The sequence below is a fragment of the Caballeronia sp. SBC1 genome (genome assembly GCF_011493005.1).
In the GTDB taxonomy this organism is placed as follows: Bacteria; Pseudomonadota; Gammaproteobacteria; order Burkholderiales; family Burkholderiaceae; genus Caballeronia.
The window spans coordinates 2,581,997-2,639,667 of sequence record NZ_CP049156.1; the positions used below are offsets into that span (position 1 = coordinate 2,581,997).

Sequence of the window (57,671 nt, forward strand, 5' to 3'; positions counted from 1 at the left end):
GCGCTGAAAAGAGCCCGACGACGCGCGATAACGCGCCCGGTTCGTTTTCCAGCAGCACGGAAATAATGTGTCTCATGATATTCGCGTTCCTGATTTATCCAGTTGAATAGCGTGTTCCCGCAAAACCCGCGCGCCACGATCGTCTTTTGTGAAGACGGGCGCGCGCGAGCCGCGCTTGGGAAAACAGCCGTTATAGATCTTCCGATCCGAGCAGCATTTCCGTGATGCCCTTGCCTGCCTGGACCATCGGAAATACGTTTTCGGTGGGATCTGTCTGGAAGTCGAGGAACACCGTGCGATCCTTCAGGCGCAGTGCTTCTTTCAGCGCCGGTTCAACATCGCGCGTGTGCTCGATACGCATGCCCACGTGACCATAAGCCTCAGCCAGCTTCACGAAGTCAGGCAGCGCGTCCATGTACGAACTGGAGTAGCGCTTCTTGTATTCGATCTGCTGCCACTGGCGAACCATGCCGAGATAGCGGTTGTTGAGCGAGATGATCTTGATCGGCGTGTTGTACTGCTTGCACGTCGACAATTCCTGGATGCACATCTGGATCGAGCCTTCGCCCGTGATGCACAAGACCTCGTCGTCCGGGTGCGCCATTTTCACGCCCATGGCCGCCGGCAGGCCGAAGCCCATCGTGCCGAGACCACCCGAATTGATCCATCTACGCGGCTTGTTGAAGCGGTAGAACTGCGCTGCCCACATTTGATGCTGGCCAACGTCCGAACAGACGAAGGCTTCGCCGTCGGTCAGTTCCCACGCCTTTTCAACCACGTACTGCGGCTTGATGATCTCGCTTTCGCGGTCGAACTTGAGGCAGTCCTTCGAACGCCATGCCTCGATGTCCTTCCACCAGTCGGCGAGCGCCGCCGTGTCCGGACCATGCTCGGCCGTCTGCAACTGCTCGATCAATTCCTTCAGCACTTCCTTCACGTCGCCAACAATGGGGATGTCGACTTTCACGCGCTTGGAAATGGATGACGGATCGATGTCGATGTGAATGATCTTCTTCGCATGCGACGCGAAATGTTCAGGATCGCCGATCACTCGGTCATCGAAACGCGCGCCGATCGCGATCAGCACGTCGCAGTGCTGCATGGCCATGTTGGCTTCGTACGTGCCGTGCATGCCGAGCATGCCGAGGAATTTCTTGTTGTCCGCACGATAACCGCCAAGACCCATCAGCGTATTCGTCACCGGATAACCGAGCAGGTCGGCGAACTGGTTCAGTTCGCGCGCCGCATTCGCCAGGATGATGCCGCCGCCCGTATAAATGTACGGACGCTTCGCCGAGAGCAACAGCTGCACGGCCTTGCGGATCTGGCCCGAATGGCCTTTGGTAACCGGATTGTACGAACGCAGCGAGACCGACTTGATCGGTTCGTACTTGCACGGCGTCTTCGACACGTCTTTCGGAATGTCGATCAGCACCGGGCCGGGACGTCCCGTACGGGCGATATAAAACGCTTTCTTGACGGTCGCGGCGAGGTCGCGCACGTCTTTAACGAGGAAGTTGTGTTTGACGCAGGGACGCGTGATGCCGACCGTGTCGCACTCCTGGAACGCATCCTGGCCGATTGCCGCGGTAGGAACCTGGCCGCTGATGATGACAAGCGGAATGGAATCCATGTAGGCAGTGGCAATACCGGTCACCGCATTGGTGACGCCGGGGCCTGAGGTCACGAGGCACACGCCAACATTACCTGTAGAGCGCGCGTAGGCGTCGGCGGCATGAACCGCGGCCTGTTCGTGGCGCACGAGGATGTGCTGGATCTCGTCCTGCTTGTACAACTCGTCGTAGATATAGAGTACCGAGCCGCCGGGATAGCCCCAAATAAACTCGACTTTCTCGTCAGCGAGCGCGCGCATGAGCACGGTGCCGCCGATGGATTCAGCTTCGAGGGGGGGAGTCGTATCCGACGTGGAGAATTCCGCGCTGGGCATATTCATACATTCACCTTTCGAATTTTCGGCAAAAAATTGATTGGGTGCTCTCTGCCGGGCTTATGGCTCGGGTTCAAGCGGCGCGTCTAAATGGGAAGCGGGCTTCTTGGGCTCGCCTCAAAGAGACAGTTCACTTTATGATGCGAGTCGGAAACAATAGCCCGAGGCAATAAAGCTCGTCAAGGAAAAACTGCACAATACCCCCTGAAGTGCACCAGAATCGAGCCCTAAAGGCTCGGATTTATCTGAAATACTGAAGAAAACTCTTTGTTTCAGGCTGTAACGGCGGCGCATTTCCTCGCTGTTCACTCAAAAGTTTGCTAGCATCCGCAGGTTTTAAACCTCTCACCAACCCTTATCGACGCACGCTCGTTGCGCCGGGCCTCACGGATGGCATCAGACAAGGAACTCGCCGATTTTCTGGCGGGCGTCGAAAGACGCGCGTTTAAGCAGACGGTGTACACCGTACGCGACGACGATGCGGCGCTCGACATCGTTCAGGATGCGATGATCAAGCTCGCCGAAAAATACGGCGACCGGCCTCCGCCCGAATTGCCCCTTTTGTTTCAGCGTATCCTGCAGAATGCAACGCACGACTATTTCCGGCGCCAAAAGGTCCGCAATACGTGGGTAAGCCTGTTCTCCTCGTTCGGCAACGCCGACGACGACGAATTCGACCCCCTGGAGACCTTCGAATCGCAGGACGGGACGGTCGGTGCGGAAAGCAGCGAGAGTCGGCTCGAGCGCGAACAGGTGCTCAATCTGATCGACGCGGAGATCCAAAAACTACCAGCACGTCAACGGGAAGCGTTTCTCATGCGTTACTGGGAGGATATGGATGTCGCCGAAACCGCCGCTGCAATGGGCTGCTCTGAAGGCAGCGTAAAAACACATTGCTCGCGGGCCACGCACGCGCTGGCACACGCGCTGAAGGCGAAAGGAATCACGCTATGAGCAACGCTCTCGATCAAAAGGAAACCGAGTTCGCGCTGAAGGTACGCCGCGCGCTCGACGAAAACATCAATTCGCTGCCTGCCGCCTCGCTCGACAAGCTGGCGGCGGCTCGCCGGACGGCGATCGCGCGCAAGAAACCGGAAAAAGTCGCCGTAGCGGCGCCGGTTTTTGCGCCTTCGCTAGCCGGGGCGGGCGCGGCCGGCTCAGGCTCTCTGGGTGGCGCCGGGTCCGGCCACGCGGGTAAACGCGGCCGCTTCTCGCGCCTCGCACTGGCATGGCCGCTGCTCGCACTCGTGATCGGATTGGCTGGCATCGCTTATTGGGAGGACCAGCAGCGCACCGCGGAACTCGCCGATATCGACGCCGCCATGCTCAGCGACAATCTCCCGCTCGACGCTTATCTCGACCACGGTTTCAACGCGTACCTGACGCGCAATCATTAAGACCGCAGGAGTCATCGGGTGAGTTACAAGCGCGGCCTCGCGATTGTCTTTGGATGCGCAATTGCGGGACTTGTCGCGTTTGCCGCCACGTATCCGCGTTTCTACTCGTCCGCTTCGGCGGTGTCCGTGGCTGCCGCCCCGGTCGGGGCGAGCGCGGGAGAAGTCTTGTCACCGCTTTCTGCGCTCTCCTCCCCGCCAAGTCCCATGGCCTGGGCCAAGCTCACCGACGCTCAAAGGGTCGCGCTCGCGCCGTTTGCTTCGGAGTGGGATCAGTTCAGTGAAGAACGTAAGCGGAATTGGATCAAGATAGCGTCGCGATATAAGAAGATGTCGCCAGATGCGCAAAAACGCCTGCATGAACGAATGACCGAATGGGTCCACATGACGCCGGACCAGCGAAAGGTCGCCCGCGAAAATTATCAGGTTTCGAAGTCCGTCCCTGTCGAGAAACGGGAACGCGCCTGGGATGCTTATCAAAAGCTCCCGGAAGATCAGAAGAAAAAGCTCGCCGCAACCGAGCGCCCTCGTCGACCGACCGTTGTCAGCGCGCCACCCTCCGGCAAAACCGAAGTCAAGGATATCGACCGGTTGATGACCGCGCGGGAACATGCGCGTGCTTCCGAGGCTGTGGGTGAAATGGCGGCGTCGGGTTCACACGCCGCGCCAGCCGCCCCCGCTATTCCCAGCGCCGCCAGCTTTGTACCGGCTACCCCGATTCCAGTTTCGCCGCAGCAGGCGCCGTCCGTTTTCAACGGGTCATAGCCGAAAGTGAGCGCCTCCTCTTTGGAATCCGTCGACTCTCCCCGATTCATCGCGCCCCGGCTGCGTCGCCGGCTGGCCACGATGCTCTACGAAGGCGTGATCTTGTTCGGGATCGTTTTTATCGCCGGGTACTTGTTCAGCACGCTCACCCAGCAACGCAACGGGCTCACCCACCACAATATTTTGATGGCATGGATCGGGTTCGTGCTCGCGGTTTATTTCGTCTACTTCTGGACTCATGGCGGGCAGACCCTGCCCATGAAAACCTGGCGGCTGAAAGTGGTCAATGCGCACGGAACGCCGGTTTCGACTGCGCGCGCCATCGCACGGTATGTGTTCGCATGGTTGTGGTTCTTGCCGCCCCTGGCGTTGCATCCGCTGCTCAAGCTTTCGGTTCCGGCCACGCTTGTAGTGACCACCGTGTGGATCGTGCTCTGGGCAGCAGCGGTATGGCTCGATCCGGCACGGCAGTTTTTGCATGACCGACTGGCCGGAACGCGGATCGTGGGCGTAGGCCCGACCCCACCCACGGTTTGATCCAGCCTCCGCCATGCTGAACCGCCGCGGATCACGGTAAAACAAAATATCTCAGGCATCCGAAGCGTCAGTTCAGCGCTGAAATCCAGCCTTCTCTCTGGTCCTGCTTTTGCTGGTCTCAGTTCAGCCAGTCTGGATCTTCCTTCAGCGCCATATGCAGGTTGTCGTTGAAGTGATGGATCCGATAACCCAATCCCGCAAACATCGTCTGCAATGATCGTCGCGTATAGAGCGTGATATGGCCGTTGCGAGGCGCGATGTACCAGTTGTCCATTCCCCGCGGCGACACGTGATCGATCGTCAAAGTAGAAAACAACAATACCCCACGCCCGTTCAGCAGTCCGAGCGCTTCCTGAACCGTCGCCAGCGGTTCGGGCGTGTGCTCCAACACCTCGAACGCGCTGATGAAATCGAATGAGCCGGACGGTGCAACCGCTTCTTCGTCCATCGGGTCCCAACTGTGTCCGTCAACCCCGCCCACGCGCAATAACGACGTCAGCTTGCCGTTGCCGCCGCCATAGTCGAGACACCGCAGCCCGTGGCCTTTCTTGATGAAATCGAGAATGAAAGCGGCATTGCCCGCGGGCCGTGAATCAATGTAGTCAGGGTCGACCAGCACGTAATCGTCGTTATAAATGTGCTGCAGGTAGTCGGCCTTGCTCCAGTGATCAAACGACGTTGTGAATATGAGTCCGCAAGCATCACATCGGTGGTAATAGACCGGCACGCCAGTGAGCGGCAGATAGCGTCCGCGCCGCTCTTCGCAACTCTTGTTGAAGTCGGTGACGCCGTAGAGAGGCGCCGGTTCGTTGCACACTTTGCACATCAGCATTCGAACGACCGGCCCAACTGTTCCACTATGTGTTTGCATAGGATTCCAACGTAAATCCGAAGTATAGGCGATGCCAACACGGCAGACGGCGCGTACGCGTTCAACCAGGCAACGTCCTTTTGCCGCGATGGAGTACATCCGGGTAGCTGCGGTCCATGCAGGATCGGCTCGCTTGCGGCTTCGGTCCGCCTGACCGTGGCTTCGCTGCGTGCACTTCCCTCGGTTTATTCCAACCTCGGCACGCATGGTACGACACGTCCGCTAGCGCACAAGATAGCGGCTGGCAAGCCTCGCGCAATGTGATAGAACGCGAGCGTCGGCGAGGCTCATTGCATCTACTCAGGATGCGTCCCACAAACCTCATCATGGAGCCGCCAATCCCGGAGGTTTTCTCGTTTTTCGCCGCCGACGTACCCGCCACGCAACACTTAGTAATAAGAAGTTTTCGTGACTGTCATGGCTTCGTCACGTCGGCGTGGCGCAATGGCCGCACTGCAACCCGTTGCGCGTGCCCATGGCCACTAAATCGTCTGCGAGTCACCTCCTAGGCATCACCCTCCGCGATGCCGAAGCCATCGCGTTCCGCAACGACGTCGCGCCGCCACCGCCTCCTTCTGACGCCACCGGCGCCAGCCTCACTCCCCAAAGCATTTCCGAGCCCCCCTCCCGCCACGACGACGAACCAGCCGACCATCGCTACCGCACTATCTGGCTGTCCGATATCCATCTCGGCTCCGGCGGCTGCCAGGCGAACTATCTCCTCGATTTTCTCCGCCATAACGATTCCGAGTACTTGTACCTGGTTGGCGACATCATCGACGGATGGCAACTGCGCAAGGGCTGGTTCTGGCCGCAAGCGCACAACGACGTGATCCAGAAAGTGCTGCGCAAAGCCCGCAAAGGCACGCAGGTGGTCTACATTCCGGGCAATCACGACGAAGCCGCGCGTCAGTTCTGCGATCTGGCTTTCGGCGACATCCACGTACGCAGCGAAGCCTTCCACACCACGCTCGCGGGCAAGCGCCTGTGGATCGTGCACGGCGATCTCTTCGACGGTGTCATCCAGCACGCCAAGTGGCTCGCTTATCTCGGCGACACGCTCTACACGCTGATCCTGTTGCTCAACCGCTGGTTCAACCGGGTGCGCAGCCGCTTCGGCCTGAACTACTGGTCGCTGTCGCAATACCTCAAGCATCAGGTCAAGAACGCGGTGAACTTCATCTCGAAGTTCGAACACGTGATGACCGATGAAGCGCGCCGCCGCGGCTGCGACGGCGTTGTCTGCGGCCACATTCATAAAGCTGAAATCCGCGATATCGACGGTGTCCTGTACTGCAACGATGGGGACTGGGTCGAGAGCCTGTCCGCGCTTGTCGAGACATTCGAAGGCGAGTTGAAGATCATCTACTGGACCGTCCTGCGCTCTCCCGAACAACATTCGCAAAAGGCCGGGGCAACTGCCTGAGCATCTGCTTGAGCAACGTCCTGAGCGCTTTCACATATCCGAGGCCATCGAATGAAAATCATGATCGTTACCGACGCATGGGAACCGCAAGTCAACGGCGTCGTGCGCACATTGAAAAGCACCAGCCGCGAACTGATTGCGCTGGGACATCGCGTTGAATTGCTGACGCCGCTCGAATTCAGGACCATCGCCTGCCCGACTTATCCCGAGATTCGCCTGTCGCTGCTGCCGCGCCGCCGTGTCGCGCAACGCATAGAGGAGTTTGCGCCGGATGCGCTGCATATCGCGACGGAAGGTCCGCTCGGCATGGCCGCGCGCTCGTTCGCCTTGCGCAACAAACTCCCCTTTACGACCGCGTATCACACGCGCTTTCCTGAATACGTGCAGGCACGGTTTCACATTCCGCTCGCTGCAACCTACAAGTTTTTGCACTGGTTCCACAAGCCTTCGCAAGCGGTCATGGCGCCCACACCGGTTGTGAAAAACGACCTCGAAAAGTTTGGTTTCACGAACGTGGTGCTGTGGACACGCGGCGTTGATCTGGATATCTTTCAACCGATGGACTCGAAGGTTCTGAACACGACGCGGCCCATTTTTCTGTATGTCGGACGCGTTGCGGTCGAGAAGAATGTCGAGGCTTTCCTGAAGCTCGATCTGCCCGGGTCGAAGTGGGTCGCGGGCGAGGGACCGGCGCTTGCCGAACTGAAATCGCGCTATCCGAAGGCGAATTATCTGGGCGTGCTGTCGCAGGCGGAACTGGCGAAGGTCTACGCGGCTGCTGATGTATTCGTGTTCCCGAGCCGCACCGATACCTTCGGTCTCGTGCTGCTCGAAGCAATGGCATGCGGTACGCCGGTCGCGGCTTACCCGGTGACGGGCCCGATCGATGTGCTCGGCACTGATGGTCCGGGTGCGCTCGACGAAGATCTGCGCGAAGCGTGTTTGCGAGCACTGAAGATTGAACGCGCCGATGCCCGTGCGTGGGCGGAGAAGTTCTCGTGGCGGGCGGCATCGGAGCAATTCGCGTCGAATCTGAAACCGCTTGCGACTCGCGGCGCGACGCAGAAGGAAGCAACGGCGTAATCTGGCTTTCGCGAGGGCAGCGGCATGATTGAATCCGCGTTGCTCTCGGCGTAAGGTGGCGGGTGTCAAAACGCGGTGCGCGGTTCGGGACGGTTTGAGACTGTTCACATGGATCGATACCCACCGGCCAAAGAAGGCAACAATGCGATGTGACCCGCCTCTTCTGTAACAAGCCGTCAGCGGACTCGCGTTTGGTGGCTTCTGCATAGCGGTCGCCCGGGAATTCATCGGCGAGTCATGACTCATGAGTCATGAGTCATCCGCGAGTCACCCCCGCCCCGCGGACTGGCTTCGAGCTTGACTCGAAGAGTGCGTCGGAGCGTACGTCAGTACAACCACAGCAAGTTTCAAAGAAGCGCAATGTGAAAGCCAAACCTGCAGTGCAAGCGAAATCCCTGCTCTTGATCCACCGGGAACCCTTCAGCAACGAAGACGACGACATCGAGGGCTCGCAGCATCCGGCCGAACCCTTGAGCGCCGACGATCCGCTCGCTCCGTTGCCGTTCAATCCCTACAAGGGCAACCGCGGACTGACCCGCGCCTGGCACGCGATGAAAAACTCGCTGAACGGCTTTCGCGTGGCGATCCGCGAAGAAAGTGCGTTCCGCCAGGAGCTGACGCTCGCCGCCATCCTGGTGCCGTGCGGTATCCTCGTGCCGGTCTCGCCGGTTGAACGGGCAGCGCTGCTCGCGTCCGTGCTGCTGGTGCTGATGGTGGAATTGCTTAACTCGAGCGTGGAAGCGGCAATAGACCGGATTTCGCTGGAGCGGCACGAACTGTCCAAACGGGCGAAGGATTTCGGCAGCGCGGCGGTCATGGTCGCCCTGCTGGTGTGCGTGCTTACATGGGGCCTGATAGTCGGACCGCTGCTGTGGCAATGGGCCCTCATGCTGTTTTAAACGCGCTCAATCACACATAAGCACACTTAAGCGCGTTGCGGCGGTTCGCCGACGCCCCCACGCGGACCCCGCCCTCTATCCAGCCGTTTATAATCGTCCGATATTCAAGATACCCACCGATTCCGGGTTCGTGACGCCGTTGCTCAGGCTGTCACGCAGGCCACCTCAGGCCGCCCTCACCCGGAGCCGGTCAACCAGGTCCGGACGACATGGAAGCCAAACCTCCCCGCCGCACCCGTGAACGGATTCTCGAACTATCGCTGAAGCTGTTCAACGATATTGGGGAACCGAACGTTACGACGACCACCATCGCCGAAGAGATGGAAATCAGTCCAGGTAACCTGTACTACCATTTCCGCAACAAAGACGACATCATCAACAGCATCTTCGCGCAATTCGAACAGCTGATCGAAAAACGGCTGCGCTTCCCCGAAGACCATCGTCCGACGATTGACGAGATGTGGTCGTACCTGCAGTACATGGCGGATTTCCTGTGGCAGTACCGGTTTTTATATCGCGACCTGAACGACTTGCTCGCACGAAACCGCACGCTGGAAACGCATTTCAAACAGATCATCACCCACAAGGTCAACTTCGCGCAGCAACTGTGCGACGCACTGGTCGCCGATCACGAAATGGTCGCGACACCCGCGGAAATCAAGGTGATCGCGACCAACATGGGAGTGATCGCAACGTACTGGCTGTCGTACCAGTTCGTCATGAACCCGCGCAAATACAACGAGCAGGAAACCATCCGCGCGGAATTGCATCAAGCGAGCCTGCATATCATCTCGGTGATGGCGCCGTATCTTCGCGGGCGATCGCGGCAGATTTTCGACGACCTCGTGTCGGGGAAAATGCCGGAACGCGTCTTTGCCGATTACCGCGCGCCGAAGGAAGACGGCGCCCCTAAGGAACCTATTTAATGAAAGCAGTCTGCGTATATTGCGGCTCCGCCAATGGAGCCAGACCGGTCTATGCCGAAGCGGCAAAAGCGTTCGGCCGGGCGTTGGTGGAAGCGGATCTCGCGCTGGTCTACGGCGGCGGGAGCGTCGGGCTGATGGGCATCATCGCCGATGAAGTCTTGGAGCTTGGTGGCCGCGCCATTGGGGTGATTCCCGAATTGCTGATGAACAAGGAAGTCGGCCATAAAGGTCTGACGGATCTGCATGTTGTGCCCGACATGCATCAGCGCAAGAAGAAAATGGCCGATCTCTCCGATGCGTTTGTATCGATGCCCGGTGGCGTCGGCACGTTCGAAGAGCTGTTCGAGACCTACACGTGGGCTCAGCTCAAGTATCACGAGAAGCCGGTCGCATTGCTGAATGTGGACGGGTATTACGATCCGCTGCTCGCCATGCTGCGCCATACCGTGGAAGAAGGATTCATGCGCGCCCCGTATCTCGACATGCTGCAAGTCAACGCCGATCCCGTGAAGCTGATCGAATCGCTCAAGGCGTATAAGCCGCCGCTGGTCGACCGCTGGCCCGAGAAACGCGACGCTGTTTGATATCTGGTTTGATACTGAAGCGGAGAACCTGACGATGTCGAAGGTAGTGTTGATCACGGGCGGCAGCCGCGGAATCGGCCGTGCCGCCGCGTTGCTATGCGCGGCGCGTGGCTGGTCGATCGGGGTGAACTACGCGACCAACCGCAACGCCGCCGATGAAACCGTTGCCCGTGTGGAAGCCGCCGGTGGCCGCGCGATCGCGATCCAGGGCGATGTCTGCGAAGAAGCCGACGTGATTGCCCTATTCGATGCAACGGTGCGCGCATTCGGCCCGATCGATGGTTTCGTGAACAATGCGGGCATTGTCGCACCCGGTTCCGCGCTCGCCGACATGGACGTCGCGCGCATGAAACGCGTGTTCGATACCAACGTGCTCGGCGCGTATCTCGGCGCGCGTGAAGCGGCTCGCCGCATGTCAACAAAACGCGGTGGACGCGGTGGATCGATCGTCAATGTGTCGTCGGCGGCCGCGCGGTTGGGGTCGCCGAACGAGTACGTGGATTACGCAGGTTCGAAAGGCGCTGTCGATACCTTGACGATCGGCCTCGCGAAAGAACTCGGCCCGGAAGGCGTGCGCGTGAATGCCGTGCGGCCCGGTTTGATCGATACCGAGATTCACGCGAGCGGTGGCAAGCCTGATCGCGCGGCGCAGTTGGGCGCGCTCGCGCCGCTGGGGCGGCCCGGCACGGCGGATGAAGTGGCGGAATCGATTGTGTGGCTGTTATCGGATGCGTCGGCGTATGTGACCGGCGCATTGCTCGACGTGGCGGGCGGCCGATAAAACGGTGAAACGCTGGAACGCTAGAAGCCGCCCTTCTTCTTGAGCCACGCGCGTTCTTCGGTCGTTGTCTCGCGACCGAGAATATCGTTACGATGCGGAAAGCGGCCAAACCGCTCGATCACTTCAGCATGACGGAGCGCGTATTTCAGCCCGTCTTCAACGTCCTTGTCGCCGGTTTCATCGAAGAGCGCCTGGTGCAAACGCACGGCTTCGCGCTGGCTCGCCAGCGTCTCGTCGTGCTCGAACGGCATGGTCACGAACACGCGATGATGAATCGTCGGCAACGTGAGCTCGTCGCCCGTATCGACCAGCGTACGAGCCAGCTTTAGCGCTTCGGCGTCACCGGCGAATGCACGCGGCATGTTGCGAAAACAATTGCGAGTGAACTGGTCGAGCAACACGATCAACGCCAGCGCACCGAGCGGTGTAGCAGACCACGATGCAAGCCGACCTTCCAATGCATCATCGAGCAGAGCGCCGAAACGCTTGTGAAGCATGGCGTCGAACGCCGCGTCCTTCTTGAACCAGAGCTTGCGCGCGTGGCCGTACTCCGCCGAATCCGGCGCACCGAACCAAACATCGAGCACCGCTTGAGCGCGTGCGTCGAGCATCACGCAAACTCGATCACGAGACGCCGCGTGCGTGCACTTTTCTTCTCCACCTTCGCTATGCGCAGCTCACCGATCTCACCCGTATTGCGCACATGTGTACCGCCGCACGGTTGCAGATCGATACCCTCAATGCGCAGCAAACGCACACGCCCCATGCCAACGGGCGGCTTCACGCTCATCGTGCGTACAAGTTCGGGACGCTCTTCCATTTCCTGATCGGTGATCCACTCGGTCGCCACCGGATGCGCGCCGCCAATCAGCTCACGCAAGCGCGTTTCCAGTTCCTCGCGTTCGATCGGTTCGACCGTCGCAAAGTCCATGCGCGCGTAGCCGCTTGTGATGCTGCAACCATCGACGGGATATGGCAGCGCCGCGCACAGCAGATGCGTGGCCGTATGCAGGCGCATGTGCCGGTAACGCCGATCCCAATCGATCTCGGCTGTCACCCGATCGCCCACTTTCAGCTTCGCGAGCAGCGCTTCCTGATCCGGTGCGGGCACGTGGACGGCGTCATCGGGCGTCGCGCCTTCGAACTTGGCCTTGCGGGTATCGGCTATTTCGATGCGGCTTCCGTCCGCCAGTGTCAGCGATCCGGCATCGCCAGCCTGACCGCCGCCCAGCGGATAAAACACGGTTTGATCGAGATGAATACCAAGCTCGTCGATAGCCGTCACCAACGCCTCGCAGCGCGTCAAATAGGCGTCTTCGCGGAACAACGCGCGTGTGCTCATGGGGGAGTCTCCTGGTCTGTCGCCGGCTGAAAATGAACCCGTATTATGCCGATGCGCCGCTAAGCCTCATTAGCCCGGGCGGTTGCGCATCCAGTCGGCGGTATCGAAGAAGGACGTGAGAAGGCGTTCGCGCAAGGGTGTGTCCAATCCGATGTCTTCCATTGCCCACGCCATGCAGCGCAACCATTGATCCCGTTCCGGCGATGCAATCGCGAAGTTCATATGGCGAGCCCGCAAGCGCGGATGCCCGAAGCGGCTGATGTAATGGTCCGGCCCGCCCATCCAGCCGCACAGGAACCAGAAGAACTTATCGCGGGAATTCTCGAGCGTGGGAGGATGCAACGCGCGTAAAGCCGCGAAGTCCGGTTCAAGATCCATCAGGTCGTAGAACCGGTCGACGAGTGCACGCACCCGCTCCTCGCCGCCAACAAGTTCAAAGGCCGTGGGTTGCGGCGCTTGTTCAGTATTTGCTTCGGTCATGCGTGTTCTTCAGGGTTATGGGGACATGGCGCAATGAGCGCTATGGGGTTCTTCTCGTGGGTAACCGGCGGCGCCCGTGCATTATCAGGGTATCGGTCAGGCATCCCGCAACGATTGCAGCGCGGGCCGCGACAACACGCGGCGCAGGCTTATCCAGCCACCCACACCCGAACACACGACACCCGCCGCGATGCCCGCGGGCACCAGCCACGGGTTGAAATCGATGTGAAATTCGAACACGTACGTCGCCAGCACCCAGCCGATTCCCTGCGCGCCGAGCGCCGCCATCAGCCCGCTCAACGCGCCCACTGCCACGAACTCCGCAGTTTGCACCGAGCGCACCTGCTTATGCGATGCCCCGAGCGCGCGCAGCAACGCGGACTCGTGCACACGCTCGTCGCGCGTGCCGGCCAGCGCCGCGTACAACACGAGCACGCCCGCCGCGAGCGTGAAGACAAACAGGAACTGCACAGCGCCAATCACCTGCTCCAGCACGCGCTGGATCTGCGCGAGAATCGGCGCGATATCGATAGCGGTCACGCTCGGATATTTGTTGATCAAGCCATCGATCAAACTTTGCTGCCCCGGCGGCAAATGGAAACTCGTGATGAACGTGGCGGGCAGATCGCTGATGGACGGCGGCGGCATCAGCACGAAGAAGTTGACCTTGAACGAATTCCAGTCGACCTTGCGCAGACTCGTGACCGGTCCTTCCACCTGCATGCCGGCGACGTCGAAACGCAGTGTGTCGCCGAGCTTCACGTGGATGATCTTCGCGAGCCCCTCTTCTATCGATACCTGCGCCTTCGCGTCCGTGCCGTACCAGTCGCCGCCGACCACGCGGTTATCGCTGGGTAATTCGGTGGTGTACGAGAGGTTGAACTCTCGGTCCACCAGGCGCTTTGCGTCGGCCTTCTTGTAGTTGTCGGGACTGACCGGCTTGCCGTTCACGGCGATCAGGCGACCGCGCACCATTGGCGACAACACCGCGTCACCCTGGCCATGTTGTGAGAGGTAATCGGTGACGCCGGCACGCTGGTCTGGCTGGACATCGATGAGAAATTCGTTCGGTGCGTCAGGCGGCGTCGATTGCCGCCAGCCCGCGATCAGGTCGCTGCGTGTCATTGCGATGAGGAGCAGGCACATCAGGCCAATGCCAAGCGCCGTGATCTGCAGCGCGCTCGCGCCGCTGCGCCGTTCCAGCGACGCCAGAGCGTACCGCCAGCCCACTCCCGCCCCCACGCGTTCGCTGCGCACAAACCGAGCGGCTGCCCAGAGCGCCACGCGCGCAATGCCGCCAAACACGACCAGACCGCCCGCGAATCCGCCCGCCACGATCCCGCCCAGTTTCCATTCGCCCGCCGCGAGCACGAGCAGGCCGGCGAACAGCAGCACGCCCACGCCGTAAGCGATCCACGCTACCCGGCCGGCATCGCCTAGCTCCCGGCGAATCACGTGAACCGGCGGCACGCGCGTAAGCGGCAACAACGGCGGCACGGCGAAACCGAGCAGCAGCACCAGTCCGGTCGCGATGCCCTGCAGCGCGGGCCAGACGCTGGGCGCTGGCAATTCGACATCCACGAGCGTTCCGAGCCAGTCCAGCAGTACCAGATGCCCTCCGAAGCCGAGCACGACACCCACCGCGCTGCCAAGCAGCCCAACAGCCAAGAATTCGCCGATAAACAAAGCTCGCAGCGTCCCTTGGCTCACGCCGAGGCAGCGCATCGCGGCACAGCCGTCCAGATGCCGGCGCGCAAAGCGGTGCGAGGCCATCGCAATGGCAACCGCCGCGAGCAGCGCGGTGAGCAGCGAGACGAGCGTGAGGAAATGACTGGCGCGGTCGATGGTCTGACGCACTTGCGGCTGGCCGTCCTGCAACGATTCGAGCGCGACGCCGCGCAGCTTGCCATCGTCCACTTTTGCGTGGGCGAACGCGGCGAACTGCTCGACCTGCGCGTCCGGTCCCGCCACCAGCAGCCGATAGGTCACGCGGCTGCCAAAGGTGACGAGGCCGGTGGACGCGAGTTCATCGGCACGCATCATCAGGCGCGGCGAAAAGCTGACGAACGAGAAACCGCGATCGAGTTCGCGTGTGATGACCGCCGCCACCTTGAACGCGCGGGTACCGACGCGAACGGTACCGCCGACGGGCACTTTCAGCGCATCGAGCAACGCGGGGTCGATCCAGACGGTACCAGGCGCGGGGATGGAGGTGGCGGGTCTGCCGGGTTGATCCACGGCGGTCGCAATGCGCACCGCTCCGCGCAGCGGATACCCGGGCGAAACAGCCTTCAACGCCGCCAGGCGAGCAACAGGCGGGGCGGATGCATTTCCCGAAACACCCGCGCTGATCATGCTGGGGAAGATCGCGGTGGTCGCGGTCTCGAGCTTGAGTTGAGCCGCTTGCGCGGCGAATGCGGGATCGACCGGATGATCGGCGCGTACGACGAAATCCGCAGCAATCATCTGCCGCGCATCCCGCTCCAGCCCCTGGCGCATCCGGTCACCGAGAAATCCGACGCTCGCGAGCGCGGCAACCGCCAGCACGAGCGCGAGGATGAGCATGGTCAACTCGCCCGCGCGCCAGTCGCGCGCAGTCATTCGCAGCGACTGGCGCGCGATCTGCGTGAAGCTCAGTCCTTGCCGCTTTGAATCCTGCTTGGAATCTTGCTCCGAATCCCGCTTCAACTTGCCGCCCAGGCTACTCGTACTCAATCGTGCTTGCTCCTGAACCGGCCGACGCCCGGATTCACACGTGCACTGACGCTCGGCACCATATGCTTGGCCATCCGCCCAAAGCCGCCGCGCACGCCTCTTACGAGCCGTGGCAATGCCCAGCCGGCACACAACAGAAACGCGATGATCAGGACGAGGCATAGCAGCGGCACGAACAACGCGAGCGTAATGCCCAGCAACGCGCCGAAATCCTCGGTCGCCGATGCCACCCAGTTCGACACCGGTTCCGGCGATAAATTGATCAGCGCACGCGTGCCAGCTTTCGCCAGATGCGCGGCACCCGCGAGCGTGCCGCCCGCGAGTGCGGCCACGGTCAGCAGCGCCGGATCGGCATGGCCGAACGCGCCGACGGCCAGCACCGCGCCGGCAGGAATGCGAATGAAGGTATGGATGGCGTCCCAGAGGGAATCGAAGGCGGGGATTTTATCGGCGAAAAACTCGACCACCGCGAGCGCTGCAGCGACGCCGATCACCCACGGAGAACCCAGCACCGCGAGGGTGTCAGGTAGATGAACCAGTCCCATGCGCTCGAACAGCCCCGCGACGAAGACCGTCAGGTACAGTCGCAGCCCGCTGGCCCACGAAAGACCCGCTGCCAGCGAAAGTGCTTCAAGCATGACCGTCTCCTTGCGCGCTGCTCGCCCCGCTCCCGAGCGCCGGGCAGACTCCGGCGCCCCTGGCTGCGAATGCCTGACCCGTCGCTCAAAACGCCCAACGGGCTGGGGATAAATGGATGCGGCCCGGTTTTGACCCGGCCCACCTTATTCTGGCGCTGTTCCGGATTCATGTGACCAAACTCAGGCCGCCGAACCCGGTGAATTTTTCAAGACAACTGAAAGTCATTATAGCCACGCGTTGCCCGTTGATGCATCGCGCCATATATGGACGTGTTCAGCATCCAACGGTCCTGATTCCGCCCTTAATCGCGAAACCACAACGCACACGCCCTCTGCACTCTTTAACGGTCATTTTTACGATCCCTTTAATGGGCCGAGTTATGAGCTGAGAACGGGGCCGCGACAAAAGGCCGCTCCAGTGCGCTAAGCCGGCATTTTTAATGCCCCGACGATAGTTTCAATCCGATCAACCCAACCACAATCAATCCAGCACTAGCGACTCGCGCGACCGTCAGCGCTTCGCCCAGCATGACGATTCCGAACACGAACGCTCCCACCGCGCCGATACCCGTCCACACGGCGTATGCCGTACCCAGCGGCAACTGGCGCATCGCCATTGCGAGCAGCACGAAGCTGCCGACTGCTGTAACCAGCGTGAACACCGACGGCCAGAGCCGTGTGAAACCTTCGGAGGTTTTGAGACCCGCGGCCCACGCCACTTCAAGCAGGCCGGCGATCAACAATAAAAACCAAGACATGGAAACTCCCGTCGAAAAAACGGGGCCGTCCCCGATGTGACTGAGGCGCGCAAGGTCGTCCATGCGGCACGTAATAGAAGTGTAATTATATCGATAGTACGAATGGGGCACTTGTCTGCCGAAGAATTCACCGGCATTCGAGCCGATATCAGCCCCTGTTACATCGCTTTTCGCGCCAGAGCATAAGAAATAAGAAGAAATATGAAAAGCTGAAATAACCCGCAGCGGCCTTGCTGCGAACGCCTTTATGCGCCGCGCTAATCCGTTCGAGCAGTGAATGCATCCTCGAATGACAACACGAAATAAAAACGTCCTTTCACAAAAACCTGCTTTAATCTAAACCAGTACGCAGCGATCGATGCATGAACCACCGCCGCAACAGTCACGACACAACGCATATTCGGGCGTTCGGACATGATTGGCGCGCCGTTGAATCAACCCATTTGAAACTTCTCGCGCGGAGTGTTCATGGAGTTCGATGCCGTTTTGCTATCGCGTTTCCAGTTTGCCTGGGTAATTGCGTTTCACATCCTGTTGCCGGCTTTCACGGTCGGGTTATCGTGTTTCATTGCAACGCTCGAATTGCTCTGGTGGATAAGCAAGCGGGACGTGTACAGGCGGCTTTCTGCGTTCTGGCTGAAGATATTCGCGGTTTCATTCGGCATGGGCGTGGTGTCGGGAATCGTGATGCCGTTCCAGTTCGGCACCAACTGGAGCCGGTTCACCGATGCCACCTCCAGCGTGATTGGCCCGCTAATGGGTTACGAGGTACTGACCGCGTTCTTTCTCGAAGCCGCGTTCCTCGGCGTCCTGCTGTTTGGGCGCAAGCTCGTGCCGCAATGGGCGCACGTGCTGGCAGCTGTTTTTGTCGCATCGGGGACGGTGATTTCGTCGTTCTGGATTCTCGCGGTGAATAGCTGGATGCAGACGCCGGCCGGCTACAAGATCCTTCCCGACGGCCGCTTCGAAGTGACGAGTTTCTTCGACGCCATCTTTACGCCCTCCTTCCCTTACCGCCTCGGCCATACGGTCAGCGCCTTCCTGGTGACGGCCGCGTTCGTGATTCTCGGCGTTGGCGCACTTTATTTGCGGCAGCGTCGCGCGCTCGAGGAAAGCCGCGTGATGACCAAGATGGCGCTGATCTTTCTTGTGATCATGGTGCCGGTGCAGATGGTTATCGGCGATGCGCACGGTCTGAACACGCTCAAACATCAGCCGGCCAAAATCGCCGCAATGGAAGGTCTGTGGAACACCGGTTCGCGTGTACCCGCCGCCATCTTCGCAATCCCCGACCAGGCCAACGAGCGCAACGATTTCGAAATATCGATACCGGTGCTCGGCAGCATTTACCTCACGCACGATCCGAACGGCACGGTGCAGGGCCTGAAGGACTTCCCGCGTGAGGACAGGCCGAACGTGGCGGTGGTGTTCTTCGCGTTCCGGATCATGGTCGGTATTGCGTTGCTGATGTTCGCGCTGGTGCTCTCGGGCATTGTTCTGTTCGCACGCGGCAAGCTCGAGGCAAGTCCGCGATGGCTTCGTTGCGCCACGTATGGCATGCCGCTCGGGTTTATCGCCGTGCTGGCGGGATGGACGACGACCGAAGCCGGCCGCCAGCCTTGGACCGTGTATGGACTGATGCGCACCCGCGACTCGGTCACGCCGTCGCTGACAGCTGGCGATGTCGGGCTCTCGTGGCTGCTCTACGTGCTCGCGTATATCGTGATCTTCGGCTCGGGATTTATCCTGCTGCGACGGCTCGTGCGAATCGGCCCCGCCGACGAACACGCCGAGACCGACAGCGACCTCCTGCAACCGGAAACACGCGCGGCGCGGCCGTTATCGGCGGCGTCGGCGAGTGCAGCGAGCGGTGCAAGTGCGGTCAAACCCGTCGGCCGGGACGACGTCGTTCCCCCTTCCAGGAGATCATGATGCTCGACCTCGTACCAATGTGGGCCGCCATCCTGGCGCTCGCGGTATTCATGTACGTGCTGCTCGATGGCTTCGATCTCGGCGTGGGCATGGTGTTCCTGATGCGCCGCGATCCCGTTGAACGCCAATTGATGATCAACTCGGTCGCCCCCGTCTGGGACTTCAACGAAACCTGGCTGATCCTTGGCGGCGGCGGTTTGCTCGCGGTCTTTCCGCTTGCGTTCGCGATCATCGTGCCGGCGGTTTATTTTCCGATCCTGCTGATGCTGCTCGGCTTGATCTTTCGCGGCGTGGCGTTTGAATTCCGCGAGGTTGTCGGCGCGCGCAAATGGATATGGGATGGCGCGTTCGGTTATGGCTCGCTGATCGCAACGTTCTCGCAGGGCGTGGTGCTCGGCATGTTCATGCAGGGCTTTCCGATTCACGGACGCGTGTTTTCCGGCACGAGCTGGGACTGGTTTGCACCGTTCCCGCTGCTGACAGGTGTCGGGCTGATTTTCGGCTACGCGCTGCAGGGCACGACGTGGCTCGTGCTGAAGACCGAAGGCGAGCTGCAGGAATGGGCACGTGGCATGGCGAAGAAAGTGCTGTTCGGCGTGGTCGCGTTTATCTTGCTGATCAGTATCTGGACGCCGCTGAAGGACGCGCGCATCTCGGAACGCTGGTTCAGCTTCCCGAACAGCTTCGTGTTCGCGCCGGTGCCGGTGCTGACGGTGCTGCTAGTTTGGACGTTGTGGTCGGCGCTCGAGAAACGCAAGGAAGTGGTGCCGTTCATGTGCTCGATCGGATTGTTCTTCCTGGCCTTCACAGGTCTTGTGATCAGCCTTTGGCCTTTCATCGCGCCTCCGTCGGTGACGTTGTGGGATGCGTCCACAACACCTCTTTCGCAGCAGTTCTTGTTGATCGGCACAATGTTCCTGTTACCCGTTATCGTGCTTTATGTGGTGTGGTCGTATTGGGTATTTCGAGGCAAGGTGCGCGGCGACATGGGCTATCACATGTAGCGGACCCGCGCCCTGGAATGCCCCCGGATACTGCCGACTCAGCTATGGGCCATCCGGACACCCTGGGGTCCCTGAAGCGTTGGAGCGAACAACAAATCCGTCACAACGTCTGGGCGGCAGCCCTGTCCAAAATCCGGCACCACTTGTGCGCCTCGCGCCGGTTTTGCATCGGCAGATTCCAGCGCGGCTGCGTCGTGTCCTTCACATTCAGCGCCACCTGCCAGGCACCCGATGTGCCCGCGCCCGCGGCCTCCATCCGTGCGCCATGCAGGTCCGCAAAAATATACATGCCGACCTGACCGCCTACCCGCACCTCGCACAACCGCTTGGCCGCGGCGAGCCGCACGCCGCCCCAATCCCGCTTGAGTTCATGCGTCCAGTCGCCATCGTGAACATTCGGTGCGACTTCCTTCCACCGCAGCCAGAAATACACAGCAATGCTCACCACCGCCAGCGCCGCGATCACCGCCGCGCCAATCGCAACACTCACGCCGAACGCCGCCGATAACGCGTGAAACGACCAGAACGCACCGTAGATCACGGCAACCAGGACAACAAGCGCAACAATAATCGGCATCGGTCAAAACCTTACAAGGCTGGTTACGTTATTGGGTCTTGTGCTTTTCGTTCCAGTCTTTCAACGCCTGCAGCGTGTTCGCCACATGCTTGTCCGGCGACAGGCTCGTATATTCATAGATCACGGTACCGTCCGGCGCAATCACGTACGACACGCGGTTGGCCATGGTATTGACCAGCGGCATGGTCGCATCGTATTGCTTGATGATCTTCGCATCGGCGTCGGCGGCGACCGGGAATTTGCTCCGGCATTCGCTCACCGAAAACTTCTTCAACGTGTCAATGTTGTCGTGCGACACACCAATCACCGTGGCACCCAGGGCTTTGTATTGATCGACGGCGTCGGCGAATTCGTGCGCCTCGATCGTGCAACCCTTCGTGAACGCAGCCGGATAGAAGTACAGGACCACGGGCCCCTTCTTCAACTCGCTCGCGAGCGAGTACTCGTACACGTTGCCGCCAAGCGATGCCTGCGCTGTGAACACCGGCGCATGATCGCCGGGCTTGAGGGTTGCATAAGCCACCAGCGCGTACACCGCAAGCGCGGCGCCCAGCGACACTCCCAGCATTCTTCCAGCAAATTTTCGTTTCATGAGACTCCTCTATTTTCGTGACGCGCGCACGACAGGACGAACAACGCCCCCCGAACACCCCGGGGACAACCGATTAACGCAGCAAACGCAATACCTACCAATACATGCCGCAGTACATTTCGATACCTACTCCACCCGATGCGCACCGAACCATGTGGCCGCCTCGAACTGGAGATCGGCAAGCACCTCCGGCGTCAACACCTTGAAATCCACGCTTGAGCCAATGCTCGAATCGAGCTCCGGCGCATCGCCTCTTTCCGCGGCCTGCGAGAGGCGCAGGAGCGCACCGAGCGGACCTTGGCCATCGACGATCGCAGCGCACATTTCTTTCGACAACTTCAGCAAATCCATGATCTCGGCCGGAGGCAAATCGACCACCACATGCACGAGCGAAAAGATGCCGGTCATGAAGGCGGCATCGGCGAACTCCTCGCTCGATGGCGACATGGCACGCGCCGACAGTTCCATGAAGCGTGCCCGTGTCCCGACCAGTTGCACCAGCGGGTCCGAACGCCACGGCAAGTGGCGGCCATCGGCGTAGAGCAGCAACTGGGTCCAGCGCGAAATCTGCCGTGTACCCGTCGCGACAATCGCCTCGCGCAACGACGACACCGGCCGGCTCAGTTTGAACGCGCTCGAATTGGCGAGCCGTAACAACTGCACGACCACGTTCGGATTGAGCTTCAGCTCGGCCTCGAGTTCGCTGATATCGGGCTCGCCCGACAGCACGCCCAAAAGACGCAGCAGTGCTGCGCGCGATGGATTCGAGCGGCGGGTGACCAGCACTTGCGGACGGGCGAAAAAGTAACCCTGGAAGAGGTCGAAGCCGAGCTTGCGGGCTTCTTCGAAGTCCTGGTGCGTTTCGATCTTTTCTGCGATCAACGTCTTGCCATGTTGCTTGAGCGTTGCCGCCAGTTCCGGCAGATCGGCGCGCCGCGTGGCGAGGAAGTCAACCTTCACGTAATCCACGTAAGGCAACGCCTGGTGCAGGGGTTCGGTGAGCGACACGACGTCGTCGAGGGCGAACTGGAAGCCCGCTGCACGCAACTGGGCGCAGCGCGTGAAAAGCTTGTCGTCGAAGGTGACTGTTTCCAGAATCTCGAGCACGAAACGCTCGGGCGGCATGATGTGGACGATGTCGTCGAACAGCAGGTCGCGGTTCATGTTCACGAAGCCGCGGTGATCGCCAAGCACCGCCGACAAACCGATCTCGCCAACCGTTCGCGCGACAACGTGGGCAGTGGCCTGCACGTCGTCGAAAATGCGCGCGCGGTTGTCCGGGCTATCGCGAAACAACAGTTCGTAAGCATGCAGCGCGCCGTTGCGATCGATGATCGGCTGACGGCCGAGATAGACGCTTTCCGGTTCGCGAAGAACGGGGCCGGTCATCTTCTCGCCGGTCTTCGCCGCGAGATTGTCCGCGGCGTTGTGCGCCGCGCGGCGGGTCGAGTTCCGATCAACCGGCGGCATGAATGGACCTGCTGCGGGACCTGTTGCGGGACTTGCTCCGTGCACGCGGCACCAGCAATACCAGCGATACCGCGCGCTCAATGCAATGAACGGCCGTCGCCGAAACCTCGCGCGACACGATGCGTGCGCTCAGCGCGTTCGATACGCCTAGCTTGGTGGCCGGCTCCGGCAATCGGCTTGGGGACGCAATCATGGCGTGCAGCAATGGAACGGTATTGACTGAATGGCAACCAGACAGCGGTGAGCTCGAATGGTTAGCTTGACGGGTAGGCTTAAGCGCTAGCTTAAGCATTCAACTCTCGGATTTAACTTACAGATTTACCTTACCGATTTACCTTACAAGCACGAAAGAACAATAAATGGCCGGACAGGGGCCGAACGATAGCTCAAAACGACCCTCTACGGCGCAACTCACCGGGTTCAGAACCTGCAACTATCAAGCCGCACTCTACCCCAAATCGCGATGTCGACAAATTGCGTCAAACCCGCTGCGGTCGTGGCTTGCGAGCGCACCGCTACTCCTCTAAAGAATTTCGGGGCATAACCGTTAACTTGCAAAGAACGCGTCCGACTCGCGGTTACCGGATCGTCTGGTGGCTTACGCCCGCATCGCCGGACCATCAACAGCCGATGCCCGATGCAGCGCGCTTGCCGGACAGCATGCGCCGCGCCGCTACCGGCCGGCGTGCAATCAGACAGGCTATAACCGAAACATGCCAGTAAAACGGACCCCCGCCCAGCGCTTGAACGCATGGCTCGCCCTAGCCGGCCAAATCAGCGCCGCCGCGCGCGCAAGCGCCCGCGCGCTGATCGCGACAACGAGCGCGACAATATTACCTAGCTGCATCGCCAAGTTCGCCATCGCGGAAGTAACCCCCGCCACCGTGCTGGCCACGGGTAGCCGCGATCCTCTGCCGTTCACGCTGCCCGGATCGATGCCGCACAGTGCTCGGGGGACCAAAACAGGACGGACCGCCCCAGCTTCGGCTTCGCCCGCGCCGCTTCATTTGTTACATCCGGCGGCGGTCAATGAAGCTGAACCTCGCCCAAGCATCGCCGCGGAAGCCACCCTTGCCGCCGTCGATCTCCTCGCGCAAGTGGATGCGTCGCTGCGGTTTTGCTATGTATCGGCGAGGAGCATCGAGTTCCTGGGTTATCACCGCGATTATCTGAGCTCGCTCACGTTGCACGAACTGGTGCCCTCGGCTGAAATCGATGAACTCGATGCGCTCGTCGCGCGTGCACAACAGAGCGGCAAGCTCGAGACCGCGACGCTGCATCTGCTGAAATCCTTGACCACGCCGATCCTCGTCGAACTGCGGGTCCTCGCGACGCACGCACAAGGTCTGCCCGGCTTCGCACTCGCCGCGTTTGAGGTTTCGCACTGGCGCGACCGCGAAACCGCGCTGCGGCACACGCTGCATCACGATTCGCTGACCGGCCTCGAGAACCTGACAGCGCTGAAGAGCGCACTCGATGCCGCCCAGGCCGAGGCCGTTCACACGGGCACGCATGCGGCGCTGTTGCTGGTGGACATAGACGATTTCCAGCGCATCAACCGTGCACTCGGCTACGACGCCGGCGACGACATGCTGCGCGAGACCGCGCGCCGCATTCAGCATGCAGCACGCGCCGGCGAGCGGGTGGCGCGCGTGGCCAGCGACGAATTCGCCGTGCTGTTCTCGGCCGGCACGTCGGCCGAGGCAGCCGCAGCGGCCGAGGATGTCGCGCGGCGGGTATTGAGCGCGATTGCGCAGCCCTACCGGTATCGCGGACAACATACGCATTTGTCGGCAAGCATTGGCGCGGCCATTTTCCCCGATGAAGTCGAGCACGCCAGCAGCAGCCTGCTGCGCATGGCAGACCACGCTCGGGCGCAGGCGAAGACCTCGGGCGGCAATATTGTCGTGTTCCACGTTCCCGACAACGACCCCCGCAACGCCGAGCGCCTGAACCTGGAAGCCGATCTTTACGAAGGCGTGCGCAACGGCGAGTTTTCGCTGCACTTCCAGCCGATCACCGAAAGCCGAAGCGGCAGCGTAGTCGGCGTCGAGGCGCTGATCCGCTGGCAGCATCCGGTACACGGCCTCGTACCGCCGACGGCCTTCATCCCGCTCGCGGAATCGATCGGCCTGATCAACTATCTTGGCAACTGGGTGCTCAAGGCCGCGTGCATGCAACTGGTGCAGTGGGACAGCGAAGGTTTCGTGCTGGACTATGTCTCGGTGAACGTCTCGCCGCAGCAATTCCGCGACAAGCGTTTTACGCAGAACGTGAAGGAGGCGCTGCAACTGACGGGCCTCGATCCGAGCCGGCTCGTGTTCGAAATCACGGAAAGCCTGCTGATGCATGATCCGGAAGAAGCCACCCGCCTGCTCGAAACACTGGCCGCGCTTGGCATTGCGTTCGCCGTCGATGACTTCGGCACCGGCTATTCCAGCTTGTCCTATCTGCAGCGCTTCCCGCTTTCAAAGCTGAAGATCGACCGCAGCTTTATCGAAAACCTGCTGACTTCGCGTAATAACCGGGCGATCGTGGCTGCGGTCGTGGGCCTGGCAAAATCGTTGGGGCTCGAACTCGTGGCGGAAGGCGTGGAGACAGAAGCGCAGCGCGAACTGTTGATCGAGATGGGCTGTGACCAGATCCAGGGATGGCTGATCAGCAAAGCCCTGCCCGCCGGCGAACTCATGCGTTGCTTTCAGGATAAAACGCTCTTTCTCCAGGCGCCTTTATAAGATACCGTCACGTTTTTGCATCGGCAGGGGCCAAGGACCGGTCCTACTGCAGCGCTTCATTAATGGTCTGCTGTAAAGCTTCCGTGTGAGCGCGCCGTTATAAGGTTCATGCAGAGGGTTTATGCAGAATTCATGCGGGCTTTTTTCTGCGCATTACACTTCGACCCAGGTCGACGATTCAAGCCGTTCCGGGCACCCGGTCCGGAACGCGTAAGGCATTGACACCAATCGCATGGCAAGCAATTCCAAAGCCGAATTACTGGACAAGCTGTGGGGCCGCATGAGCGAGCGTGGAGACTTTCCGATGCTCTCCCAAGCGCTGCGCACCACTGTGTCCGCAATGAGCGACGACGACCTGGACTTTACCGCCCTGGTCCAGGTCGTTCTGTCCGACTTCGGCCTTACGCAGAAGGTGTTGCGCCTCGCCAACTCCGCGATGTACATCTCGTTCGGTGGCAACATCACCACCGTGACGCGCGCGTTGATGGTGCTGGGCATGGACGCGGTCGGACACTTGGTGGTCGGGCTGAAACTGGTCGATCACTTTCATCAGAGCGCGCCACGGCGCATTGACGCCAAGCTCGAACTGAACCGCACGCTGCTGTCCGGCACCGTTGCGCGGCAAGTGACCGAGCGCAGCGAGTTCCGGGCGTCGGAAGAAGCGGTGGTCTGCACTCTGATGCGTCAGATCGGCAAGCTGCTGGTGGCGTTTTATCTGGAGACCGAGTGGGATCAGTTGCGCCGCAAGGCCACGGCCGAGCAGATCAGCGACAGCCTCGCGTGCAGCACATTGCTCGGCGTCACCTTCGAGGAAATCGGCATGGAAGCCGCGGACCGCTGGCGCCTGCCGGAAACTATCCGCACCGGCATGCTGACCCGCGACCCGCTCGCTCCTATCGATGAAAAAACGCCACGCCACGTGCGCTGGCTGCAGGCCGTCACAAACTATTCCACCGAAGTCGCCGATGCGCTCACCGCGCAGCATGTCGACGAGACACATCGCGAGACTTCGCTGGTGGACATCGCGAACCGCTACAGCCGCGCGTTGCTGACCGATGCCGCAACGCTCGCCGCGATGAGTCTCGCGCTCGCGAACGAAGACTCGAACGACGGCGTGATGCGTGAGATTGTGGAACTGCGCGCGAACGCCGATGCCATCGCGCGCGCGGGGTTATCGGCGGAAGCGCGGATTGCCGCGGGCCTTGATGACTTGCGATCGCTGCCGTCGAAGAACGCGCTGGGCGCGGTGCTTGCGCTGGCGTCCGAAGCGGTGCTTGCCGGACTCGGATTTTCGCGCACGGTGGTATTCGTGCGCCAGTCCAACAATGAGTTCCACGCGCGGCTCGGACTTGGGGCGGGCGTGGACACGCTGCTGCCGTCGCTGACATTTCCCGCAGCGTTCGAGCCGGACGTGTTTCATCTGGCGATCTCGAACCCCGTTGGGATTTTTATCGAGAATGCTCGCGATCCGCGGATTGAAGCCCGCTTGCCGCGCTGGTTCAAACCTTCATTCGGCGATGCCCACGCGTTCGTGCTGTTACCCGTGAAGGCAAACGGCTCGACGGTGGCCATGCTTTATGGCGACTGGACACAAGCGCAGCACGTGCGCAAGATCACGCAGCTGGAAATGGCCGCGCTGAACGAACTCATGCGCGAACTAAGCCGTTTTTTTTCTAACGCGGACTGGAAGGAAGTGGAGTTGCTTTAGCGCTTTTTGTGCTTCAACCGACGCGCTGCCGATTCATGATCACGAACCGGCAGCGCGGCGGCGAGGTGCTCGCCTTAAGCTCTTCCTCACTCGCGCCAGAGTATTGCCACCGCCTGATCGCCGTACTTCACGATGTACCCGCCGTGCTCGCGCTGCCATTCACGCGCGGCGCCAGCACCGGCAAACCACACCTTCTCGTAGTCGCCAAAAGCGCCTGCATCGAAGCGGTATCGATCGATGACGGCGGGCTCGCGCGTGTCAAGCACGGGCTTGCACGCGTCCCAGCCGAAATGACCCAGCTCGACCGCCAGCATGTTCAATACGTGTTTGAGCTGAACTTCAGCGCGCGTTTTGTGAAGCTCCGCGAGCGTCTCGGCGCGGGTGACGCCCGCTGCGAGCAGGCGGCGCAAGACGGGCATCGCCATGCTCGTGTCGTCTGCGTGAGCGCGACGAAGCAGCCGGCGCGCGTGGCGTCGAAGAAATTCGGTGTTGGTGAGACCGGAATTGGCAAAACTGGGACAGGATGTTGACCACATGACGTTTCTCCTTGTTGCGCCGTTCTCGCTGCGGCTAAAGGTTCAACGTTGCGGTTTATCCAGATGAAGCGATAACGCATGACAGGTGTTTTCACTTTCGCGAGACTGGGCGCCCTGCCGCGCCCGTCGCGAATTCTAGAACAAAGGCTTGCGGTTCAGCAAGCCTGCGTTCGTCGATTAACGTGCATACCGTGTTGCATCACGCGAGTTGAAACTTCCCGACCAATTGTTTCAACGCGTGCGCCTGATCATCCAGCGACTGAGCCGCGGCCGCGGCCTGCTCAACCAGCGCCGCGTTCTGCTGCGTGCCCGCGTCCATTTGTGTGACGGCGAGATTGATTTCCTCGATACCGCTGCTTTGCTCCGCCGACGCCGCCGAAATCTCGCCCATGATGTCCGTCACGCGTTTGACCGCCTTCACGACCTCGTCCATGGTCGCGCCGGCTTCGTGAGCGAAGGTCGAGCCATCGGAAACACGCGCCACCGACGCGTGGATCAAGCCCTTGATCTCCTTCGCTGCCGCCGACGATCGTTGCGCGAGGTTCCGCACTTCGCCTGCGACTACTGCGAACCCGCGCCCTTCTTCACCAGCCCGCGCCGCTTCAACGGCTGCATTGAGCGCGAGGATATTCGTCTGGAACGCGATGCCCTCGATTACCCCGATGATGTCGCCAATACTCTTCGCGCTTGCGTTGATCTGCTCCATGGTCGCCACCACGCGTCCGACCACCACGCCGCCCTTCTCCGCAATCTCCGAAGCGTTGTAAGCCAGCGAACTCGCCTGCTTCGCGTTCTCGGCATTCTGGCGCACGGTGGACGTCAACTCCTCCATGCTCGACGCCGTCTTTTCCAGCGCGACGGCCTGTTGCTCCGTGCGCTGCGACAAGTCCACGTTGCCCTGCGAGATTTCGCTGGACGCCGAGGCGATCGCTTCCGCGCTGGCCGCGATTTCGCCGACCGTCGCCGATAAATCCTTCTGCATGCCTGAGAGCGCGTGCAGCATGCTGGTGTTGTCGCGCTTCGCGATCGAGATGCGGTTCGACAGGTCGCCCGCCGCGATCCGGCTCGCGATTTCCATCGCATAGACCGGTTCGCCGCCAAGCTGTCTCGCGAGCCGCCGCACGACCCATTCGCCCACCGCGAACGCCAGCACGATCAGCACGAGCGTCAGCACGGCAACCATCACAAACGACTCGTGATAGATGAAAGCCGCCGAATCGATCGTCGCCTTCGCCGCCGCGCCACGCTGTTCGATGAGCGCATTCACGAGCTTTTCCAGCTTGCCCGTCGCCACCAGCAGCGAGACATCCATGATGCCCACCTGCCAGTTCATCTGCGACAGATCGAGCGGTTGCTCCTTCACCAGTTTGACGAAGGCACGCAGGTCGGTGCTCCACGCGCCAACCGACGTCGCCAGGCGCTTCTGGTCACCCGTCGGGTCCGCGTAGTTTTGCAGGTTATGTTGCCCACGGCCAATATCGGCTAGCGCGTGCTCGATGTCCGCGCCCAGTTCGTCGCGCTCCTTCGCGGTGGTCGCGGTAAGCAGCATCTTTTGCGAGCGGCTCGCACGCAGCACGGCGCTGCGCAGTTCTTCAACGTCCCGGCTGGCGACATACCCCTCGCGATAAATGGATTCTGTCGAACCGTTGAGACGGCTGATCTGCGTCAGCGCAATCACGCCGATAACCAGCGTGCCGACCAGCAACAACGCGAACGCGAGGCGGAGCGTTGCCTTGACAGACAACGACCGGCCGCTCGTGCCGGCGATCTTGGCCATCGCCCGGGCGGCGGCCTTGGCGCCCCCGTCGGGAATAAATCCAGCGCCGGAATTGCCCGGTAGCGAAAACGGTTTCATCTAATGAATTCCCCAGTTTGATTGGCATCGCGCGGCCTGCTTCTTGGGCGGGGCGCACGGCTACATCAATGGTCTACGGCGGGAAATGGCGCTTCTTTAGACGTGTTTTCCCGACATGTTGCAAACTTGTGTCCCTCTCACCAAAAGCAGGCGTGCACGCGCCAGGTGTGTGCAAAATGCTGTCCGTTTCGCGACAAAGTTTGGCCGGACAATGCGTACAGGACACATTAAAATTATCAGCAAATAGCGCCTCCGGTGCGCTTTTGACGCGTTTCTGACACATAACGAAATACGCCGAGAGTCAACTTCCAGCCATCATCATGCAGACAAGTATCGATAAAACCGCGCTCGGCGCGGCACCCGCCTTGAGCCCTGCCATACCGCGCACAGCCTTCTCCGTGCTCGGCGCGATCAGTTTTGCGCATTTGCTCAACGACATGATCCAGTCGCTGATCCTCGCTATTTATCCAATGTTCAAAAGCGAGTTTTCGTTGTCGTTCGGGCAAATCGGCTTGATTACGCTGACCTACCAGATCACGGCTTCGCTGTTGCAGCCGCTGGTCGGCTTATACACGGACAAACATCCGAAACCGTATTCACTGCCGGTCGGCATGGGCTTTACGTTGTCCGGATTGTTGCTGATGTCGATGGCCGGAAGCTTTCCGGTATTGCTGGTGGCCGCGGCCCTCGTCGGATGCGGATCGTCGATATTCCATCCCGAGTCTTCGCGAGTGGCGCGCATGGCGTCAGGCGGGCGGCACGGACTTGCGCAGTCGGTGTTCCAGGTCGGCGGCAATGCGGGCAGTTCCCTCGGACCCCTGCTGGCCGCGTTGGTCGTGATGCCGCATGGGCAACGCAGCATTGCGTGGTTCTCGGCTGCGGCACTGCTTGCCATCATCGTGCTGGCCAACATTGGCCGCTGGTACCAACGTCACCCGGCAGTGAAGAAGGCGCGTGCATCGGCTGCGGTGTCGGCATTGCCGCGTAATAAGGTCTTGCTCGCCATGACGGTCCTGATGCTGCTTGTCTTCTCGAAGTACTTTTATCTGGCGAGCATCAGCAGCTACTTCACGTTTTATCTCATCAGCAAGTTTCATTTGCCCGTGGAAACCGCGCAGGTGCATTTGTTCTGGTTCCTCGCGGCGGTGGCGGTAGGCACGATCGTGGGCGGTCCCGTGGGCGACAAGATCGGCCGCAAGGTGGTGATCTGGGTATCCATTCTGGGCGTCGCGCCGTTCACCCTGATGTTGCCGTTTGCAAACCTGTTCTGGACCGGCGTGTTGTCAGTGGTGATCGGGCTGATCCTGGCATCGGCGTTCTCGGCCATTTTGGTTTATGCAACTGAACTGATTCCGGGCAAGGTCGGCATGGTGGCGGGATTGTTTTTTGGGTTTGCGTTCGGCATGGGCGGCATTGGCGCAGCAGTCCTTGGCCATCTGGCTGACGCGACGAGCATCGACTATGTCTATAAGGTTTGTTCGTTCCTGCCGCTGATCGGAGTCCTGACGATCCTGCTGCCAAATACCCGGGATGCAAAGGAAAAAACGGTAACGGCAAAAGCGTAATGATCACGGTCATGTGAGCAGGACACACAGTCGACCGACGAACGCGCAACTCTAAAACGAGTTTTCGTTTCGACGTTCCAGGCGCCCCGCAAGGTTGTCACTTGACAACCTTGCGGGGCGCCTCTACTATGGGGCTAGCGATGACTCGATCACAGCATCAGAAGAAGGAAATTGAAGAAGCATTGCGGCACGCGGAAACGCATGGCTGGCGCGTCGAACAAGGAGGAAGCCATGCCTGGGGACGGATTTATTGCCCATACAACGCGGCCGAGTGCCGCTGCGGCGAATTCTGTATTACCAGTGTGTGGAGTACGCCTAAAAATGCGGTGAATCATGCGCGAGCCATCAAGCGCGTGGTCGACAACTGCACGTTTCAGTCGAACAAGGTTTCCGGACAATCAACGGTCTCAATTAAGGCAACGCCATGGAATACACGTTCACATTGAAGTACCGCTTATCGGACAGCGACTGCGATCACGAAGCGTTGATCGGACGTCTCGGCGCCGCAGGATGCGACGACGCATTGATCGGTGTGGGTCAGCCGGGCCGGATTGCACTGGCATTTACGCGGGAGGCGGACAGCGCGCAAGCGGCATTGATGAGCGCCTTGAAGGACGTCAAGTCGGCCATTCCGTCGGCAGCGCTAGTGGAAGCGTCACCGGATTTTGTCGGCCTGACCGACGTCGCCGACGCAATCGGCGTAACGCGTCAAAACATGCGCAAGTTAATGCTCACGAACTCGGATACCTTTCCATCGCCCGTGCACGAGGGCAGCACCGCCATCTGGCATCTGGCGGAAGTCATGGACTGGCTCAAGGCAAAAGGCTCGTACCAGCTTGAGCAAGCGGTTCACGAAGTTGCGGAGACAACCATGCAAGTCAATCTCACGAAAGAGGCGCAGCGACTCACGCCCCGGGCGGAGCGTGAGTTGCGCGCTTTGGTGAAATAAACGGAAGAGCCGTTACCGCGTCAAGGCCTCCTTCACCTGCACCAAGGCCCCGGCATCCTCGATCATTGGCAGATCGCCGGGGTCCCGCCCTTCAGCCAACGCAGCAATCGCGCGTCGTAGTAACTTGCCCGACCGTGTCTTGGGCAACATCGCCAGGAAATGGACTCTGGCGGGACGAGCGATCGCACCCAAATGTGCATCCACGCTTCGACAAAGTTCACCTTCAAGCGCTTCACGGGCGCCCGCTGCCTCCAACGCCTGGGCATCGCGTAAAACAACGAAGGCCAGTGCGACTTGCCCTTTCACCGAATCAGCCACGCCGACCACCGCCACTTCGGCCACGGCCCGATGACTGCTTATCGCCTCTTCTATCTCACGCGTGCCCAGCCGATGCCCCGCCACGTTGATCACGTCGTCCGTGCGCCCGAGGATCGATACGTAGCCCTCGTCATCGGTCACGCCCCAGTCGAAGGTCGAATACAGTTGCTGCCCCGGCACACTTTGCCAATACGTCTTCACGAAGCGTGAATCGTCGCCCCATACCGTCTGCATGCAACCCGGCGGCAACGGATAGTCAAGCGTGATCACTCCCTTCTCGCCCGGCGCACAGATCTCGCCGGTTGCCTCGTTTCGCACGGTCAATGCAAAGCCCATCGACGGTACGCCCGGCGATCCGAGCTTCGGCGGCAATGCTTCAATTCCTCGTGGAATCGCGAGCATCGGCCAGCCGGTTTCGGTCTGCCAGTAGTTATCGACGACCGGCTTTTTCAATGCACCCTGAATCCACTGCGCCGTGGGTTCATCCAGCGGCTCACCGGCCAGGAATAACGTGCGCAGGCTAGACAAATCCGCCTGCTCCATCAGCTTCGGGTCCTGCTTCTTGAGCACGCGCAACGCGGTTGGCGCGGTGAACATCAGGTTGATCTTGTGCTGCTCGATGATCCGCCACCAGATACCGCCATCGGGGCGAATCGGCGTGCCTTCGTACATGACCGTTGTCAGGCCGGCAATCAGCGGTGCATAGATGATGTAGCTGTGCCCGACCACCCAGCCCACATCCGACGCAGTCCACATGGTGTCGCCAGGCTTGCCCTGGAAGATATGTTCCATCGATGCCGCCAGCGCGACCGCATACCCGCCCACGTCGCGTTGCACGCCCTTTGGCTTGCCGGTCGTCCCCGACGTATAGAGCACGTACGACGGTTCATTCGATTCGAGCCAGACGCACGGGATGTGAGCCTCGAAGAACTGTTCACGCAACGGCTCGTAGGAAACCAGATACGGCGCCTGCAAGCGTTCGGGTGCAAGCTGGCGGTCGATCAACAATACCTTCGGCACCTTATGCGTGGCACGCGCCAGCGCTTCGTCCACGAGCGGCGTGTAATCGATCACCTTGCCCGCACGCGCGCCGGCGTCGGCGGTCACGATCAGCACGGGCGTGGCGTCATCAATACGCGCCGCCAGGCTCGGCGCCGCGAAGCCGCCGAACACGACCGAATGGATCGCACCGAGCCGCGCGCAGGCGAGCATCGCAAACAGGGCTTCGGGAATCATCGGCAGATAGATCAGGACACGCTCGCCCTGGTTCACGCCGAGCGAGCGCATAACGGCGGCCATGCGGTTCACTTCGGCGTGCAACTCGGCATAGGTGTAGCGCCGCTCGATGCCCGTTTCCGTCGATACATACACCAGCGCGTTTTGCTGAGCGCGCGCGGCCAGATGCCGGTCGACGGCGTTGTAGCAAAGATTGGTCTTGCCGCCGACAAACCAGCGCGCGAACGGCGGATTGCTGCGATCAAGCACTTGCTGGAACGGCGTTTCCCAATGGATACGCCGCGCCTGTTCGCCCCAGAACGATTCCGGATCTTCAATCGAACGGCGGTGAGCTTCACGATAAGTCGGCATTCGAACCCCTGTCTGGTAGCGGAACGCCGCGCCTGAATTCACGTTCAAGCGCGGGCAAATTGCTCCTGAGCATAGTTCAGGCCGTGGGGCGCTGCTAGAGAGGGACGGCCCTGAGTCAGCACATAAGCGCCGGCTCCAGACATTGTTTCAACAGAGGCCGCAATGCGCCGCTACGGCATCTGTAAGCGCGGCTTATCGGTTGATCGGGATTTCTCCAGATCGCTTGCCGAATGCTTGAGCAACACGGGAGCGAGCTCGCCGGCCACTCGCATGCTGGACACCACGACCATTCGCACGCCGCTGCCTTGCGTCGCGGCGCGCACGGCTTCCCGCGTCGACGCCCGCGCTTCTATCCTCGGCTCGATCACAATGAATCCGCGGCAAAAAAGTGCGAGCGTGTCCCGGTGCGAGCGCAGCCAGGCGCTGCGCAGGCGCGTGTCATCGGCGGTTTCATTGGCGTCGTGTTCCGACACGATCACAAACGCCGTTTTCAGCGATAACAGCCGCCGCATCTCGGCGCCCCAGCCGAACGCATAGCCCGGCTGTACTGCGCACCGTCGCAAGCGCACAAGCGGAAAGCGGCTGGCGTCGTGCATGCGTTGATCGGGTACATCGGACGCGTCAATAACGAGCGCGGACGGGCTGGTGGACTTAACCAAGGATGATGGGGTGGCAATCACAGCGGTCTCGTACTCCAGAAATTCATGGCTAATGCAAGATTTGCGACTATCGGACGACGTGAAAACCGGGGTGGCCGGGGCCGTCGAGTCCCGGCGATATCACTTATCGGCTGCGCCGCTGCGGCGAGCCATGCGCGGCGCGTGGTCTCGATCACCCGTGCGGCGTTCGCGGACATTGCGCGCTGTGCCCGGCTGGAGTCGGGCGTCGTTTCGGTCATGTGGACCTCCTGTCGTCCGAATCATTGTAATTGCGAATCATTCTCACTTACAAGGGAGAATTTTGGGGAGCGAGTCGGGGGGAGAAGCGAAGGGATGGCCGGACGGGCAGCGGTGCTGGAGGCGGCGGCATGCAGAAGATGGCGCTCACCCACCCCGCTGCGGCGATAAGACGCTTGTGAGGATGCGGTGATTTAGCGTCAATTCCGGCGCCTTAAAGAAGGCGCCGATCCGCCCATGGACGGGAGAGTCTAAACGCTGACGAAAGCGGCGTTCAGGAAGGAAGGCTTGCGTCGCCCGTGGAAGCCCACGCAGCCAGAAACCGCCGCAGGATTCCCGACGAATAGGTGCCGCCCAGCGCATGCAGGAACTCGATGAAGGATTCGGGCGCGTCGGCGTCGGCCGTATCCGACACCGTGCGCACGATCGCGCACCGGACACCGTGCTCGAAACACACTTGCGCGAGCGCGGCGCCTTCCATCTCGACCGCCAGCGCATCGGGCAACGCTGCACGCAGCGCATTCACCTCGTCATGACTCGATACAAACCGGTCGCCGCTCACGATCAATCCACGATGCAATTGCGGCGGATGCACGCCGAAACGCGTTTCCAACGCGGCATGTTCATCGGCGAGAAAGGCGCTGCATGCATCCGCCAGCGCGGTATTCAACGTGGCGTCGCCTGGGAAACTGGCCATGCCCAGCAAGGGCACTTCAAAGCGCGGAAATAACGGCGATGCATCGAGATCGTGCTGCATCAGTGTTTCACCAATCACGATATCGCCTACACGCACGTCGGCACGAACGCCGCCAGCCACACCAGTGAACACAATGGCGTCAACATCGAACACGTGGATCAACGCGCTCGCGGTCGCCGCCGCGGCCACCTTTCCGACACGCGCGAGCGTGACCACGCACGGCACCCCATGCGCGATGCCAACGTGATACTCGCGCCGCCCGATGGTTTCGGTACGCACCTCACCGGCCGCGTGCATCGATTCGATCAGGTCGCCCAGTTCCTGCGGCAATGCGGCCATGATGCCGAGACGGTTCACGCTCGCGTTCATTCCACCGCCTGCAACTTCGCAACTGCCAGCGCGAGCCACTTCTCGCCGTGACGCTTGAAACGGACTTGAGCGCGGGCATCGGCGCCCGCACCTTCGAGTCCGATCACCGTGCCCTCGCCAAACTTGTTGTGAAACACCGGCTGACCGACCTTGAAACCGGTGTCGGCGGCGCGCTGGCTGTTGGCGAACGCGGGCAGCGGCTTGCCGGCATCGGGATCGGTGTAGGCCGCGCGTTCCTTGTCGGGCCGCGCGAACCAGTCACGGCCCCATCCGGCGTTATCCGGCCGGCCGCCCCACCGCGCGCCGGGCTCCACCTTCGGTGTCAGCCATTTGAGCGAGTCTTCCGGGAGTTCATCGAAGAAACGGGAACGAATGTTGTAGCGCGTCTGGCCATGCAACATCCGGCTCTGCGCAAACGACAGATACAGCCGCTCCTTCGCCCGCGTAATCGCCACGTACGCCAGCCGCCGCTCCTCTTCGAGCCCGTCACTTTCCTGCGCACTGTTCTCGTGTGGGAAAAGCCCTTCCTCCAGGCCCGTGATGAAAACCGCCATGAATTCAAGGCCCTTGGCCGCGTGCACCGTCATGAGTTGCACGGCGTCCTGGCCGGCTTGCGCCTGGTTATCACCGGCTTCGAGCGAAGCGTGCGACAGGAAACCAGCCAGCGGCGTCATGGTGTCGGGATTTTGGGCAGGATCGGCGGAACTTTCAGGATCGAGCACGTCGACGGCCGGATCGTCGGTCGCCAAGCCGATTTCCGGCGTGTTCGTCGCACCCGGGCGAAGCGGAATGGAACGCGCGGGGGTATCGAGCCCGTAGCCCTCCTCCTGCACGAATGCGGCTGCGGCGTTCACCACTTCCTGCAAGTTCTCCAGCCGGTCCTGACCTTCGCGCTCGTTCTCGTAATGCGTCGCGAGCCCGCTCGCGCGAACCACGTATTCCACGGTTTCCGGCAGGCTCATCTGCTGCGTTTCGGCGCGCATCCTGGCGATCAGTTGCGCAAACGCGCCGATGCTCGAACCTGCCTTGCCCGTCACATACGGAACAGCGGCGGCCATCGAACAGTTGTAGAGGCGCGCGGCATCGGCGAGTTGCTCGATCGACCTTGCACCGATCCCGCGCGTCGGAAAATTCACGACGCGGGCGAACGCGGTATCGTCGTTCGGGTTGTCGATCAGGCGCAGGTACGCCAGCGCGTGCTTCACTTCCTGGCGCTCGAAGAACCGCAAGCCGCCATACACGCGATACGCAATGCCCGCGTTCACCAGCGTATGTTCAATGGTCCGCGACTGCGCGTTGCTTCTATACAGGATGGCGATTTCGCCGCGCGCAGCGCCTGCATGGATCATCGCCTTGATCTCCTCGACAATCCACGCCGCCTCCTGCGTATCGGTCGCGGCCTCGTACACGCGCACGGGTTCGCCGTGGCCGGCGTCCGTACGGAGATTCTTGCCGAGGCGCCGCGAATTCTTCGCAATCAGGAAGTTGGCGGTATCGAGAATATGGCCATGTGAGCGGTAGTTCTGCTCCAGCTTGATCATGTTGCGCACGTGGTACTCGCGCTCGAAGTCGTGCATGTTGCCGACGTTCGCGCCACGGAACGCGTAGATGGACTGATCGTCGTCGCCAACCGCGAAGATGGCGTTGTGCTCTCCGGCCAGCATTTTCAGCCACGCGTATTGCAGCTTGTTCGTGTCCTGGAACTCATCCACCAGGATGTTGCGAAAGCGCGCCTGATAGTGCGCGCGCAGCGGCGGATTGTGCGCGAGCAGTTCGTAGCAGCGCAGCAGCAGTTCGGGGAAATCGACCACGCCTTCGCGCTGGCATTGCTGCTCATACGCCGCGTACAACTCGACGAACTTCATGTTGAAGGAATCGGTCGCGTCGACGTCTTTCGGGCGCAGACCCTGTTCCTTGGCGTTGTTGATGAAGTGCTGGAGATTTTTAGCCGGATATTTCTCGTCGTCGATATTCAGGCCCTTCATCAGCCGTTTGATCGCTGACAACTGGTCGGCGGTATCGAGGATCTGGAAGGTTTGCGGCAGGCCCGCGTCGCGAAAATGTGCGCGCAGCATGCGGTTGCACAGGCCGTGAAAGGTGCCGATCCACATGCCGCGCGTGTCGATAGGCATCATCGCGGTCAGGCGCGCCATCATTTCCTTGGCGGCCTTGTTGGTGAAGGTGACGGCGAGAATGGTCGTAGGCGAGGCGAACCCCTGCTGGATCAGCCAGGCAATACGCGTGATGAGTACGCGCGTCTTGCCGCTACCCGCGCCCGCGAGGATAAGCGCCGGCTCGTTCGGCAGCGTGACGGCGGCTAGTTGTTCAGGGTTCAGATTGGCGAGCAGATCGGGCATGAGGGAGTTTTCCGGTGGGACAGGTATTATAAATCGGCGGGGGAGTGGTCGTTGGCACTTGGGTTTTGGACCGGCTCGCTCGTTACGGCTCGCCGGCATCTGTACGCCCCTCAAACAGAATCCCGCGTGCGAACGAAGAACCTTCGCGCCGACCCCGCCCTGTCTACGCCTTATAATTCCCCGACCCCCGCTTCTTTTACGCATTTTTCGGCAGATCCCACCCCATGAGTGACAACACGAGTGACAACACGCTTGCGAAGAGTTTCGAGCCCCAGAACATCGAGTCCCATTGGGGCCCGGAATGGGAAAAGCGCGGCTACGCTGCGCCGACTCTGATCGAAGGCAAAAAAGATTTCTCGATCCAGCTCCCGCCGCCGAACGTCACCGGCACGCTGCACATGGGTCACGCGTTCAACCAGACCATCATGGACAGCCTCACCCGCTACCACCGCATGCTCGGCGAAAACACGCTTTGGCTGCCTGGAACGGATCACGCAGGGATCGCCACGCAGATCGTGGTGGAACGGCAACTCGACGCACAAGGCGTATCGCGCCACGATCTCGGCCGCGAAGAATTCCTGAAACGCGTCTGGGAATGGAAACAGAAATCCGGCTCGACCATCACGGGCCAGGTGCGCCGCCTGGGCGCGTCTATCGACTGGTCGCGGGAATATTTCACGATGGACGACAAAATGTCGCCCGTCGTGCTCGACGTGTTCGTCACGCTGTACAAGCAAGGCCTGATCTATCGCGGCAAACGGCTGGTGAACTGGGACCCGGTACTCGGCACCGCCGTCTCGGACCTGGAAGTCGCCAGCGAAGAAGAAGCCGGCAGCCTCTGGCACATCCAGTATCCGCTGCCGGACGGCTCCGGCCACGTGACGGTCGCCACCACACGCCCGGAAACCATGCTCGGCGACACCGCCGTGATGGTCCACCCGGAAGACGAGCGCTACGCGCACCTGATCGGCAAGACGGTCATGCTGCCGTTGTCGAACCGGGAAATTCCGGTGATCGCAGACGATTACGTGGATCGCGAGTTCGGCACGGGCGTGGTCAAGGTAACGCCCGCGCATGACTTCAACGACTATCAGGTCGGCTTGCGCCACAAGTTGCCGATGATCGAGATTCTCACGCTCGACGCCAAGATCAACGACAACGCGCCGGAAAAGTATCGCGGCATGGACCGTTTCGACGCACGCAAGCAGATCGTCGCCGACCTGGAAGCGCTCGGCCTGCTGGAATCCGTCAAGCCGCACGCGCTGATGGTGCCGCGCGGCGACCGCACGGGCGTGGTGATCGAGCCCATGCTCACCGACCAATGGTTTGTCGCCATGAGCAAGCCGGCGCCGGAAGGCACGTTCCATCCGGGCAAATCGATCGCTGAAACCGCGCTCGACGTGGTCCGCAACGGTGAAATCAAGTTCGTCCCGGAAAACTGGTCGACGACCTATTACCAATGGCTCGAAAACATCCAGGACTGGTGTATCTCGCGTCAGCTCTGGTGGGGCCATCAAATTCCGGCCTGGTACGGCGATAACGGCGAAATCTTCGTGGCGAAGACCGAAGAGGAAGCCCGCGCGGAAGCCACGGAAAAAGGCTACACCGGCGCGCTCAAACGCGATGACGACGTGCTCGACACGTGGTTTTCATCGGCGCTCGTACCGTTTTCTTCGCTCGGCTGGCCCAACGAGACGCCGGAGCTCAAGCACTTCCTGCCTTCCTCGGTGCTCGTGACGGGTTTCGACATCATCTTCTTCTGGGTCGCCCGGATGGTGATGATGACCACGCATTTCACCGGCAAGGTCCCTTTCGACACCGTCTACGTCCACGGTCTCGTGCGCGACGCGGAAGGCCAGAAGATGTCGAAGAGCAAGGGCAATACGCTCGACCCGATCGATATTGTCGATGGTATCGACCTGGAAACGCTCGTCTCCAAGCGAATTACCGGCCTGATGAACCCGAAACAAGCCGAGAAAATCGAGAAAAAAACCCGCAAGGAATTCCCCGACGGGATTCAGCCGTTCGGCACGGACGCGTTGCGTTTCACGATGGCGTCCATGGCTACGCTCGGTCGCAATGTGAATTTTGATCTGGCAAGGTGCGAGGGATATCGTAATTTTTGCAATAAGCTGTGGAATGCTACCCGCTTTGTGCTGATGAATACCGAAAGCCACGACTGTGGTTTCGGCAAGCCGGAGGAATGCGAGGCAGGCGATTGCGGACCGGGTGGATACCTCCACTTCTCCCCGGCGGACTTCTGGATCGTGTCGCTTTTGCAGCGCGTGGAAGCCGAGGTGGAAAAGGGTTTCGCCGACTACCGGTTCGACAACGTGGCGAGCGCAATCTACAAATTCGTCTGGGACGAGTATTGCGACTGGTATCTGGAATTGGCCAAGGTGCAGATTCAGACCGGCACGCCCGAACAGCAGCGCGCCACGCGCCGCACCCTCCTTCGCGTGCTGGAAACGGTGCTGCGCCTGGCGCATCCGGTGATCCCGTTCATCACGGAAGCCTTGTGGCAGAAGGTCGCACCGCTGACGGACATGTATCCGCAAGCCACGCAAGACGGCCAAACCGCATCTATCATGATTCAACCTTACCCGGTCGCACAGCCGTCTAAAATTGATGAATCGTCTGAACAGTGGGCGGCCGAACTGAAGGCCATTATCGATTCATGTCGTAATCTGCGCGGCGAGATGAATCTGTCGCCGGCGGTCAAAGTGCCGCTGCTGGCAACAGGTGACGAAGCGCGGCTCAAATCATTCGCGCCCTATGTCCAGGCGCTGGCGCGTTTGTCGGAAGTAAAGATCATTTCCGACGAATCCGCGCTCGACGCAGAGGCAAGTGGCGCGCCAGTTGCTATTGTAGGAACGAACAAGCTGGTGTTGAAGGTCGAAATCGACGTCGCGGCTGAACGCGAACGGCTCACGAAGGAAGTGGACCGCCTTACGCAGGAAATCGCAAAGGCTCGTGTGAAGCTGGAAAACGAGAGTTTCGTGGCGCGCGCGCCGGCCGCAGTGGTCGAGCAGGAGCGCAAACGGCTGGCGGAATTCGAATCGACTTCTGACAAGTTGAAAGCGCAGTTGTCGCGGCTCCCGGCGTAGACGGTTTCGGTGGCCTCAGCCAGCCCAAGCGTGGCCGGCTGAGGCTGAAAAAACGCCGAAAAAGGCCAGAAAGCAACCGATCGCTTGTTCCGCCGTATAGCAAAGTGCGTGTTTTTGCTTGAAGAATTAATCTCGCCGCACTTTTTTATCAACGCATCAACCTGCATCATGGCATCTGCTTCCATGCCCACCGTTTCAGGCTTGACGTTTAAACACGATAAGAGGATCAGGGTCATCAAATGCTAAAAGTTACGAAAGCGGTTTTCCCGGTTGCGGGTCTCGGCACCCGATTCCTCCCCGCGACCAAGGCCAGCCCGAAGGAAATGCTGCCCGTCGTCGACAAACCGCTGATTCAATACGCGGTCGAAGAGGCCATGGCCGCCGGCATCACGGAGATGATCTTCGTGACGGGCCGCAGCAAGCGCGCGATCGAGGATCACTTCGACAAATCGTATGAGATCGAAGCCGAGCTGGAAGCGCGCGGCAAGCAAAAGCTGCTCGATCTCGTGCGCAGCATCAAGCCGAGCCACGTGGATTGTTTTTATGTGCGTCAGGCTGAGGCGCTTGGTCTCGGCCACGCCGTGCTGTGCGCGGAAAAGCTGGTGGGCGACAACCCGTTTGCCGTGATTCTTGCGGATGACTTGTTGTACGGCACACCGCCGGTAATGACGCAAATGATCGAGGTGTTTGATCACTATCACAGCTCGGTGATCGGCGTGGAGGAGATCCCGGCTCAGGATTCCAAGTCGTACGGCGTGATCGACGGGAAAGAGTGGGAAGACAATATCTTCAAGCTGTCGGGCATTGTGGAAAAGCCGGAACCTGAAGTTGCACCGTCGAATCTGGGCGTGGTCGGGCGGTACGTGCTGAAGCCGCGCATCTTCGATCACATCCGTGCATTGAAGCCGGGCGCAGGCGGCGAACTGCAATTGACGGACGCAATCCAGTCGTTGCTCGCTGACGAACAAGTGCTTGCGTACAAGTATCACGGCACGCGTTTCGATTGCGGCAGCAAGCTTGGATATTTGAAAGCAACGGTGGAATTCGCACTGCGCCATCCGGAAGTGGCGAAGGATTTCCAGGAATACCTGAACACGCGTTCGCCGCATCTGCTCGGCTAAACGCTAACGCCTAAGCCGCCAGCAGGCTGGTTTTACGGCCGTAAAAAAAATGCCTCTGGTTGAAAACCAGGGGCATTTTTTATTGGCCTTTCGTCGATCAGCGGCGTCGCATGAGGAAAGTGAACACCTTGTCGTGCGACGTCGATTCCACCAGCTCATTGCCCGTCTGCTTCGAAAACGCGGCAAAGTCGCGTTGCGAACCCGGATCGGTCGCCAGTACTTTCAATATCTGACCGCTCTGCATATCGGCCAGCGCCTTCTTCGCCCGTAGGATGGGCAACGGGCACGTCAGCCCGCGCGCATCGACTTCCTTGTGCACTTCCATCGAATTGAGCCTTGTTCGAACCCGCTTATAAGAATTCGATTTTACCCCAGTGCCTAAAGATTCACCGCCTGGCCTTTAGTCAGGGACTCCCGCATCGCAATGCCAATGCGCGTGGCTTCGCGCGCGTCATCAAGCGTCAAGCCCGTGGCGGGGCCTCCGCTCAGCGACGCCACGAACACCTCCGCTTCGTGCAGGAACGCTTGCTCGAAGCGCTCGAAGAAGGTTGGCGTGCATTCGTTGCGGATGCCGCCGGCATCGTAGATTTCCACGCGATTCGCCCGCGGATTGTGTCCCACCGATAGCGCCCCACCCGTCCCGATCACTTCCGTCTGGGTATCGTGGCCGTGGGCGCTGGTCCGCGATGCCTGGAACACCGCCAACCGGCCGCCCTCGAATTCGACGATGGCAACACCATTGTCGATATCGCCGCATTCCGCCAGCCCTTCGTGGATCGCGATCGTGCCGCTGGCGAATACGCGCGTCGCGCGCGGGTTACCCAGCATCCAGCGGGCGAGATCGATGTCATGGACGCTGCAATCGAGGAACAGACCACCCGATGTCGGCGCGAAACGGACAAAAAAGCCATCGGGATCGTTCTTGTCGACGGTCTGCGAACGGACCATGAACGGCCGGCCGATCGCGCCTTCCTGGATCTTGTTGAAAGCGTCGCGATAGCTGGCATCGAAACGGCGCACGAAGCCGATCATCACCTGAAGATGCGGAAAGCGCGCGCTTTCTTCAATCACGCGATCACACTGCGCCAAGTCCAGCGACAACGGTTTTTCGCAGAACACATGCTTGCCTGCGCGCAACGCCGCGATGATCTGGTCAGCATGCAGCGAAGTCGGTGTGACGAGCCAGACGGCATCGAGCGATGCGTCTTTCAGCATCGATTCGTAGTCGTCGTAGAGCTTGAGTTCCGGCAAGTTAGCGCCCGCCCACTCGCGTTCTGCCGCGACCGGACTGCACGCCGCCGCGAGCGTCGCACCCGGAACATGCCACGCGAGGTTACGTGCGTGGCGCTGGCCGAGTCGGCCCAAGCCAACGATCCCAATCCGAACGGGCGCTTTCATGCCGCCCCCAGCTTGATGATCGTGCCTTCGCGCCAGGACCGCGTAGCCGCCTCGGCGAGTTCCAACGCTTTCAGGCCATCCGCGACCGTCGTGCGAACCGGCTTGCCTTCCTGGACGGCATCGAAGAAATGAGCGATTTCGAGCGCGTAAGCCGCGCGATATCGCTCAAGAAAAAACGCTTCCGGCACATCGTTCGAAACCGCCGTCTTTGAATACGCCGTGACTTCAGTCGGACGTACATTGCCGGCTTGCAGCATGCCTTGGCTGCCGAGCAATTCGAAGCGCTGGTCATATCCGTACGCTGCGCGTCGCGTTGTGTTGATCTGGCACAAGCGGCCGCGTTTGGTACGGATCGTCACAGCCGTTGAATCGATATCGCCCGCCTCCGCAATCGCCGGGTCCGTCAGGCAGCTTCCGGTTGCGTGCAGCGTGTCGGCTTCATCGTCGAGCATCCAGCGGAAGATATCGAAGTCATGGATCAGCATGTCTTTGAAAATGCCGCCCGAATGCTTGATGTATTCCACCGGCGGCGCGCCCGGATCGCGGCTCGTGATCACCAGCATTTCTGGATCGCCGATTTCACCCGCCTCCACGCGCGCCTTCAATGCCGCGAAGGTCGGATCGAAACGGCGCTGAAAGCCGATCATGCAGACCACGCCGGCTTTTGCGACGGCATCGGCGCAAGCGCGTGCGCGCGCAAGCGTCAGGTCCACCGGCTTTTCGCAGAACACATGCTTCTTTTGCGCCGCCGATTTCAGGATCAGGTCAGCGTGCGTGTCCGTGCTTGAACATACGACGGTCGCGCCTATCGATGCATCGCCGAGCGCGCCTTCCACATCGGCGACTTGCGCACCGTGAAGCGCAGCCAAGGCGGCGGCGGCTTCTTTGTTAACATCGACTACGTACTTCAGACGTACACCCGGCTGCTTCGCCAGGTTCGCCGCGTGGATCTTGCCAATCCGCCCTGCTCCGAACACCGCCACATCAATCGTCATAGCCGCCTGTCTCCCTTGATTCTTCTACGTTCAGTTCAAGCCGGTACGCAAGCGCGATAAACAGCGCCTGGCACAGGCAGATCGTGCTCGTGAGCGAACGGAACGCGAACGCGCTGCCTTCCTTCACGAACAAATGCGCACTCGCGTGCCGCGCGAGCGGCGAAAGCTGGCCATCGGTAATCACCAATGTCTTGGCGCCGTGGTGCTGCGCGGCGCGCACGCAATACTGCGTTTCCTTGCCATACGGCGCGAAGCTGATCGCGACCACCACATCGCCCTTCTTCACGCTGCGGATCTGCTCGCGATACATGCCGCCGAAGCCCGACACCAGATGCACGCGTTTCGCCGTGTGCTGCAGCGCGTAGACGATATAACTCGCCACCGGAAACGAGCGCCGCACGCCGACCACGTAGATGTTCTCGGCCTGCTCCAGCATCTTCACGGCGGCTTCGAACTGGACATCGTCGAGACCCGCTTCGAGTTCCTCCAGCCCGCTCCGGCTCGCCGCGATAAATTCGCGCGCCACCGATCCGCCCGACAACTTGCCCGGCTTTTCGTCGATGAGTTTGCGGATGCGCTGCTGATAGCTCTGCGCGGAACCGCTCTGGCCGGTGTAGGCCTGCTTGAAGATTGCCTGGAGGTCAGAGAAGCCCGAGAAGCCGAAGCGCTGCGCGAAGCGCACGACAGCCGAGGGATGCACGCCGCACGCGCTGGCGATGTCGCCGGTGCGATCCATCATCACGTTGCTGCGATGCTGTTCGATGTACGTCGCCACGCTTTTAAGCTGGCGCGGCAACGCGTCGTACGCCTCGGTGATCCGCTGCATCAGTTCATCGACTGTCTGGATCTCGGTCGTCTCTTGGGGGTCTTGCGTGTCTTCCTGCATGCCGTGCTCGTGGTTTGTTCTGTATTCGATGCAACTGATTATAGATACCTGACCGAACAAATGGAATTATTTTTCCAAACTTCTAATAGTTAAACTTCCTATTGCAGATTGACGAAACTTGTCCTAATCTTGGTCGTGAGCACAGGGCGTTGAGCGATCACAAGCGCCGTACGCCAGACGCCGGATGCTCGTTCAGAACAACAACCGTGATAGGTGGAGACAATGAGACTTTGCAATCGCCGAGGCGCCCTGCGCGTGCTCGCGGCTGCCGCTGCGTTGTGCGGCGCAGCAGCACTGAGCAGTCAGGCAGCGCACGCTGCACCCGACGCCCATTTCGTTTTGATCAGCCACGCGCCGGATTCGGACTCGTGGTGGAACACGATCAAGAACGCCATCAAACAGGCGGATGAGGACTTCAATGTCCAGACGGATTACCGCAACCCGCCGAACGGCGATATTGCCGATATGGCGCGCCTGATCGAGCAAGCTGCGGCACGCAACTATGACGGCGTGATCGTCACCATTGCTGACTTCGACGTGCTGAAGGGTTCGATCGCCAAGGTCACGGCAAAGCACATTCCGCTCATCACGATCAACTCCGGCACCGAGGAGCAAAGCGCGCAGCTCGGCGCGATCATGCATGTCGGCCAGCCTGAATACACGGCCGGTAAAGCGGCAGGCGAGAAAGCGAAGGCGGCGGGCATCAAGTCGTTCCTGTGCGTCAACCACTACGCAACGAACCCGGCTTCATTCGAACGCTGCCGGGGTTTCGCCGATGCAATTGGCGTCGATTTCAAAGCCTCCACGCTGGACGCTGGCCAGGACCCGACCACGGTGCAATCCAAGGTGAGCGCGTATTTGCGTAATCACCCGGATACCCAGGCCGTGCTCGCGCTCGGCCCACTCTCCGCCGATCCGACCATCAAGGCACTCAAGCAGATGGGCGTTGCGGGCAAGCTCTGGTTCGCGACCTTCGACTTTGACACCGATATCGCGAAGGCAATCCAGGACGGCACGATCCAGTTCGCTATCGACCAGCAACCGTACTTGCAGGGTTATATCCCGGTCGCGGTGCTGGCTATCGTTAAGAAGGATCACACCACCGATCCGGTCAAGATCCGCCAGACTCTTGAGGCAAATCCGAAGTTCCAGGCGCGGCTTGCTACCTACGGGCTCGCTCCGTCCTATGGGCCGCGCAATATTGGCTCAGGCCCGGGCTTTATCACCAAGGAAAACGTCGACAAGGTGCTCAAGTACGCAGGACAGTACCGCTGAACCCGTTGGCGGCGCGGCCAGCATGGCCTGAGCACCGCGCCGCCATCTTTGAAGCTTTTGCAGGCACTGCAAGCATTCATCACGTCATCCGCACCATTCACCTGTATCGCTCGCGCATCAGCATGTTCGCCCTGTGAACCAACGCCGCATCGCGAATGAAAGACGAAGGAGACATCATGGGCGTAGCCGGAAAACATACCCTCTCGGGACATCGCAAGCCATCTGACGGCGCAGCGGCATCGAGCCCATCAACAGCCACTGCGGCGGCCTCCGCCGACGAGCGCATCCGCCGCGAATCTCGCTTCGGGCACATCCTGAATCGTCCGGAGTTCGCCGCTATATCCGGCGCCGTTTTGGTCTTCGTCGTGTTCGGAATCGCCGCTGGCGGCTCGGGCATGTTCAATCTCGACGGCATCATGAACTGGTCGCAGGTGTCCGCTTACCTGGGCATCCTCGCCGTCGGCGCCTGCCTGCTGATGATTGCCGGCGAGTTCGATCTTTCGATCGGTTCCATGATCGGCTTTGCCGGGATGATGGTCGCCATTCCGACCGTCTATTTCCACTGGCCGATCTGGCTTGCGATCATTTTCGCCTTCGCGGGCTGCATGCTGCTCGGCGCGCTGAACGGCTATATCGTCATGCGCACGCGGCTGCCGTCGTTCATTGTCACGCTGGCCTTCCTGTTCATCCTGCGCGGCCTGACGCTCGCGCTGTCGATCATGTTCGCCGACCGGACAATCGTTTCCGGCGTAGGCGACATTGCCGCGAAAGACTGGTTTGCCAATACCCTTTTCCATGGCGTCGCCCTGCGTGATTTATTCGTGTGGCTGGGGCACGTAGGAATCCTGAAGATGCTCGACAATGGTCAGCCACTCGTGCCGGGCATTCCGAAAGTGATCCTCTGGTGGGTCGTGCTCGCCGCCATTGGCGCGTTCGTCCTGGCGAAGACCCGTTTCGGCAACTGGATTTTCGCAGCCGGCGGCGACGCGGTGGCGGCCAAGAATGTCGGCGTGCCGGTGCGGCGCGTGAAGATATCGCTCTTTGTCCTGACTGCGTTCTGTGCGTGCCTGTTTGCTGTGCTGCAAGTATGCGACATCGGATCGGCTGCGGCAGACCGGGGCCTTGAGAAGGAATTCGAAGCGATCATTGCAGCGGTGATTGGCGGAACCTTGCTGACCGGCGGCTACGGCTCGGTAGTCGGCGCATGTTTCGGCGCGCTCATCTTCGGCGTGGTCCAGATCGGCATTGGCTACACCAGCGTGCCTTCTGACTGGTTCCGCGTGTTCCTCGGCATGATGCTGCTGATCGCCGTGCTGTTCAATCACTACGTGCGCCGCCGCGTGTCGCAGGCTCAATAAGCAGGCCCAAAAAGCCAAGGAGACGAAACCATGTCCGATCCCATCCAGAGCACACCGCCCGCGCCTGAAGACACCATCCTGGCGCTGGAAAATGTCAGCAAATTTTTCGGCAAGGTGATCGCGCTGAACGGCGTCACGCTGCGCCTGAGACGCGGCGAAGTACATTGCCTGCTCGGCGACAACGGGGCCGGCAAGTCGACCCTGATCAAGACGCTGGCGGGCGTCCATACGCCCTCCTCCGGCGAGTATCTCGTCGATGGCAAACCGGTCCACTTCGGCTCGCCGAAAGAAGCGCTCGATCTTGGTATTGCAACCGTGTATCAAGATCTCGCGCTCGTACCGCTGCTATCGGTGGCGCGTAACTTCTTCATGGGTCGCGAGCCGCAGAAAAAACGCTTCGGCTTTATCAACGTGATGGACCTGGATCTCGCCGCGGAAACATCGCGTGCGCGGCTCTCCGAAATGGGCATCAACGTGCGGGACCCGCATCAGCCTATTGGCACGATGTCCGGTGGTGAAAAACAATGCCTCGCCATCGCTCGGGCGATCCACTTCGGCGCGCGTGTTCTGATCCTCGATGAACCCACCGCAGCCCTCGGCGTGAAGCAGAGCTTCAATGTGCTGAAGCTGATTCACACGGCGCGCGCGAAAGGCATCTCTGTGATCTTCATCACGCACAACGTGCATCACGCGTATCCCATCGGCGATTCGTTCACGCTGCTCAATCGCGGCAAGTCGATGGGCACGTTCACGAAGGACACGATCACCAAGAACGAAGTACTCGACATGATGGCGGGTGGCGCCGAAATGCAGCAAATGATGAACGAACTCGAAGGCGAGCCGGCTTAGCAAGCAAGCGCTTGACGAGCACGCTCGGCCGCTCTCGTTTTTCGTCATCTACAGAACAGGATCGAACATGGCATTGCAATCATCAACCGGATCGCGCTTCGCAACCGGGCGAACGCGCGACATCGTGTGCCTCGGGCGGCTCGCGGTCGATCTCTACGCGCAGCAAGTCGGCGCACGGCTAGAAGACGTGTCGAGCTTCGCGAAATATCTCGGCGGCTCGTCGGCGAATATTGCGTTCGGGTGCGCGAGGCTCGGCCTCAGATCCGCGATGCTCTCGCGCGTCGGCAACGACCACATGGGCCGCTTCCTCACTGAAACGCTGGAGCGCGAGGGCTGCGATACGAGCCACGTGCGTGTCGATCATGACCGGCTGACGGGTCTGGTCCTGCTCGGCATAGAAGACCGCGATACGTTCCCGCTTGTGTTCTATCGCGACGACTGCGCCGACATGGCCGTCGATGAAAACGACTTCGACGAGGCGTTCATCGCTTCATCGAAGGCGCTGCTGATCACGGGCACGCATTTCTCCACTGACCAGGTCAACCGCACGAGCCGCCGTGCGCTCGACTACGCGCGCCGAAATCAGGTCCGCACGGTGCTCGATATCGATTACCGGCCGGTACTTTGGGGACTGACCGGCAAGGCCGATGGCGAGACGCGGTTCATCGCGAACGAAGGCGTGACGGCGCATCTGCAAAGCATCTTGCCGTTAATGGATCTCGTGATCGGCACGGAAGAAGAGTTTCGGATTGCAGGCGGCAAGGACACGATGATCGATGCACTCGCCGCCGTTCGCGCCGTGACGGACGCCATGCTGGTGGTCAAGCGCGGGCCGATGGGCTGCTCGATCATCGACGGCGACGTGCCGGTTTCCATCGACGATGCGCCGGTTTATCACGGCGTTGAAGTGGAAGTGCTGAACGTGCTCGGCGCGGGCGATGCCTTCGCGTCCGGCTTCCTTGCCGGATGGCTGAGAGACGAACCGCTGGAAGTCTGCGCGCGCACAGCGAATGCATGCGGTGGGCTTGTCGTATCGCGTCACGGTTGCGCGCCCGCCATGCCTACGCCCGCTGAACTCACTTACTTCCTCGATGCCGCGCGTGCCGACCCTGCCCGCATGCGCAGGCCCGATCGTGATGCAACGCTCGCGCGCCTGCATCGTGTCACACCAGCTCGCAAGACGTGGGACGAAGTGCTCGGTTTTGCCTTCGATCATCGCAACCAGTTCTTCGATCTCGCGCAGCAAACCGGCGCGGATGAGTCGCGCATTGCTGCCCTCAAAGCCTTGTTCGTGGAAGCCGTGGCGCAGACGGAAAAAGAACGCGGCCTGGAAGGACGCATCGGCGTGCTGATCGACGACCGCTACGGCCAGGACGCGTTAAACGCGGCGACCGGACGTGGCTGGTGGATCGGCCGCCCGGTGGAATTACCCGGCTCGATGCCGCTTGTCTTCGATCATGGCCGGTCAATTGGCACGACGCTGATCGAGTGGCCGCGGGAGCATGTGGCGAAGTGCCTGGTTCACTATCATCCCGATCACCCGCACGATCTTCGCCTCGAACAGGAAGCGCAAATTCGCACGTTGTACGACGCGGTTCAGGCCAGCGGGCACGAACTGCTGCTCGAAGTCATTGTGCCGAAGAACGGTCCGCCGATCGAAGAAGATACCGCTTTGCGATCGTTGAAACGGCTCTACAACCTTGGCATCTATCCCGAGTGGTGGAAGCTCGAACCCATGAGCGCGGCGCAGTGGCAAGCGGTCGATGCGCTGATTGCCGAGCGTGATCCGGCGTGCCGCGGGGTCGTTCTGCTGGGCTTGTCGGCTGCTGTCGACCAACTGTGCGAGGGCTTCAAACCGGCGGCTTTATCGAAGACGTGTCGTGGATTCACCGTCGGCAGGACGATCTTTCATGAGCCAAGTCATGAGTGGCTGGCGGGTTCCATCGACGACGCCGAACTGATCGCACGGGTTCGACGGACGTTCGAAACGTTGATCGATGCATGGCGCGAGGCACGGACAAAGAACACCACGCAAGCGCTTACGCAGGAGCAGGCAGCATGAACAGCACGCTTCGTTTAACCACCGCGCAAGCGCTGGTCCGCTATCTCGCCGCGCAGCAAACCCCGGACGGCGAGCCGCTGTTCGGCGGCGTCTTCGCGATCTTCGGGCATGGCAACGTGGCAGGCATTGGCGAGGCGTTGTATGCGCATCGCGAGACGTTGCCGACTTATCGCGCGCACAACGAGCAGGCGATGGCGCACGCGGCTATTGCGTATGCAAAGGCCCACTTTCGACGCCGCATGATGGCGGTGACCACGTCCATTGGTCCCGGCGCGACCAACCTTGTAACGGCCGCTGCGCTCGCGCACGTGAACCGCTTGCCGGTGCTGTTGCTGCCCGGCGATGTATTTGTATCGCGCGCACCCGATCCGGTCTTGCAGCAGGTAGAAGATTTCGCCGATGGTGGTATTTCCGCGAACGATGCATTGAAGCCTGTCTCGCGTTACTTCGATCGCATCGTGCATCCGGCGCAATTGCTGACCGCGTTGCCGCGCGCAATGCGGGTGCTCACAGACGCCGCATTGTGCGGGCCGGTGACGCTCGCGCTGCCGCAAGACGTGCAGGCGATGGCCTACGACTACCCCGCCTCGTTCTTCGAGCCGCGTGTGGTTCCCTTCCACACGCCCTCGCCCATCGATGAAGAGATCGCACAAGCCGCCGCTGCATTACGCGCCGCTAAAAAGCCTCTGCTCGTGTCAGGCGGCGGCGTTCTCTACGGCCTGGCAACCGACGCATTGCGTTCATTCGCCGAGCGTCACGGCATCCCCGTTGCCGAAACGCAAGCGGGGAAAAGTGCCCTCGCGTGGGACCATCCGCTGAATCTTGGCGGTATCGGCGTGACGGGATCTGACGCGGCCAACGAACTCGCGCACGACGCGGATTGCGTGCTCGCGGTGGGTACCCGGCTGCAGGATTTCACGACCGGATCGAACACGCTGTTCACGCAGGCCAAGCTGATTGGCATTAACGCAAATGCATTCGATGCCTTGAAACAAGGCGCTTTATCGGTAGAAGCCGATGCGCGTCTTGCGCTTGGGACATTGAGCGAGGAGCTCGATGACTGGCGTGCGTCGCCGCCATGGACCGCACGCGCGCACGAACTCGCGGATAGCTGGCGCGCCACCGTCGACCAAGTGACCAACGCGCCTCAAGACGACAACACGTTGCCGCGCGAAGCCGATGTGATCGGCGCGGTGCAACGCTCAAGCGCGCAATCGGCCGCGCATGACGTGGTGGTGTGCGCGGCGGGAACCCTGCCCGCCGACTTGCAAAAGCTTTGGCGCACGAGCACGCCGGGTGGTTATCACGTCGAATACGGCTACTCGTGCATGGGCTATGAAATTGCTGGCGGTCTTGGCGCGAAACTCGCGCGGCCCGAGCGTGAAGTGATCGTGATTGTCGGCGATGGCAGCTATCTGATGATGAACAGCGAGCTGGCTACGTCGGTGATGCTTGGGGCCAAACTGATCGTGGTGCTGCTCGACAACCGCGGATACGGCTGTATCAACCGCTTGCAGCAAGCGTGCGGGGGCGCGCCGTTCAACAACCTGATCGACGATTGCCGCCAGGGTCCGGAAGGCGCACCTGCTATCGACTTCGCAATGCACGCACGCTCGCTCGGCGCGAGCGCTGAGCATGTAGCGAATATCGATGAACTCGAAGCCGCGATGCAACGCGCACGCGCATCCACCCGCTCGTATCTGATCAGCATTGACACCGATCCGGCACGTCCTACTGAAGAAGGCGGCTGGTGGTGGGAAGTCGCGGTGCCGGAAGTGTCATCGCGTGAAGCGGTGCGCTCGGCGCGTGCAAACTATGAACATGAAATCACGGCGCGTTCGAAGCGCACGAAGGAATAAGCGATGAGCACGTTCGATGTACGGATCGGCATCAATCCGCTGTCATGGATGAACGACGACCTGCCCTCGCTCGGCGGTGAGACGCCGCTAAGCGTGGCGCTGACCGAGGGCAAGCAGATCGGCTATGAAGGGTTTGAACTGGGCAACAAATTTCCGCGTGAACCGGAAGCGTTGAAAACGCTGCTTGCCGGATATGACCTCGCGCTCGTCTCCGGCTGGTATTCCGGACGGCTCGCCGAACACAGCGCAGAGGATGAGATCGCGGCTGTAGGCCCGCATCTCGATCTGCTTGCAAAAAACGGCGCAACGGTCATGGTCTATGGCGAAGTCTCTGACTCTATCCAGGGGGCGCCGCGACCGCTGTACCAGCGCCCGCGTTTTTTCTCCGATGATCGCTGGAACGAGTACGCAAAACGCCTGAACACGTTCGCCGAATACACGCTCTCTCGCGGCGTGCGCGTGGCCTATCACCATCACATGGGCGCTTACGTGGAGACACCTGCGGATGTCGATCGCCTGATGAGCCTCACGAATGAAGCCGTGGGCCTGCTCTTCGATGCCGGTCACATTACGTTCGCTGGCGGCGATCCGCTGACGGTTCTCAACAAGCACATCGAGCGCGTTTGCCATGTGCATTGCAAGGACGTTCGGCCGGAAATCATCAAGCTTGCGCGGAACCGGAACTGGAGCTTCCTGGAGGCGGTGATCAACGGCGCGTTCACCGTTCCCGGTGACGGCACGGTGGACTTTCCATCGATCATCGCCCGATTGAAGCAGCATGGTTATCGTGGCTGGCTTGTGGTTGAAGCGGAGCAAGATCCCGTCATTGCCACCAGCTATGCGTACGCCGAAAAAGGCTACAAGACGCTGCGCTCGCTAGTAGAAGAAACGCTCCAGGAGGCAATATGAGCCTGCTCGTCAAAGCATCGCGCGAAGGCCAGACCATCGCGCGCGTCACGCCCGAAACGGCGTTATGGAAACACGTAGGCTTCGCGGCCTATCGGCTGGAAACCGGCGACATCGTGCATGTGCATGAAGCGCAGCGTGAGGTGTGTATTGTCGTGTTATCGGGGACGGTGAGCATAGAAGCCGGTGAGCATAAATGGGAGAAACTCGGCTCGCGCGACAGCGTGTTCGAGGACACTGCCCCTTACGCGGTTTATTTGCCGCCCAAACTCGCCGCGACCATTCGCGCAGATCGCGATGCGGAAGTTGGTGTGGCGAGTGCGCCCGCTACGGGCAAGTACCCGCCGCGATTGATCGAGCCATCACAGATGAAACGCTCAACCCGCGGCAAGGGCGCGAATACGCGCTACGTCTGCGATATTCTTCCGCAAACCGAACCTGCAGAGGGCTTGCTTGTAGTCGAAGTGAAGACGCCCGGCGGTCACGCCTCAAGCTACCCTCCGCACAAGCACGACAGGGACAATGTGCCGGTGGAGAGCTCGCTTGAAGAGACGTATTATCATCGGTTGAACCCGCCGCAAGGGTTCGCCTTCCAGCGTGTTTATACCGATGAACGCGACCTCGATGAAACCATGGCCGTTGAAGATCATGACGTCGTCATGGTGCCGCGTGGTTATCATCCGGTCGTGGTGCCGTATGGCTACGACAACTACTACCTGAACGTGATGGCGGGCGACAAACGCACCTGGCACTTCAAGAACGATCCGAAGCACGAATGGATCGTGGAGAGGGACAGCAAGGCTTCGTGACTTAGCTTCGTGGCTTATTGACTTAACCACCGACAGAGAGCCATTCGCTGATTACGCGCTCGTTCGCGGCAAGAGCGGCAGGCGTGTCGTCAAAGACGATCGCGCCGTGACCCATCACCGCGACGCGCGTAGCCAGTTCGCGCGCAATGCTCATACGTTGCTCGATCAGTAGAATCGCTACGCCTCGCTCCCGCATTTTTTTCAAGCATGAAGAGACTTGCGCCACGACCTGTGGCGCGAGTCCTTCCGTGGGTTCATCGACGATGACGAACGACGGATCACCCATCAACGTGCGGGCGAGCGCCAGCATTTGCTGCTCGCCTCCCGACAACATCCCCGCCTTCACCGCCGCACGTTCTCGCAGCACGGGAAAAAGTTGCTCCGCGTCGTTGAGGGTGAACCGCGTGGTGAGCCGTGATCCACCCCGCTTCATGCCGAGCTGCAGGTTTTCTATCACGCTTAGCGTCGGGAAAACATCGCGTTGCTCGGGCACGTAGCCCACGCCCATCCGGGCGATTGCATAAGGACGTTTCCCCAGCATCGATACCCCGCGAAAGTTCGCCACCCCTTGCGCGTGTACCAGTCCCATCAGTGCTTTCGCGAGCGTCGAGCGTCCCGACCCGTTGCGTCCGGCCAAGGCTACGATCTCGCCTTCGCCGATACGCAAACTCGCGCCGTGCAACACATGGCTCGACCCATACCATGCGTTCAGGTTATCGATTTCGAGCAGCGTCGTCATGGCGTTTCGCCGAGATAGGCTGAGCGAACCACGGGGTCCGCAGCAATGTCAGCGGGCGTCCCCGTCGCGATAATGTGGCCTTGCACAAGCACTGAAATGCGATCGGCGAGTGCAAACACCGCTTCCATATCGTGCTCCACGATCAACAATGTTTTCCCTTGCGTCGTCTCGCGAATCAACGCGAGTGCACGCGCGGCTTCCGCGCGATTCATGCCGGCGGTAGGTTCATCGAGCAACAGCACGGATGCGCCCGTGGCCAGCGCGAGCCCTAAATCGAGCGCTCGCAACTCCGCATAGCTGAGGCTTGTGGCGAGTGCATCGCTACGATCGGCAAGACCGATAGCCGCAATTACCCGATGCGCCTCATCGTCAATCAAGCTCGATCGAAACCATCGGTCCCTCCGCGCGGCCGCACACGAACCGAGCACCGCGCAACGGACGTTGTCGCGGACGGTGAGACCCGTGAACACGCTTGTGGTCTGGAAGCTGCGCGCGAGCCCCCTGCGTCCCAGCCGATGAGCCGGCATCCCTGTCACATCGAGACCGTTCAACGCGATACGGCCGCTTGTTGGTTGCGTGCGTCCCGCAATCAGATCGAACAAGGTGGACTTGCCCGCGCCGTTGGGACCGATCAACGCATGACGTTCGCCTTCGCGAATGCTCAGATCGACACCACGAAGGATCTGCGTCGCGCCAAAACGCTTCGTGATCTGCTTCAGTTCGAGCGCGGTGTTCATCGTGCGCCCCGTGCGTGTCGGGAGAAGAGAGCAGCAATCACAGCGGTGACAAACGCGAAGCACCAGGGAGCGGCATGCCGGCCATCGAGAAGGAAACCCGCGACGTGCGCAAGGCCGTCGCCATGACTATCGAATTGCAGCGCGTAGGCGAGTTCCATAGCAATCACGATCGCCAGCAGCCATCCGCCAGCGGCGCACAAGGCGAACGCGATAGCCACGTAACCGGCGCGTGATCGTGCTGCGATAAAGCCTACCAAGCCCTTCGGCGCCACCACCACAACCCACACAAAAAACAGCCCCAGATAGGCCACCCACGCCAGCGATACACTCCCCACCGCCAAGCTGAAAAACGTCAGCAGCACGGCTCCCAACACCGGCCCAAAGAATTCTGCAGTCCCGCCGATCACCGCTGCGATCAGCACGCTGCCCGAGCGCGCGAGCCCCACCCCTTCCGCCGATGCCAGCTCCACATTGATCAGCCCCAGGGCGCCCGCCACGCCCGCAAAAAACGCCGCTACGATCACCATCGCGAAGCGCACACGACGCGGATCGAAGCCGATGGCGGCAGCACGCACGGGGTTATCGCGGACCGCGTTCGCCACCCGCACGAACGGCGTGCGCGAGAACACGAACATGGCGATACACGCCAACACGCACCATCCGGCGATCAGGGCATACGCCTGGATCGAAGACCCAAAGTTCAAGCCGAAGATACCCGGACCGCTCGCCCGATCGATAGGAACACCGCCCTCGCCGCCGAACCAACCCGGCACGAGCCACACGCCCGCCGCAACGAGTTCGCCAATTCCAAGTGTGATCATCGCGAAAGTCGTGCCGGCGCGACGCGTTGAAAAGAAGCCGAACACAACTCCCACGAGCGCCGCCGACACACCGCCGATCAACGGCAACAAAGGCAGCGGTATGGCGTATCGATTGAAGATTTGCGCGGCGGCGAACGCGCCGAGCCCGGCATAAACGGCATGACCAAACGACAGCAATCCTGTCTCGCCGAGCAGCAGATTGAACGAGAGCGCGAACACGATCATGGTCGCGGTTTGCGCGAGATAGGCGAGCAGCCAGCTCTGCGATGTGAAGACCGGCGGCAACACAAGACCGGCCACGAGCAATAGCCACGGAAGCGCCTGACGCAAAGAGAGAGGTGAGTTACGCATCGTCGTCGCCACGCTGGCCAAACAGTCCGCGAGGACGCAGAGCAAGCATCGCGACGAGCAGCACATACGGCAGCACGGGCGCGATCTGCGCGACGCTCAACGAA

Annotated in this window: 52 protein-coding genes (2 of these 52 running past the window's edge); 26 read left to right on the plus strand and 26 right to left on the minus strand. The window is 60.7% G+C overall.

All coding sequences use genetic code 11. From position 1 onward, the window contains the following. A protein-coding gene (ilvN, locus tag SBC1_RS11345) for an acetolactate synthase small subunit (RefSeq protein WP_047844600.1) crosses the window boundary here: on the minus strand, nt 1-76 show its beginning. Its footprint begins 416 nt before the window's first position; the window shows 76 of its 492 coding nt (coding positions 1-76); its start codon is at nt 74-76; its stop codon lies beyond the left edge, outside the window. A gap of 114 nt (nt 77-190) precedes the next feature. After that, nucleotides 191-1,954, minus strand: coding sequence for an acetolactate synthase 3 catalytic subunit (locus tag SBC1_RS11350; protein ID WP_165987633.1), 1,764 nt, complete (start codon nt 1,952-1,954; stop codon nt 191-193). Nucleotides 1,955-2,338: 384 nt separating this feature from the next. Here SBC1_RS11350 and SBC1_RS11355 point away from each other — a divergent pair, with 384 nt between their 5' ends. The 4 genes from SBC1_RS11355 to SBC1_RS11370 all read left to right on the plus strand — a co-directional run bounded on the left by SBC1_RS11355 (nt 2,339) and on the right by SBC1_RS11370 (nt 4,644). Beyond that, nucleotides 2,339-2,902 carry an RNA polymerase sigma factor gene (locus SBC1_RS11355; RefSeq protein ID WP_047844602.1) on the plus strand — a complete coding sequence of 188 codons (564 nt, stop codon included), beginning with the start codon at nt 2,339-2,341 and terminating at the stop codon, nt 2,900-2,902. Beyond that, nucleotides 2,899-3,345 (plus strand): DUF3619 family protein, encoded by a 447-nt coding sequence (locus tag SBC1_RS11360; RefSeq protein ID WP_165092069.1) that lies wholly within the window; start codon nt 2,899-2,901, stop codon nt 3,343-3,345. Before SBC1_RS11355 ends, SBC1_RS11360 begins: the two co-directional genes overlap by 4 nt. Nucleotides 3,346-3,363: 18 nt before the next feature. Further along, nucleotides 3,364-4,107 (plus strand): DUF3106 domain-containing protein, encoded by a 744-nt coding sequence (locus SBC1_RS11365; RefSeq protein WP_165987635.1) that lies wholly within the window; start codon nt 3,364-3,366, stop codon nt 4,105-4,107. A gap of 81 nt (nt 4,108-4,188) precedes the next feature. After that, the gene (locus tag SBC1_RS11370) at nt 4,189-4,644 is read left to right on the plus strand and encodes an RDD family protein (protein ID WP_243830281.1); all 456 of its coding nucleotides are present in this window, start codon (nt 4,189-4,191) and stop codon (nt 4,642-4,644) included. Nucleotides 4,645-4,762: 118 nt separating this feature from the next. Here the strand turns inward: SBC1_RS11370 and SBC1_RS11375 are convergent, their stop codons facing one another. Next, nucleotides 4,763-5,476, minus strand: a complete 714-nt coding sequence (locus tag SBC1_RS11375; protein WP_165987639.1) for a class I SAM-dependent methyltransferase — start codon at nt 5,474-5,476, stop codon at nt 4,763-4,765. Between the two features lie 574 nt (nt 5,477-6,050). Between SBC1_RS11375 and SBC1_RS11380 the strand changes: the two genes are divergently transcribed. The 6 genes from SBC1_RS11380 to SBC1_RS11405 all read left to right on the plus strand — a co-directional run bounded on the left by SBC1_RS11380 (nt 6,051) and on the right by SBC1_RS11405 (nt 11,214). Next, a complete protein-coding gene (locus SBC1_RS11380) occupies nt 6,051-6,941 on the plus strand; it encodes a UDP-2,3-diacylglucosamine diphosphatase (protein ID WP_370469625.1) in 891 nt (296 codons plus the stop codon). Between the two features lie 51 nt (nt 6,942-6,992). Then, complete coding sequence (locus SBC1_RS11385; RefSeq protein ID WP_165092073.1) at nt 6,993-8,024, plus strand: glycosyltransferase family 1 protein; 1,032 nt, start codon at nt 6,993-6,995, stop codon at nt 8,022-8,024. Between the two features lie 404 nt (nt 8,025-8,428). Then, entirely contained in the window at nt 8,429-8,923 is a 495-nt protein-coding gene (locus tag SBC1_RS11390) for a diacylglycerol kinase (protein ID WP_243830282.1), read from the plus strand. A gap of 209 nt (nt 8,924-9,132) precedes the next feature. After that, nucleotides 9,133-9,849, plus strand: coding sequence for a TetR/AcrR family transcriptional regulator (locus SBC1_RS11395; RefSeq protein WP_165092075.1), 717 nt, complete (start codon nt 9,133-9,135; stop codon nt 9,847-9,849). Next, the gene (locus tag SBC1_RS11400; protein WP_165092076.1) at nt 9,849-10,433 is read left to right on the plus strand and encodes a TIGR00730 family Rossman fold protein; all 585 of its coding nucleotides are present in this window, start codon (nt 9,849-9,851) and stop codon (nt 10,431-10,433) included. The genes SBC1_RS11395 and SBC1_RS11400 overlap by 1 nt, the downstream gene beginning before the upstream one ends. A 34-nt stretch (nt 10,434-10,467) precedes the next feature. Next, nucleotides 10,468-11,214 (plus strand): SDR family oxidoreductase, encoded by a 747-nt coding sequence (locus tag SBC1_RS11405; RefSeq protein WP_165092077.1) that lies wholly within the window; start codon nt 10,468-10,470, stop codon nt 11,212-11,214. 20 nt (nt 11,215-11,234) lie between these two features. Here the strand turns inward: SBC1_RS11405 and SBC1_RS11410 are convergent, their stop codons facing one another. From SBC1_RS11410 to sugE, 6 genes are all read right to left on the minus strand, one after another. After that, nucleotides 11,235-11,825: a DUF924 family protein gene (locus SBC1_RS11410; RefSeq protein WP_165092078.1), complete on the minus strand. Its 591-nt coding sequence runs from the start codon at nt 11,823-11,825 to the stop codon at nt 11,235-11,237. After that, nucleotides 11,825-12,556: an alanyl-tRNA editing protein gene (locus SBC1_RS11415; protein ID WP_165092079.1), complete on the minus strand. Its 732-nt coding sequence runs from the start codon at nt 12,554-12,556 to the stop codon at nt 11,825-11,827. Before SBC1_RS11415 ends, SBC1_RS11410 begins: the two co-directional genes overlap by 1 nt. Before the next feature lie 69 nt (nt 12,557-12,625). Continuing rightward, nucleotides 12,626-13,036 (minus strand): group II truncated hemoglobin, encoded by a 411-nt coding sequence (locus tag SBC1_RS11420; RefSeq protein ID WP_165987643.1) that lies wholly within the window; start codon nt 13,034-13,036, stop codon nt 12,626-12,628. 96 nt (nt 13,037-13,132) lie between these two features. Continuing rightward, entirely contained in the window at nt 13,133-15,637 is a 2,505-nt protein-coding gene (locus SBC1_RS11425; protein WP_165093271.1) for an ABC transporter permease, read from the minus strand. A 110-nt stretch (nt 15,638-15,747) separates the two neighbouring features. Next, entirely contained in the window at nt 15,748-16,389 is a 642-nt protein-coding gene (locus SBC1_RS11430; RefSeq protein WP_165092081.1) for a DUF4126 domain-containing protein, read from the minus strand. A 437-nt stretch (nt 16,390-16,826) separates the two neighbouring features. After that, the gene (gene sugE, locus SBC1_RS11435; RefSeq protein ID WP_165092082.1) at nt 16,827-17,147 is read right to left on the minus strand and encodes a quaternary ammonium compound efflux SMR transporter SugE; all 321 of its coding nucleotides are present in this window, start codon (nt 17,145-17,147) and stop codon (nt 16,827-16,829) included. Nucleotides 17,148-17,615: 468 nt separating this feature from the next. On the opposite strand from sugE, the gene SBC1_RS11440 reads away from it, so the two are divergent. Beyond that, a complete protein-coding gene (locus tag SBC1_RS11440; RefSeq protein ID WP_165987645.1) occupies nt 17,616-19,079 on the plus strand; it encodes a cytochrome ubiquinol oxidase subunit I in 1,464 nt (487 codons plus the stop codon). Next, entirely contained in the window at nt 19,076-20,083 is a 1,008-nt protein-coding gene (gene cydB / locus SBC1_RS11445) for a cytochrome d ubiquinol oxidase subunit II (RefSeq protein ID WP_206365952.1), read from the plus strand. Before SBC1_RS11440 ends, cydB begins: the two co-directional genes overlap by 4 nt. Nucleotides 20,084-20,183: 100 nt before the next feature. On the opposite strand, the gene SBC1_RS11450 is transcribed toward cydB, so the two are convergent. The 3 genes from SBC1_RS11450 to SBC1_RS11460 form a co-directional block, all read right to left on the minus strand. Continuing rightward, complete coding sequence (locus tag SBC1_RS11450) at nt 20,184-20,660, minus strand: hypothetical protein (protein ID WP_165092084.1); 477 nt, start codon at nt 20,658-20,660, stop codon at nt 20,184-20,186. Nucleotides 20,661-20,688: 28 nt separating this feature from the next. Further along, nucleotides 20,689-21,252: a peroxiredoxin gene (locus SBC1_RS11455; RefSeq protein WP_165987647.1), complete on the minus strand. Its 564-nt coding sequence runs from the start codon at nt 21,250-21,252 to the stop codon at nt 20,689-20,691. A gap of 126 nt (nt 21,253-21,378) precedes the next feature. Continuing rightward, nucleotides 21,379-22,641, minus strand: a complete 1,263-nt coding sequence (locus SBC1_RS11460) for an EAL and HDOD domain-containing protein (protein WP_165093276.1) — start codon at nt 22,639-22,641, stop codon at nt 21,379-21,381. A 674-nt stretch (nt 22,642-23,315) separates the two neighbouring features. Here SBC1_RS11460 and SBC1_RS11465 point away from each other — a divergent pair. Together SBC1_RS11465 and SBC1_RS11470 are read left to right on the plus strand one after the other, a co-directional pair. Further along, nucleotides 23,316-25,457: a bifunctional diguanylate cyclase/phosphodiesterase gene (locus tag SBC1_RS11465; RefSeq protein WP_241201934.1), complete on the plus strand. Its 2,142-nt coding sequence runs from the start codon at nt 23,316-23,318 to the stop codon at nt 25,455-25,457. 232 nt (nt 25,458-25,689) lie between these two features. After that, complete coding sequence (locus SBC1_RS11470; RefSeq protein WP_165092086.1) at nt 25,690-27,165, plus strand: HDOD domain-containing protein; 1,476 nt, start codon at nt 25,690-25,692, stop codon at nt 27,163-27,165. 86 nt (nt 27,166-27,251) lie between these two features. Here SBC1_RS11470 and SBC1_RS11475 read toward each other — a convergent pair whose 3' ends face one another. Then, nucleotides 27,252-27,701: a hypothetical protein gene (locus tag SBC1_RS11475; protein ID WP_165987649.1), complete on the minus strand. Its 450-nt coding sequence runs from the start codon at nt 27,699-27,701 to the stop codon at nt 27,252-27,254. A gap of 199 nt (nt 27,702-27,900) precedes the next feature. After that, entirely contained in the window at nt 27,901-29,556 is a 1,656-nt protein-coding gene (locus SBC1_RS11480; RefSeq protein ID WP_165987650.1) for a methyl-accepting chemotaxis protein, read from the minus strand. Nucleotides 29,557-29,876: 320 nt separating this feature from the next. Between SBC1_RS11480 and SBC1_RS11485 the strand changes: the two genes are divergently transcribed. The 3 genes from SBC1_RS11485 to SBC1_RS11495 all read left to right on the plus strand — a co-directional run bounded on the left by SBC1_RS11485 (nt 29,877) and on the right by SBC1_RS11495 (nt 32,070). Next, entirely contained in the window at nt 29,877-31,121 is a 1,245-nt protein-coding gene (locus SBC1_RS11485) for an MFS transporter (protein ID WP_165987652.1), read from the plus strand. A gap of 140 nt (nt 31,122-31,261) precedes the next feature. After that, a complete protein-coding gene (locus SBC1_RS39800) occupies nt 31,262-31,567 on the plus strand; it encodes a hypothetical protein (protein WP_243830203.1) in 306 nt (101 codons plus the stop codon). After that, a complete protein-coding gene (locus SBC1_RS11495) occupies nt 31,546-32,070 on the plus strand; it encodes an AlpA family transcriptional regulator (protein ID WP_165092090.1) in 525 nt (174 codons plus the stop codon). The genes SBC1_RS39800 and SBC1_RS11495 overlap by 22 nt, the downstream gene beginning before the upstream one ends. A gap of 12 nt (nt 32,071-32,082) precedes the next feature. Here SBC1_RS11495 and SBC1_RS11500 read toward each other — a convergent pair whose 3' ends face one another. The 4 genes from SBC1_RS11500 to SBC1_RS11515 all read right to left on the minus strand — a co-directional run bounded on the left by SBC1_RS11500 (nt 32,083) and on the right by SBC1_RS11515 (nt 38,294). Beyond that, on the minus strand, nt 32,083-33,975 hold the full coding sequence (locus SBC1_RS11500) for a propionate--CoA ligase (protein ID WP_165987654.1): 1,893 nt from the start codon (nt 33,973-33,975) through the stop codon (nt 32,083-32,085). A 170-nt stretch (nt 33,976-34,145) separates the two neighbouring features. Next, on the minus strand, nt 34,146-34,655 hold the full coding sequence (locus tag SBC1_RS11505; protein ID WP_243830204.1) for a hypothetical protein: 510 nt from the start codon (nt 34,653-34,655) through the stop codon (nt 34,146-34,148). Between the two features lie 490 nt (nt 34,656-35,145). Continuing rightward, nucleotides 35,146-35,937 (minus strand): 5'-methylthioadenosine/adenosylhomocysteine nucleosidase, encoded by a 792-nt coding sequence (locus SBC1_RS11510; protein ID WP_165987656.1) that lies wholly within the window; start codon nt 35,935-35,937, stop codon nt 35,146-35,148. Continuing rightward, complete coding sequence (locus SBC1_RS11515) at nt 35,934-38,294, minus strand: UvrD-helicase domain-containing protein (protein WP_165987658.1); 2,361 nt, start codon at nt 38,292-38,294, stop codon at nt 35,934-35,936. The genes SBC1_RS11510 and SBC1_RS11515 overlap by 4 nt, the downstream gene beginning before the upstream one ends. A gap of 224 nt (nt 38,295-38,518) precedes the next feature. Here SBC1_RS11515 and SBC1_RS11520 point away from each other — a divergent pair, with 224 nt between their 5' ends. Continuing rightward, a complete protein-coding gene (locus tag SBC1_RS11520; protein ID WP_165987661.1) occupies nt 38,519-41,401 on the plus strand; it encodes a valine--tRNA ligase in 2,883 nt (960 codons plus the stop codon). A 239-nt stretch (nt 41,402-41,640) separates the two neighbouring features. Then, nucleotides 41,641-42,522, plus strand: a complete 882-nt coding sequence (galU, locus tag SBC1_RS11525) for a UTP--glucose-1-phosphate uridylyltransferase GalU (RefSeq protein ID WP_062084603.1) — start codon at nt 41,641-41,643, stop codon at nt 42,520-42,522. A gap of 97 nt (nt 42,523-42,619) precedes the next feature. Here the strand turns inward: galU and SBC1_RS11530 are convergent, their stop codons facing one another. The 4 genes from SBC1_RS11530 to SBC1_RS11545 are packed head-to-tail and all read right to left on the minus strand — an operon-like array spanning nt 42,620 to nt 45,801. Further along, the gene (locus SBC1_RS11530) at nt 42,620-42,847 is read right to left on the minus strand and encodes a sulfurtransferase TusA family protein (RefSeq protein ID WP_062084604.1); all 228 of its coding nucleotides are present in this window, start codon (nt 42,845-42,847) and stop codon (nt 42,620-42,622) included. A 53-nt stretch (nt 42,848-42,900) separates the two neighbouring features. Further along, on the minus strand, nt 42,901-43,920 hold the full coding sequence (locus tag SBC1_RS11535) for a Gfo/Idh/MocA family oxidoreductase (RefSeq protein WP_165092095.1): 1,020 nt from the start codon (nt 43,918-43,920) through the stop codon (nt 42,901-42,903). Continuing rightward, on the minus strand, nt 43,917-44,915 hold the full coding sequence (iolG, locus tag SBC1_RS11540) for an inositol 2-dehydrogenase (protein ID WP_165092096.1): 999 nt from the start codon (nt 44,913-44,915) through the stop codon (nt 43,917-43,919). The genes SBC1_RS11535 and iolG overlap by 4 nt, the downstream gene beginning before the upstream one ends. Beyond that, nucleotides 44,905-45,801 (minus strand): MurR/RpiR family transcriptional regulator, encoded by an 897-nt coding sequence (locus SBC1_RS11545; protein ID WP_165092097.1) that lies wholly within the window; start codon nt 45,799-45,801, stop codon nt 44,905-44,907. The genes iolG and SBC1_RS11545 overlap by 11 nt, the downstream gene beginning before the upstream one ends. Nucleotides 45,802-46,023: 222 nt before the next feature. On the opposite strand from SBC1_RS11545, the gene SBC1_RS11550 reads away from it, so the two are divergent. From SBC1_RS11550 to iolB, 7 genes are all read left to right on the plus strand, one after another. Then, the gene (locus SBC1_RS11550; protein WP_165092098.1) at nt 46,024-47,076 is read left to right on the plus strand and encodes a sugar ABC transporter substrate-binding protein; all 1,053 of its coding nucleotides are present in this window, start codon (nt 46,024-46,026) and stop codon (nt 47,074-47,076) included. Between the two features lie 176 nt (nt 47,077-47,252). Next, nucleotides 47,253-48,434, plus strand: a complete 1,182-nt coding sequence (locus SBC1_RS11555) for an ABC transporter permease (protein WP_165988825.1) — start codon at nt 47,253-47,255, stop codon at nt 48,432-48,434. A 30-nt stretch (nt 48,435-48,464) separates the two neighbouring features. Then, nucleotides 48,465-49,283: an ATP-binding cassette domain-containing protein gene (locus tag SBC1_RS11560; RefSeq protein ID WP_165092099.1), complete on the plus strand. Its 819-nt coding sequence runs from the start codon at nt 48,465-48,467 to the stop codon at nt 49,281-49,283. A 67-nt stretch (nt 49,284-49,350) separates the two neighbouring features. Next, on the plus strand, nt 49,351-51,345 hold the full coding sequence (iolC, locus tag SBC1_RS11565) for a 5-dehydro-2-deoxygluconokinase (protein WP_165987662.1): 1,995 nt from the start codon (nt 49,351-49,353) through the stop codon (nt 51,343-51,345). Continuing rightward, a complete protein-coding gene (gene iolD / locus SBC1_RS11570) occupies nt 51,342-53,204 on the plus strand; it encodes a 3D-(3,5/4)-trihydroxycyclohexane-1,2-dione acylhydrolase (decyclizing) (RefSeq protein WP_241201937.1) in 1,863 nt (620 codons plus the stop codon). The genes iolC and iolD overlap by 4 nt, the downstream gene beginning before the upstream one ends. A 3-nt stretch (nt 53,205-53,207) precedes the next feature. Further along, nucleotides 53,208-54,113 (plus strand): myo-inosose-2 dehydratase, encoded by a 906-nt coding sequence (gene iolE, locus SBC1_RS11575; RefSeq protein WP_165092102.1) that lies wholly within the window; start codon nt 53,208-53,210, stop codon nt 54,111-54,113. Next, complete coding sequence (gene iolB, locus SBC1_RS11580) at nt 54,110-54,919, plus strand: 5-deoxy-glucuronate isomerase (protein ID WP_165987664.1); 810 nt, start codon at nt 54,110-54,112, stop codon at nt 54,917-54,919. Before iolE ends, iolB begins: the two co-directional genes overlap by 4 nt. A 22-nt stretch (nt 54,920-54,941) precedes the next feature. On the opposite strand, the gene SBC1_RS11585 is transcribed toward iolB, so the two are convergent. The 4 genes in view from SBC1_RS11585 to SBC1_RS11600 are tightly spaced (each overlapping or abutting the next) and all read right to left on the minus strand, a layout consistent with a single transcriptional unit that may run on beyond the window. After that, complete coding sequence (locus SBC1_RS11585) at nt 54,942-55,658, minus strand: ABC transporter ATP-binding protein (RefSeq protein WP_165092104.1); 717 nt, start codon at nt 55,656-55,658, stop codon at nt 54,942-54,944. Then, entirely contained in the window at nt 55,655-56,395 is a 741-nt protein-coding gene (locus SBC1_RS11590) for an ABC transporter ATP-binding protein (RefSeq protein ID WP_165987667.1), read from the minus strand. Before SBC1_RS11590 ends, SBC1_RS11585 begins: the two co-directional genes overlap by 4 nt. Next, complete coding sequence (locus SBC1_RS11595) at nt 56,392-57,567, minus strand: branched-chain amino acid ABC transporter permease (protein ID WP_165987669.1); 1,176 nt, start codon at nt 57,565-57,567, stop codon at nt 56,392-56,394. The genes SBC1_RS11590 and SBC1_RS11595 overlap by 4 nt, the downstream gene beginning before the upstream one ends. Beyond that, nucleotides 57,560-57,671, minus strand: partial view of a branched-chain amino acid ABC transporter permease gene (locus SBC1_RS11600; RefSeq protein ID WP_165988828.1) — the 3' end only. It continues 773 nt past the right edge of the window; the window shows 112 of its 885 coding nt (coding positions 774-885); its start codon lies beyond the right edge, outside the window; it ends in the stop codon at nt 57,560-57,562. Before SBC1_RS11600 ends, SBC1_RS11595 begins: the two co-directional genes overlap by 8 nt.

Bases quoted from the DNA above. Each gene is read 5' to 3' on its own strand.
- SBC1_RS11350 (WP_165987633.1), bottom strand. From the start codon at position 1,954: ATGAATATGCCCAGCGCGGAATTCTCCACGTCGGATACGACTCCCCCC.
- SBC1_RS11355 (WP_047844602.1), top strand. From the start codon at position 2,339: ATGGCATCAGACAAGGAACTCGCCGATTTTCTGGCGGGCGTCGAAAGA.
- SBC1_RS11360 (WP_165092069.1), top strand. From the start codon at position 2,899: ATGAGCAACGCTCTCGATCAAAAGGAAACCGAGTTCGCGCTGAAGGTA.
- SBC1_RS11370 (WP_243830281.1), top strand. From the start codon at position 4,189: ATGCTCTACGAAGGCGTGATCTTGTTCGGGATCGTTTTTATCGCCGGG.
- SBC1_RS11375 (WP_165987639.1), bottom strand. From the start codon at position 5,476: ATGCTGATGTGCAAAGTGTGCAACGAACCGGCGCCTCTCTACGGCGTC.
- SBC1_RS11385 (WP_165092073.1), top strand. From the start codon at position 6,993: ATGAAAATCATGATCGTTACCGACGCATGGGAACCGCAAGTCAACGGC.
- SBC1_RS11395 (WP_165092075.1), top strand. From the start codon at position 9,133: ATGGAAGCCAAACCTCCCCGCCGCACCCGTGAACGGATTCTCGAACTA.
- SBC1_RS11400 (WP_165092076.1), top strand. From the start codon at position 9,849: ATGAAAGCAGTCTGCGTATATTGCGGCTCCGCCAATGGAGCCAGACCG.
- SBC1_RS11405 (WP_165092077.1), top strand. From the start codon at position 10,468: ATGTCGAAGGTAGTGTTGATCACGGGCGGCAGCCGCGGAATCGGCCGT.
- SBC1_RS11410 (WP_165092078.1), bottom strand. From the start codon at position 11,825: ATGCTCGACGCACGCGCTCAAGCGGTGCTCGATGTTTGGTTCGGTGCG.
- SBC1_RS11415 (WP_165092079.1), bottom strand. From the start codon at position 12,556: ATGAGCACACGCGCGTTGTTCCGCGAAGACGCCTATTTGACGCGCTGC.
- SBC1_RS11420 (WP_165987643.1), bottom strand. From the start codon at position 13,036: ATGACCGAAGCAAATACTGAACAAGCGCCGCAACCCACGGCCTTTGAA.
- SBC1_RS11425 (WP_165093271.1), bottom strand. From the start codon at position 15,637: ATGACTGCGCGCGACTGGCGCGCGGGCGAGTTGACCATGCTCATCCTC.
- SBC1_RS11430 (WP_165092081.1), bottom strand. From the start codon at position 16,389: ATGCTTGAAGCACTTTCGCTGGCAGCGGGTCTTTCGTGGGCCAGCGGG.
- sugE (WP_165092082.1), bottom strand. From the start codon at position 17,147: ATGTCTTGGTTTTTATTGTTGATCGCCGGCCTGCTTGAAGTGGCGTGG.
- SBC1_RS11440 (WP_165987645.1), top strand. From the start codon at position 17,616: ATGGAGTTCGATGCCGTTTTGCTATCGCGTTTCCAGTTTGCCTGGGTA.
- cydB (WP_206365952.1), top strand. From the start codon at position 19,076: ATGATGCTCGACCTCGTACCAATGTGGGCCGCCATCCTGGCGCTCGCG.
- SBC1_RS11450 (WP_165092084.1), bottom strand. From the start codon at position 20,660: ATGCCGATTATTGTTGCGCTTGTTGTCCTGGTTGCCGTGATCTACGGT.
- SBC1_RS11455 (WP_165987647.1), bottom strand. From the start codon at position 21,252: ATGAAACGAAAATTTGCTGGAAGAATGCTGGGAGTGTCGCTGGGCGCC.
- SBC1_RS11460 (WP_165093276.1), bottom strand. From the start codon at position 22,641: ATGACCGGCCCCGTTCTTCGCGAACCGGAAAGCGTCTATCTCGGCCGT.
- SBC1_RS11470 (WP_165092086.1), top strand. From the start codon at position 25,690: ATGGCAAGCAATTCCAAAGCCGAATTACTGGACAAGCTGTGGGGCCGC.
- SBC1_RS11475 (WP_165987649.1), bottom strand. From the start codon at position 27,701: ATGTGGTCAACATCCTGTCCCAGTTTTGCCAATTCCGGTCTCACCAAC.
- SBC1_RS11480 (WP_165987650.1), bottom strand. From the start codon at position 29,556: ATGAAACCGTTTTCGCTACCGGGCAATTCCGGCGCTGGATTTATTCCC.
- SBC1_RS11485 (WP_165987652.1), top strand. From the start codon at position 29,877: ATGCAGACAAGTATCGATAAAACCGCGCTCGGCGCGGCACCCGCCTTG.
- SBC1_RS39800 (WP_243830203.1), top strand. From the start codon at position 31,262: ATGACTCGATCACAGCATCAGAAGAAGGAAATTGAAGAAGCATTGCGG.
- SBC1_RS11495 (WP_165092090.1), top strand. From the start codon at position 31,546: ATGGAATACACGTTCACATTGAAGTACCGCTTATCGGACAGCGACTGC.
- SBC1_RS11500 (WP_165987654.1), bottom strand. From the start codon at position 33,975: ATGCCGACTTATCGTGAAGCTCACCGCCGTTCGATTGAAGATCCGGAA.
- SBC1_RS11510 (WP_165987656.1), bottom strand. From the start codon at position 35,937: ATGAACGCGAGCGTGAACCGTCTCGGCATCATGGCCGCATTGCCGCAG.
- SBC1_RS11515 (WP_165987658.1), bottom strand. From the start codon at position 38,294: ATGCCCGATCTGCTCGCCAATCTGAACCCTGAACAACTAGCCGCCGTC.
- SBC1_RS11520 (WP_165987661.1), top strand. From the start codon at position 38,519: ATGAGTGACAACACGAGTGACAACACGCTTGCGAAGAGTTTCGAGCCC.
- galU (WP_062084603.1), top strand. From the start codon at position 41,641: ATGCTAAAAGTTACGAAAGCGGTTTTCCCGGTTGCGGGTCTCGGCACC.
- SBC1_RS11530 (WP_062084604.1), bottom strand. From the start codon at position 42,847: ATGGAAGTGCACAAGGAAGTCGATGCGCGCGGGCTGACGTGCCCGTTG.
- SBC1_RS11535 (WP_165092095.1), bottom strand. From the start codon at position 43,920: ATGAAAGCGCCCGTTCGGATTGGGATCGTTGGCTTGGGCCGACTCGGC.
- iolG (WP_165092096.1), bottom strand. From the start codon at position 44,915: ATGACGATTGATGTGGCGGTGTTCGGAGCAGGGCGGATTGGCAAGATC.
- SBC1_RS11545 (WP_165092097.1), bottom strand. From the start codon at position 45,801: ATGCAGGAAGACACGCAAGACCCCCAAGAGACGACCGAGATCCAGACA.
- SBC1_RS11550 (WP_165092098.1), top strand. From the start codon at position 46,024: ATGAGACTTTGCAATCGCCGAGGCGCCCTGCGCGTGCTCGCGGCTGCC.
- SBC1_RS11555 (WP_165988825.1), top strand. From the start codon at position 47,253: ATGGGCGTAGCCGGAAAACATACCCTCTCGGGACATCGCAAGCCATCT.
- SBC1_RS11560 (WP_165092099.1), top strand. From the start codon at position 48,465: ATGTCCGATCCCATCCAGAGCACACCGCCCGCGCCTGAAGACACCATC.
- iolC (WP_165987662.1), top strand. From the start codon at position 49,351: ATGGCATTGCAATCATCAACCGGATCGCGCTTCGCAACCGGGCGAACG.
- iolD (WP_241201937.1), top strand. From the start codon at position 51,342: ATGAACAGCACGCTTCGTTTAACCACCGCGCAAGCGCTGGTCCGCTAT.
- iolE (WP_165092102.1), top strand. From the start codon at position 53,208: ATGAGCACGTTCGATGTACGGATCGGCATCAATCCGCTGTCATGGATG.
- iolB (WP_165987664.1), top strand. From the start codon at position 54,110: ATGAGCCTGCTCGTCAAAGCATCGCGCGAAGGCCAGACCATCGCGCGC.
- SBC1_RS11585 (WP_165092104.1), bottom strand. From the start codon at position 55,658: ATGACGACGCTGCTCGAAATCGATAACCTGAACGCATGGTATGGGTCG.
- SBC1_RS11590 (WP_165987667.1), bottom strand. From the start codon at position 56,395: ATGAACACCGCGCTCGAACTGAAGCAGATCACGAAGCGTTTTGGCGCG.
- SBC1_RS11595 (WP_165987669.1), bottom strand. From the start codon at position 57,567: ATGCGTAACTCACCTCTCTCTTTGCGTCAGGCGCTTCCGTGGCTATTG.